This window comes from Nostoc sp. UCD121 (assembly GCF_014222285.1).
Taxonomy (GTDB): domain Bacteria; phylum Cyanobacteriota; class Cyanobacteriia; order Cyanobacteriales; family Nostocaceae; genus Nostoc.
Window position 1 is genome coordinate 1 of record NZ_JACKZS010000021.1, and the last position, 57,671, is coordinate 57,671.

48 protein-coding genes (1 of these 48 running past the window's edge) are annotated in these 57,671 nt (G+C 41.0%); 28 read left to right on the forward strand and 20 right to left on the reverse strand.

Annotated elements, in window-relative coordinates; all coding sequences use genetic code 11:
• Positions 1–786 precede the first annotated feature (786 nt).
• Genes phoU through GNF10_RS07060 form a run of 3 tightly spaced genes read right to left on the reverse strand, consistent with a single transcriptional unit; the run spans position 787 to position 3,609 of the window.
• The gene (phoU, locus tag GNF10_RS07050; protein ID WP_185581872.1) at positions 787–1,455 is read right to left on the reverse strand and encodes a phosphate signaling complex protein PhoU; all 669 of its coding nucleotides are present in this window, start codon (positions 1,453–1,455) and stop codon (positions 787–789) included.
• A gap of 28 nt (positions 1,456–1,483) precedes the next feature.
• Positions 1,484–2,803, reverse strand: a complete 1,320-nt coding sequence (locus GNF10_RS07055) for a cell wall metabolism sensor histidine kinase WalK (RefSeq protein WP_185581873.1) — start codon at positions 2,801–2,803, stop codon at positions 1,484–1,486.
• Between the two features lie 53 nt (positions 2,804–2,856).
• On the reverse strand, positions 2,857–3,609 hold the full coding sequence (locus GNF10_RS07060) for a winged helix-turn-helix domain-containing protein (RefSeq protein WP_012410556.1): 753 nt from the start codon (positions 3,607–3,609) through the stop codon (positions 2,857–2,859).
• Between the two features lie 466 nt (positions 3,610–4,075).
• Here GNF10_RS07060 and GNF10_RS07065 point away from each other — a divergent pair, with 466 nt between their 5' ends.
• From GNF10_RS07065 to GNF10_RS07120, 12 genes are all read left to right on the forward strand, one after another.
• Complete coding sequence (locus GNF10_RS07065; protein ID WP_185581874.1) at positions 4,076–5,059, forward strand: hypothetical protein; 984 nt, start codon at positions 4,076–4,078, stop codon at positions 5,057–5,059.
• 53 nt (positions 5,060–5,112) lie between these two features.
• Positions 5,113–6,192 (forward strand): hypothetical protein, encoded by a 1,080-nt coding sequence (locus GNF10_RS07070; RefSeq protein WP_185581875.1) that lies wholly within the window; start codon positions 5,113–5,115, stop codon positions 6,190–6,192.
• 788 nt (positions 6,193–6,980) lie between these two features.
• Positions 6,981–10,277 carry a PAS domain-containing protein gene (locus GNF10_RS07075; protein WP_185581317.1) on the forward strand — a complete coding sequence of 1,099 codons (3,297 nt, stop codon included), beginning with the start codon at positions 6,981–6,983 and terminating at the stop codon, positions 10,275–10,277.
• Between the two features lie 868 nt (positions 10,278–11,145).
• Entirely contained in the window at positions 11,146–12,852 is a 1,707-nt protein-coding gene (locus tag GNF10_RS07080) for a fasciclin domain-containing protein (protein WP_185581316.1), read from the forward strand.
• Positions 12,853–14,044: 1,192 nt separating this feature from the next.
• Positions 14,045–16,294, forward strand: coding sequence for a TIR domain-containing protein (locus GNF10_RS07085; protein ID WP_185607134.1), 2,250 nt, complete (start codon positions 14,045–14,047; stop codon positions 16,292–16,294).
• A 139-nt stretch (positions 16,295–16,433) separates the two neighbouring features.
• On the forward strand, positions 16,434–16,625 hold the full coding sequence (locus tag GNF10_RS07090) for a hypothetical protein (RefSeq protein ID WP_185581829.1): 192 nt from the start codon (positions 16,434–16,436) through the stop codon (positions 16,623–16,625).
• A gap of 184 nt (positions 16,626–16,809) precedes the next feature.
• The gene (locus GNF10_RS07095; protein ID WP_185581828.1) at positions 16,810–18,357 is read left to right on the forward strand and encodes an FAD-binding oxidoreductase; all 1,548 of its coding nucleotides are present in this window, start codon (positions 16,810–16,812) and stop codon (positions 18,355–18,357) included.
• Positions 18,358–18,380: 23 nt separating this feature from the next.
• Positions 18,381–19,085, forward strand: a complete 705-nt coding sequence (locus GNF10_RS07100) for an actin-binding WH2 domain-containing protein (RefSeq protein ID WP_185581827.1) — start codon at positions 18,381–18,383, stop codon at positions 19,083–19,085.
• 42 nt (positions 19,086–19,127) lie between these two features.
• A complete protein-coding gene (locus tag GNF10_RS07105) occupies positions 19,128–19,835 on the forward strand; it encodes an actin-binding WH2 domain-containing protein (protein ID WP_114082917.1) in 708 nt (235 codons plus the stop codon).
• A gap of 306 nt (positions 19,836–20,141) precedes the next feature.
• Entirely contained in the window at positions 20,142–21,383 is a 1,242-nt protein-coding gene (locus GNF10_RS07110; RefSeq protein WP_260445885.1) for a pentapeptide repeat-containing protein, read from the forward strand.
• Positions 21,384–21,592: 209 nt separating this feature from the next.
• Entirely contained in the window at positions 21,593–21,964 is a 372-nt protein-coding gene (locus GNF10_RS07115) for a DUF2358 domain-containing protein (protein ID WP_114082919.1), read from the forward strand.
• Positions 21,965–23,065: 1,101 nt separating this feature from the next.
• A complete protein-coding gene (locus tag GNF10_RS07120) occupies positions 23,066–23,818 on the forward strand; it encodes a hypothetical protein (RefSeq protein ID WP_185581705.1) in 753 nt (250 codons plus the stop codon).
• Between the two features lie 191 nt (positions 23,819–24,009).
• On the opposite strand, the gene GNF10_RS07125 is transcribed toward GNF10_RS07120, so the two are convergent.
• The 7 genes from GNF10_RS07125 to GNF10_RS07155 all read right to left on the reverse strand — a co-directional run bounded on the left by GNF10_RS07125 (position 24,010) and on the right by GNF10_RS07155 (position 29,251).
• Positions 24,010–25,284 (reverse strand): ribulose bisphosphate carboxylase small subunit, encoded by a 1,275-nt coding sequence (locus tag GNF10_RS07125; RefSeq protein WP_185581704.1) that lies wholly within the window; start codon positions 25,282–25,284, stop codon positions 24,010–24,012.
• Positions 25,285–25,375: 91 nt separating this feature from the next.
• Positions 25,376–25,762: a type II toxin-antitoxin system VapC family toxin gene (locus GNF10_RS07130; protein WP_185581703.1), complete on the reverse strand. Its 387-nt coding sequence runs from the start codon at positions 25,760–25,762 to the stop codon at positions 25,376–25,378.
• On the reverse strand, positions 25,759–25,986 hold the full coding sequence (locus GNF10_RS07135) for a type II toxin-antitoxin system Phd/YefM family antitoxin (RefSeq protein WP_185581702.1): 228 nt from the start codon (positions 25,984–25,986) through the stop codon (positions 25,759–25,761). Before GNF10_RS07135 ends, GNF10_RS07130 begins: the two co-directional genes overlap by 4 nt.
• A gap of 37 nt (positions 25,987–26,023) precedes the next feature.
• Entirely contained in the window at positions 26,024–26,662 is a 639-nt protein-coding gene (locus GNF10_RS07140; RefSeq protein ID WP_185581701.1) for a GDSL-type esterase/lipase family protein, read from the reverse strand.
• A gap of 265 nt (positions 26,663–26,927) precedes the next feature.
• The gene (locus tag GNF10_RS07145; protein ID WP_114082924.1) at positions 26,928–27,266 is read right to left on the reverse strand and encodes a ribulose bisphosphate carboxylase small subunit; all 339 of its coding nucleotides are present in this window, start codon (positions 27,264–27,266) and stop codon (positions 26,928–26,930) included.
• A gap of 46 nt (positions 27,267–27,312) precedes the next feature.
• Complete coding sequence (locus tag GNF10_RS07150; protein ID WP_185581700.1) at positions 27,313–27,720, reverse strand: chaperonin family protein RbcX; 408 nt, start codon at positions 27,718–27,720, stop codon at positions 27,313–27,315.
• Positions 27,721–27,820: 100 nt separating this feature from the next.
• The gene (locus tag GNF10_RS07155) at positions 27,821–29,251 is read right to left on the reverse strand and encodes a form I ribulose bisphosphate carboxylase large subunit (RefSeq protein WP_114082926.1); all 1,431 of its coding nucleotides are present in this window, start codon (positions 29,249–29,251) and stop codon (positions 27,821–27,823) included.
• A gap of 817 nt (positions 29,252–30,068) precedes the next feature.
• On the opposite strand from GNF10_RS07155, the gene GNF10_RS07160 reads away from it, so the two are divergent.
• The 9 genes from GNF10_RS07160 to GNF10_RS07200 all read left to right on the forward strand — a co-directional run bounded on the left by GNF10_RS07160 (position 30,069) and on the right by GNF10_RS07200 (position 37,592).
• Positions 30,069–31,172, forward strand: coding sequence for a two-component regulator propeller domain-containing protein (locus GNF10_RS07160; RefSeq protein WP_185585004.1), 1,104 nt, complete (start codon positions 30,069–30,071; stop codon positions 31,170–31,172).
• Positions 31,173–31,285: 113 nt separating this feature from the next.
• Complete coding sequence (panB, locus tag GNF10_RS07165) at positions 31,286–32,056, forward strand: 3-methyl-2-oxobutanoate hydroxymethyltransferase (protein ID WP_185585005.1); 771 nt, start codon at positions 31,286–31,288, stop codon at positions 32,054–32,056.
• A gap of 103 nt (positions 32,057–32,159) precedes the next feature.
• Positions 32,160–32,969, forward strand: coding sequence for a tetratricopeptide repeat protein (locus tag GNF10_RS07170; protein WP_185585006.1), 810 nt, complete (start codon positions 32,160–32,162; stop codon positions 32,967–32,969).
• Positions 32,970–33,285: 316 nt separating this feature from the next.
• Positions 33,286–34,098 (forward strand): Rpn family recombination-promoting nuclease/putative transposase, encoded by an 813-nt coding sequence (locus GNF10_RS07175; protein WP_185585007.1) that lies wholly within the window; start codon positions 33,286–33,288, stop codon positions 34,096–34,098.
• Positions 34,099–34,122: 24 nt separating this feature from the next.
• Positions 34,123–34,317, forward strand: a complete 195-nt coding sequence (locus GNF10_RS07180) for a hypothetical protein (RefSeq protein ID WP_185585008.1) — start codon at positions 34,123–34,125, stop codon at positions 34,315–34,317.
• Between the two features lie 97 nt (positions 34,318–34,414).
• A complete protein-coding gene (locus GNF10_RS07185; protein ID WP_185585009.1) occupies positions 34,415–35,131 on the forward strand; it encodes a Uma2 family endonuclease in 717 nt (238 codons plus the stop codon).
• A 74-nt stretch (positions 35,132–35,205) separates the two neighbouring features.
• On the forward strand, positions 35,206–36,522 hold the full coding sequence (gene trmFO / locus GNF10_RS07190) for an FADH(2)-oxidizing methylenetetrahydrofolate--tRNA-(uracil(54)-C(5))-methyltransferase TrmFO (protein ID WP_185585021.1): 1,317 nt from the start codon (positions 35,206–35,208) through the stop codon (positions 36,520–36,522).
• A gap of 136 nt (positions 36,523–36,658) precedes the next feature.
• Entirely contained in the window at positions 36,659–37,060 is a 402-nt protein-coding gene (locus tag GNF10_RS07195; RefSeq protein ID WP_012410532.1) for a fasciclin domain-containing protein, read from the forward strand.
• A gap of 202 nt (positions 37,061–37,262) precedes the next feature.
• A complete protein-coding gene (locus tag GNF10_RS07200) occupies positions 37,263–37,592 on the forward strand; it encodes a hypothetical protein (protein WP_185585010.1) in 330 nt (109 codons plus the stop codon).
• Positions 37,593–37,629: 37 nt separating this feature from the next.
• Here GNF10_RS07200 and GNF10_RS07205 read toward each other — a convergent pair whose 3' ends face one another.
• From GNF10_RS07205 to GNF10_RS07240, 8 genes are all read right to left on the reverse strand, one after another.
• Positions 37,630–38,181 (reverse strand): GNAT family N-acetyltransferase, encoded by a 552-nt coding sequence (locus tag GNF10_RS07205; protein ID WP_185585011.1) that lies wholly within the window; start codon positions 38,179–38,181, stop codon positions 37,630–37,632.
• Positions 38,178–39,533, reverse strand: coding sequence for a UDP-N-acetylmuramoyl-tripeptide--D-alanyl-D-alanine ligase (gene murF / locus GNF10_RS07210; protein WP_185585012.1), 1,356 nt, complete (start codon positions 39,531–39,533; stop codon positions 38,178–38,180). Before murF ends, GNF10_RS07205 begins: the two co-directional genes overlap by 4 nt.
• A 210-nt stretch (positions 39,534–39,743) precedes the next feature.
• The gene (locus GNF10_RS07215; RefSeq protein WP_185585022.1) at positions 39,744–40,190 is read right to left on the reverse strand and encodes a tellurite resistance TerB family protein; all 447 of its coding nucleotides are present in this window, start codon (positions 40,188–40,190) and stop codon (positions 39,744–39,746) included.
• 179 nt (positions 40,191–40,369) lie between these two features.
• Positions 40,370–40,507: a hypothetical protein gene (locus GNF10_RS07220; protein ID WP_041566338.1), complete on the reverse strand. Its 138-nt coding sequence runs from the start codon at positions 40,505–40,507 to the stop codon at positions 40,370–40,372.
• A gap of 577 nt (positions 40,508–41,084) precedes the next feature.
• The gene (locus GNF10_RS07225; RefSeq protein WP_185585013.1) at positions 41,085–42,005 is read right to left on the reverse strand and encodes a histone deacetylase; all 921 of its coding nucleotides are present in this window, start codon (positions 42,003–42,005) and stop codon (positions 41,085–41,087) included.
• A 190-nt stretch (positions 42,006–42,195) separates the two neighbouring features.
• Positions 42,196–44,832, reverse strand: coding sequence for an EAL domain-containing protein (locus tag GNF10_RS07230; RefSeq protein WP_185585014.1), 2,637 nt, complete (start codon positions 44,830–44,832; stop codon positions 42,196–42,198).
• A gap of 655 nt (positions 44,833–45,487) precedes the next feature.
• Complete coding sequence (locus GNF10_RS07235) at positions 45,488–47,284, reverse strand: ShlB/FhaC/HecB family hemolysin secretion/activation protein (RefSeq protein ID WP_185585015.1); 1,797 nt, start codon at positions 47,282–47,284, stop codon at positions 45,488–45,490.
• 238 nt (positions 47,285–47,522) lie between these two features.
• Positions 47,523–49,298 carry an SWIM zinc finger family protein gene (locus GNF10_RS07240; RefSeq protein WP_185585016.1) on the reverse strand — a complete coding sequence of 592 codons (1,776 nt, stop codon included), beginning with the start codon at positions 49,296–49,298 and terminating at the stop codon, positions 47,523–47,525.
• Positions 49,299–49,875: 577 nt separating this feature from the next.
• On the opposite strand from GNF10_RS07240, the gene lpdA reads away from it, so the two are divergent.
• From lpdA to GNF10_RS07260, 4 genes are all read left to right on the forward strand, one after another.
• The gene (gene lpdA / locus GNF10_RS07245; RefSeq protein ID WP_185585017.1) at positions 49,876–51,300 is read left to right on the forward strand and encodes a dihydrolipoyl dehydrogenase; all 1,425 of its coding nucleotides are present in this window, start codon (positions 49,876–49,878) and stop codon (positions 51,298–51,300) included.
• A 90-nt stretch (positions 51,301–51,390) separates the two neighbouring features.
• Complete coding sequence (gene trpC / locus GNF10_RS07250) at positions 51,391–52,281, forward strand: indole-3-glycerol phosphate synthase TrpC (protein ID WP_185585018.1); 891 nt, start codon at positions 51,391–51,393, stop codon at positions 52,279–52,281.
• Positions 52,282–52,507: 226 nt separating this feature from the next.
• Positions 52,508–52,759, forward strand: coding sequence for a DUF5340 domain-containing protein (locus GNF10_RS07255; protein WP_114082938.1), 252 nt, complete (start codon positions 52,508–52,510; stop codon positions 52,757–52,759).
• A gap of 293 nt (positions 52,760–53,052) precedes the next feature.
• The gene (locus GNF10_RS07260) at positions 53,053–53,721 is read left to right on the forward strand and encodes a carbonic anhydrase (protein ID WP_012410520.1); all 669 of its coding nucleotides are present in this window, start codon (positions 53,053–53,055) and stop codon (positions 53,719–53,721) included.
• Between the two features lie 312 nt (positions 53,722–54,033).
• Here the strand turns inward: GNF10_RS07260 and GNF10_RS07265 are convergent, their stop codons facing one another.
• Together GNF10_RS07265 and GNF10_RS07270 are read right to left on the reverse strand one after the other, a co-directional pair.
• Positions 54,034–54,192, reverse strand: a complete 159-nt coding sequence (locus GNF10_RS07265; RefSeq protein ID WP_012410519.1) for a YqaE/Pmp3 family membrane protein — start codon at positions 54,190–54,192, stop codon at positions 54,034–54,036.
• 140 nt (positions 54,193–54,332) lie between these two features.
• Positions 54,333–54,680 (reverse strand): translation initiation factor, encoded by a 348-nt coding sequence (locus GNF10_RS07270; RefSeq protein ID WP_012410518.1) that lies wholly within the window; start codon positions 54,678–54,680, stop codon positions 54,333–54,335.
• A gap of 201 nt (positions 54,681–54,881) precedes the next feature.
• Between GNF10_RS07270 and trpB the strand changes: the two genes are divergently transcribed.
• The 3 genes from trpB to GNF10_RS07285 all read left to right on the forward strand — a co-directional run.
• A complete protein-coding gene (gene trpB, locus GNF10_RS07275; RefSeq protein WP_185585019.1) occupies positions 54,882–56,117 on the forward strand; it encodes a tryptophan synthase subunit beta in 1,236 nt (411 codons plus the stop codon).
• Positions 56,118–56,145: 28 nt separating this feature from the next.
• Positions 56,146–57,306: a class I SAM-dependent methyltransferase gene (locus GNF10_RS07280; protein ID WP_221643429.1), complete on the forward strand. Its 1,161-nt coding sequence runs from the start codon at positions 56,146–56,148 to the stop codon at positions 57,304–57,306.
• 160 nt (positions 57,307–57,466) lie between these two features.
• Positions 57,467–57,671, forward strand: partial view of a hypothetical protein gene (locus GNF10_RS07285; protein ID WP_260445901.1) — the 5' portion only. It continues 8 nt past the right edge of the window; only the first 205 of its 213 coding nucleotides appear in the window; it begins with the start codon at positions 57,467–57,469; its stop codon lies beyond the right edge, outside the window.

The window sequence follows — 57,671 nt, forward strand, 5'->3', positions numbered from 1 at the left end:
ATATAGGATGGATTACCTTAATATTATTTTTGTTTGCTGCTCCTTGGTATTGCTCTTGGTATTCCTCTGTGCTACTGGCAGTCGCAGCTTTAAATATAGATTCCAATTCAAAAAGATTCGTGATTACTAGCATCCTCTTTTGTAGTAGCAGTACTGTTTTTTACTATCTGCTACGAGGTATCAAACTGGGCGATTTTTTAACGGTTTTACCAACCTTAGCAGTAAGTATATTTTGGCTTGTACGTGATATCCAAACTCTAAAAAAGCCTCTGAAAAACTGAATCAAAAGCTACCATTTTTATAATTAAACAGTAAATATTTTTTCTAGCCGCTCATACAGATTTATTATCATCGCTAATTTTGTGGTAATAATTAAAATTTAACGCTTATAATTTGCCAACTATAAAAGCCCAACATTTTATCGTTATTTAGTACTTGTTATGACAAATCGTTGTAGGCTAAAACAGTCCTGCACTTAAAAAGCTATACGTTACTCACATCTTTTTTATAATTTTTTAACCCTTGTTTTATAAACATCTGAGAGACTTAGGCATTACGCATACTTGACAAATTCTCGCTTAATATTCTTGCTAATACTGCGTTTTTATTGATAATTAACGACTAACTAATCAGGGTTAGAAAAACAAAAGCGATCGCAATCGCAAATGTTAAGACAGATCCGGATAATGGATAGTCTTAAAAAGAGGGGAACTAAAATCAAGATCCACCCCATTTATCGGGGAGCTAGAGGTAGTGACTTTAGGCTGTTGACTCATGAACCGTCAATTAAGAGCGTTGACCGGTGACAATATATGCTACCCTCTGACCGATATTAGTTGCATGATCTGCCATCCGTTCCAGACAACGAATTGCTAGTGCTAGCAGCACAATTGGCTCGACTACACCAGGTACATCCCGTTGTTGGGCTAAAGTTTGATAAACGCGATCGTAAGCATCGTCTACAGTATCATCTAGATGCTTTAAACGGCGACCACCGCCTTCATCGAAATCTCCCAAAGCCTTCAAGCTAGTTGCTAGCATCGCCTGTGCGTGAAGGGACATGGCTTCAATTTCAGATAAACACGTATGAGGCGCATAAGGAAAAATTTTAATCGCAATCTCAGCTAAATCTTCAGCATAATCGCCAATGCGCTCTAAGTCTCGCACCAATTGCATAAAGGCACTCAAGCAGCGCAAATCTTGAGCCGTAGGTGCTTGCAGCGTCATAATCGCCGTACAGTCTGATTCGATTTGACGATAAAAGCGATCAATCTTTTTATCTAATCGAGGAAGTTCTTCTGCTGCTGTTAAGTTACGAGCAAATAACGCTTGGTGGCTGAGGCGAAATGATTGTTCTACCAAAGCACCCATGCGTAATACGTCCCGTTCTAAGCGCCTAATGGCGCGTGCTAGTTCGGGTCTTTGAGGATTGGAACCATAATGGACAGCTTTCACACTTGTTGTCTTAAAGGTGAAGATATTATTAACTATAGTCTTGGCTTAAGGAGTTTGCCATAACTTCAGGAAATTGAAGTTGCATCCACGCACCACCAGTCTCTGGATGGTTCATAGCTTTGATTGAGCCACCGTGGGCGATCAGAATTTGCTCAACGATCGCTAATCCTAATCCATTGCCAACGATCGCCCCGATGGAGTTACTATCTTGTGGGGAATGGGTTCGCGCCTTATCTCCTCGATAAAATCGCTCAAAAACGTGGGGTAAATCTGCCTCAGAAAACCCGACTCCAGAATCAATAAGATTTATTTCTAGAATTGGAGAAGTAGCATCATTATCTTTTGTTGATAAAATTTTCGCTTCAACACGAATACTTGTAGAAGGAGGACTGTATTTAATACTGTTGTCTAGCAAGTTGAGAAAAACTTGGAAAATCCGGGCTTGATCTGCTTTAATCCAAAGATTTTCTGGGCCAGAATAAGAAAGAGATAGATGTTGGCGCTGTGCTAAGGGTTCTAGTGTTTCCCAAACAGATGTAATTAGCGATCGCAATTCTACAGCTTTGGCTTGCAATTGCATGGTTGGGTTTGCTTCCATTTGGGTCAGGTCTAACCAGCTTTGCACTAAGTTAATCAGCCGATCGACTTCCTGCATCAAACGGTTAACCCAGCGATTTAGAGGTGGTTCCAAGCGGATTTGTAAAGTTTCCACCACCAAGCGAATCGAAGTCAAGGGCGTTCTGAGTTCATGAGCTAAATCAGAAAAAGAGCGATCGCGTACTTGATTTATGTCTAATAGGGGTTGACGATTTTCTAAAAATACTCCTACTTGTCCATTCGGTAAAGGCAAACTAGATGCCCGCAAAGCCAGAGATTTTATTGTTGGCATCTCTGCCGCATCATCACAAGATGGATGAAATATCCATTCTCCCGTCTGTGGTTTTTGCCGATCACGAGTTTGTTCAATTAAATGGTCAAGTTCGTAAGATCGTACTAACTCTAGTAGTAAGCGTATTTCTTCTGGTTGCCACCTTTGTAGATACAAAATTTCCTGCGCCTGCCGATTACACCACAGCAGCTGATTTTCCTCATCTACCTGCAAATATCCCACTGGTGCAAAATCTAGCAGGTTTTGGTAAGTTTGCAATGACTGCTGCAAATCTTGCCGTTGCTGTTTCACCATTGCTATTTCCTGCCATAACCCAGGAATCAGCAGCAGTCCCTTTTTGGAAGAATGCGAGGTTAACGGTCGGAATAAGCGCCCCAGGTAGCGTTTAAGTTGAACCTGTTGCCAAATCCAAAACCCAATGCCTACCGCTAAACCCAGAAAAAATCCCAATAAAAGCATTTGAGTTGTTAGTTTGTTTGTGACTACTAAAAACTAACAACTATCTAAACTAATTATCCAAACCTATAGCCAAAACCTCGTACAGTCACAATATATTCGGGATGACTGGGATCTTGCTCTAATTTTTCGCGCAACCAGCGAATATGAACATCTACGGTTTTACTATCACCAACGAAATCTGGCCCCCAAACCTGATCTAGTAATTGTTCCCGCGACCATACCCGACGGGCGTAACTCATAAACAATTCCAGCAAGCGGAACTCTTTAGGTGAAAGGCTCACTTCTTGGCCACGAACCAGCACCCGACATTCTTGAGGATTCAGGGTAACATCTTTGAATTTTAATACTGGTAGTTGTGGTAAATTACTTAGCCGTTGGCGGCGGAGTAAAGCGCGACAACGAGCTACTAACTCACGCATACTAAAAGGTTTGGTCAGGTAGTCATCTGCTCCCACCTCCAACCCCAGAACGCGGTCAGTTTCACTACCCTTAGCACTGAGCATTAAAATCGGTACTGGGTTTCCTTGATGACGCAGCAAACGGCATATATCTAGCCCATTGATTTGCGGCAGCATCAAATCAAGAATGATCAAATCAAAGGGAACTTCCCCTGAGTTGGTTTCAAAACTTTTGAGATACTCTATAGCAGATCGCCCATCGGGTGCGGTTATCACCCCGTAACCTTCTTCTTCCAGGGCTACAGCTAGCATTTCCTGGATTAATTCTTCATCTTCTACTACTAGAATACGGCTGGTTTGTCCAATTTCCGTTCTAGCAGAGTATTTGGTCGATTCAGTGGTATACATTGATATCACAAAAGTCTGGGACTGTGCTTGTATCAATTAGCATGATTAAACTTATTATCTCGCCTTAGTGCGACGGTGCTTCTGCTAGGGTTAATTCTTTTAGATTTTCTTTACAAAAAGTAATACATTCAACATCATTCTCCTAAATCACCATGATTGCCAGCTTTTAATACTTTGTTGGGTGGCGCAATTATATAAAGCATTATCTTGACAAGAAGAGATGAGGTTAGGTATATTTATCTTAGTACAAAAGTACTAATAAATCTCAAAGGGAAAACTATACCTAAAAAATAGAAGGACATAACTGTGGAAAATTCGTACCACCTAAGTGTCCTATATCGATCATTTCAGTATTTCCACTGCGTTAAAAATGTTGATTTAAAGGCTACTCTGATGTCTGCATAGGGTAGTCATTGGTATGGCTTGCTACCCAATAAATCATTTGCCTATTGAAGGGAGTTGGAAGATGACTACAGTTGGAGTCAAGGACAGCAAACAACAACTAATGCAAGCATTTCAACAAATTATTATCCAAAGAAAAAAGCTGGAATCTAAAATAGCAACCAAACAAGAGGAAGCAGACAAGGCAAAAAGTCAAGAAATTCTGCAAGCAGCTTCTGCATATACGGTTGATAGTATTGTCAAAGGTTTAGCTGATTTACAATTGGAGTTTGGCAGTATTCTCAATGCATTATCTGAAAAACTAGCTCAGGAAAATTCTAAGTTAGATGAATTGAACCGAGCTATAGAAATTGAAACTCAACGCTTACAAGAGCTTCAACAAATCAGAGTTGTCGCAGATACTCTAGACATTTTAAGTCAAGAACACCAAGAAAAATTAAAAACCCTAGAGCAAGATACTATCAGTAAAAGGGAAGCATTAGAAAAAGAAATTGCAATTAGGCGAAAAGAATGGCAAAAAGAGCAAGCCGAGTATGAAGAAAAACTCCAAGAGTATAACGATTTATTAGTCAAAGAGCGCCAGCAAGAACAAGAAGAATCTCAATATAAGTTAGAAACTACTCGTAAACTCAATACAGATAGCTACGAATCAATAAAGCGCCAACAACAAAGGGAAATACAAGAGAATTCTCAAAAGAAAGATAAAGATTGGGCACAACGGGAAAAGATATTCGCTGAACGCCAACCACTGTTTGCAGACTATGAACAAAAGGTAACTACATTTCCTAACGAACTGGAAGAAGCCGTTAAGAAAGCTAGAGAAGAAGCAATTAAAGAAACAAGCCAAAAAGCTAAAATTGAGGCTGATTTATTTGAGAGAGAATGGGAATCTAACAAACAGAGTTATGAACAAAAAATTCAATCTCTGGAAGAAACAATTAAGAAACAGTCTGAGCAAATAGAAGGTATCTCTGCTCAATTGCAAACTGCATTAAAACAAGCACAAGACTTAGCTATGAGGGCTTTTGGTAGTTCCAACCCTAAATAGTTACGAGTTTGTAGCATCTTAACCATTTTTAATTCCTGAAGAGGAGGTTTGTTGTGGTGGTGAAAAAGCCGACTGATAAGAATACTAAAGTAGAAATTCTTCAGGCTTATGAGGAGTTAGCTAAAGAAAAAGCAGCGCTGAAATCGGAACTTGAAAAAGTTGCCAAAGAAAACCAGTCTGGAACTAAAGAACAGCCTAAATTAGAACAAAAAATAGCTATGAATCAGCTTTCTAGCGTCCAACAGAAGATGAACAATACAATTGAAAGCTTGGCAAAGATTCAATTAGGTTTTGGCAGTGCTGCTAATGAATTATCGGAACAGCTAACCACAAAAGCCTCTAATTTGGAAGAAATCAGGCGAAATCTAGAAGAAGAAATCCAACAATTAACACAGCTGCACAATTTAGAAATTTCTGATGATATCTTGGATACTCTCATCCAATCTTATGAAGATAATACGAAAGCTTATCAGGAAGAATATAACCAGCGTTCTGAAGTGTTATTCCAAGAAATACTAGAACAAAGAAATATTTGGGGGAAAGAACAGGAAGAACAACAACGGGCTATAAAAGAACGGAATGAAAACTTGAAGAAAACTCGACAACGTGATGCATCAGAGTATAAGTATAATTTAGAACTCCAACGACAATTGCAAAGTGACGAATACGAACAAGAGCAGAAAGCACTATATAAACAACTAGAAGAATTACTACAAGAGACAGAGAAACAGTGGGCAGAACGAGAGAAAGCAATTTCTGAGAGAGAGAAACAATTTGAAGAATTAAAAGCGAAAGTAGAGGCTTTCCCGAAAGATAAAGAAGCAGCTATCAAAAAAGCTATAGAAGAAGGCAAAGGCATTGCCCACTACCAGGCGAAAGTAAAATCAGATTTATATTCTAAGGAAGTGGAAGGGCAAAAGCGTTTCTATGAACAAAGGCTGCAATCTCTAGAACAAACTATTACTAATCAAGAGACACGAATTCAAAATCTTTCTAAACAACTTGAATCTGCTCTCAAGCAAGTTCAGGATTTGGCAGTTAAAGCTATTGAAGGAACTTCAAATGTTAATTCATATCAGGCTATTAAAGAAATAGCTTTAGAACAGGCAAAGACTCAAGCGAAAAATAAATAATACCGATTATTTTTGACGTTGTATAGAATAAGGGGCTTAAGCTCCTTGTTTTATCAAGGTTGATTTTGTGCCGCTTCCCATAGAATTGGTATAAGCTGATTTATTTTTATGACAATTGATTTTAGAGACTTAATTAAAATTAAGTCTCTACAACTGACTATAAAGCTTTTATTCGGTTTTCTTTGGTTTTTTGATGTCTGGGGGAGGTTGTAGTTTCCTCTTCTTTGTTCCGGTAGCCTGTGTTTGCTGAAATGCTTGATTAGAATTTGGCTCTTGACTAGACATAATAGTAAATTTTAAAATCTTCGACAATATTATCTACATCACGGGTATTGTAGATTACAGAAATATATCACAAGGAATTTAAATTTTTAACTAAAAAATTGGTATATCATGTTAATCCTGTAATAATCATCACTTTATAAATACTTAAGGTTGATTCGGCATAATTTTAATACCCTTCCCTGGATAGCTTTCTAAATTTAGACTTATCGACAACTGCGAAAGCCGACTAAACCTCATCTATGTTGAAACCTAGAGTTTTTTAAAAGATATATTTATGTAGGTTGGGTGGAGTGAAACGCAACCCAACATTACCACCAAATTTTATGTTGGGTTACGCTAACGCTGCACCCAACCTACAAAACTAAGTTTAGACTTATCGGCAGCTGGGAAAGCCGACTAGATAGTAATATTTTGCCTAAAAATGGAAGAAATAAGGCTAAAATTTATTGTAAGTAAAAGTCGGTGAATATTAAATTAACTTTAAATTTATTTAACTTTACAGAATGCCAGACGCGGAAAAGTCCCAAAACCAGCTGGCTAATGAAAAGCTGCTGCATCGGCAAGTTAGTAAAAAAGCAAATTATTCGCTCTTAGCCAGTGGAGAAGAGGGAATGGTGCTTCAGTCGGCGGATGGTACTATCCAGGCTTGCAGTGCAGCTTGCGATCGCATTTTGGGACTAACCACAGAACAACTTGTAGGGCAAAATTTGCTCGATTCCAAGTGGCAATTTATTCATGAAGATGGCTCTTTTTTAACTAGCGAAACTCACCCAGCGATCGCTGCTCAGAAAACAGGTAAACCTTGCTTGGATTTGGTGTGTGGCTTTTATAAGCCAAATGGTCAGCTAGTCTGGCTATTGTTGTCTTCAAAACCTCTGTTCCAAGCGGGAGTGGATACTCCCTTTGCAATCGTCACAACTTTTTCGGATATTACAGAATATAAGCACGCACAACTTGAGGACAAATGTAACTGTACTGAAGATATTCAACAAGTTGAAGAAGAAAGTTGGTTGCAGCCCGAAGCTGAGAGTATTGTTCCTCCTGCCTCTGTTGTTGATGCAAATGAAACTCAGATATTGTGGGATAGTCAACGTTTGTTCCAACAAATTGCTGGTACTCTGCCGGGGATACTTTACATCTATGACCTCATTGAGCAGCGAAATTCTTATGTTAATTACGAAATTGCTCAAGGTTGGGGCTACACACCAGCAGAAATCCAGGCAATGGGAAAGGATTTATTTACCCAACTTCTACACCCTGAAGATTTAGCTCAACTCCCTACTTATTTTGAAAGATTTAATTCTGCCCGTCAGGGTGAAGTCCTCAGTTTTGAATATCGGATTCGACACGCGAATGGAGAGTGGCGTTGGTTTTGTAGCTATGACACTGTATATAGCAAAACTGTTGAGGGATTGCCGAAATATCTTTTAGGCATTGCTTTTGATATTACAGAGCGACGACACATAGAAATTTCGCTGCGGCAAAGTAACGAAAGGTTTGAGCTAGCAGCTGCGGCGGTTAATTGCTTAATCTATGACTGGGAAATTCACAGAAGTACTGTGGAAAGAACTCAGGGTTTAACCCAGGTTTTTGGCTACACACAACAAGAAGCTGAACCTACCTTCCAGTGGTGGCAACAACTCATCCATCCCGATGACCAACAAAGAGTTAATGACCAGTTCATGGCTAGTATGGCCAATGGCAATCGTTATAGCATTGAGTATCGAATCCGTCACAAAGATGGCCGCTATTTATGGGTGCAAGACCAGGGTTTTGCTGTCCGGGATACAAATGGTCAGTTAATTAGGGTAGTTGGTGCTAGTACTGATATTACCGAACAGCAAGCTGCGCTGCGCGATCGCCAGCAAATTGAAACGAACCTGCGCGAGAGTGAAGAACGAATTCGGTTAGCCACTACTGCTGCGGAATTGGGTATGTGGTTTTGGAATATTACCACCAACGAGTTAGTTTGGACAGAGAAATGTAAGGAGCTATTTGGACTAGCCCCAGAAGTCGAAATGAGCTATGAGCTTTTCCTTAACTGCATACATCCAGAAGATCGTCAACGCCTCAATGAAGCGATCGCTCGTTGTTTTCAGGACAAGGTTGATTATGACATTGAATACCGCAGTCTTTGGTCTGATGGTAGCATTCATTGGATTGCTGCTAAAGGTCGTGTCTTTTACGAAGCCAACGATCAGCCAGTTCGGATGATGGGTACTGCTCAGGATATTACTCGGCGCAAACAGATAGAAAATGATTTGCGTCAGCGTGAAACTCAATTAAGACGCTTAGTTGATTCCAATATTATTGGCATTATGTTCGCGACACCAGACCATATTACTGAGGCGAACGAGGCCTTTTTAGAAATGGTGGGTTATACGCGAGAGGAACTATTAGCAGGTAAAGTACGCAGAAAACAGATGACTCCACCGGAATATCACGCTCTTGATGAGCAGGGGATAGAGCAACTTTTAACGGTTGGAGTATGTAATCCTTTTGAAAAAGAATATATCCGCAAAGATGGTTCGCGCATTCCCATCCTAATTGGTGGTGCTTTGGTAGAGAAAGATCCGCCATCTTGGATCTGTTTTATTCTGGACTTAACTCCAAGGAAACAATTAGAACAGACACTTAGACAACAAGCAGAGGAACTCAAACAGGCAAACCGGAACAAAGACGAGTTTCTCGCCATTCTCTCCCACGAATTGCGATCGCCACTCAACCCAATTTTAGGCTGGTCATCGCTACTCAAAAGCCGCAAATTTGATGAAGCTACTACCAATCGGGCCTTAGAAACCATCGAAAGAAATACTCAATTGCAGATTCAATTAATTGATGAGTTGCTGGATGTATCCCGAATTATTCGCGGTAAGTTGAACCTGACTTTTGCCACTGTTAACCTAGCATCTGTAATTGATGCTGCATTAGAAACAGTCCGGTTAATCGCAGAAAGCAAATCCATCCAGATCAAAATACAGCTTGACCCTAATGTTGGTAAAGTGTCAGGCGATTATTATCGCTTACAGCAAGTTGTAGGGAATTTACTCTCGAACGCTGTTAAGTTTACTCCCCCTAACGGATCTGTGGAAGTCAGCCTATCGTCAAGTGGAGAATTTACTTCCCACTCAGCACTGATTCAAGTTAAAGACACTGGACAAGGGATTTCCCCTGAATTCCTCCCCCACGTATTTGAATATTTTCGTCAAGCCGATAGCAGTACAACCAGAAAAGTTAGCGGGCTGGGATTGGGATTGGCAATAGTTCGCAACCTGGTAGAGTTGCATGATGGAACTATAACAGCAGCTAGTCCAGGAGAAGGACAGGGAGCAATTTTTACTGTCAGACTGCCTGTGATGAAAGAGAGTAGGGGAGATGAGAAAACTAGGGGAGGCAGAGAGAAACTTAACTCGTTAGCGATCGCTGGACTACGGATATTGATTGTTGATGATGATGCTGATACACGGGAGTTTTTGCACTTCTTCCTACAACAGAATGGGGCACTAACAACTGTTGCAGCATCGGTAACTGAGGCGCTGGCTGTCATAGTCAAGACCATACCTGATATATTAATCAGTGATTTAGGAATGCCAGAGATGGATGGCTACAGCCTGATTAGGCTGCTCAGGGCTATGCCAAAGGAAGAGGGAGGGGAAATTCCGGCGATCGCTCTTACGGCTTATGCGGGAGAATGCGATCGCGATCGAGTTCTAGCATCTGGTTTTCAGAAACATATTGCCAAGCCAGTACAACCAACTGAATTAATAACTTCGATTGCAGATTTGGTAGGTCAAAGATAAGTAACACTTGTGACTGGCTCAAATGCGAAGAGACGTTGCACTTCTCGAAAATTCAAATAGGACTTACGCAAACAATAGTAGAAACCTTTATTTTCAGGTAGGGTCAATTTATGAATTGCCCCTAAGCGTGTAGGGTTGTATGACTCTTATCAAAAATCCTAGTTTATCCTTGGATTGATTTCCATAAAATTGTCTTTTGCAAAAGATAATTCCGAGGTAAAAATATTGGTGCAATCATACCCCAAATTTGGGATTGTGATCGCTAATCTCCAGTCTAGTATTAGAATTTTTTATATCAAGGACAACTATCTAAAGAGTGAAAGTTTTTGATCGCAATCCAGCCATTAGTTAGTTGTATAATCTCCATTAAAGGATAATAATACATGATATCGTCAACATACATTGCTACTTCTTAAACCTTGTTAAAGATCGTGATGCATTGAGCTTGACGGTATTAACCATCGTCCGCAATTATAAAGAAACGGCTATTAAAAGCCACTTTTCTTACTGCTTGACGGCGATTTTATCAGTTATAAAATCGTCTAATCGCATTAAGGATATTTATTATTGCAACGTAGGATATTACCACAGAATCACTGATTATCGTTATTAGTGTTATCTGCGGCTCTTTAAAAATCAAATAGGATCTAATACTATTTGTGATGAATATTTGGATAAATGTGATGAGATGTCAGAGCAGCTACTCATAATGTCCAACATTTTGACTTTCCAGAGTTAACGGTTGTATTTGGGGTTCCCATCCATAATCGATGTAAACCAAGCACTCATCTGGATATTTGTATTAACTTAACCTTGCACCCAGTATTTTCCAAGAGTCAATCCAAGAATTTCAAAAGAGGATATTTCTATGTTTAGTTTTTTTCGTTGGCCATCAGCAAGGGTTGCTTTACTAGTTCTGGGAATGACAGCTGCTACAATAACCCCCATCGTAATTTCTACCCCAGCTTCATCTCAAAATACCGTTCCATCTGAGACACCATCCCCAGCAACACCATCTCCAGCAACACCATCCCCAACTTCAACAGTTAACTTATCTGATGTTTCCTCAGATTATTGGGCGCGTCCCTTCATTCAAGCCCTAGCTGACAATAATGTGATTGCTGGCTTTCCTGATGGCAGCTTCAGACCAAATCAAGCCGTGACTCGTGCTGAATTTGCCGCCCTGATTCAAAAAGCTTTCCCTAACCAAAACCGAGTTCGGCAATTAAGCGCAGGTGGATTTCGTGATGTTCCTGCTGGCTATTGGGCATCTTCTGTAATTCAGTACGCCTACGAAACTGGATTTTTGGCAGGCTATCCTGGGAACGTGTTTTCGCCAAATCAACAAATACCCAAGGTACAGGCGATCGTTGCTTTAACCAGTGGTTTGGGCTTAACTGCTAGTAACACCGGAGCCAGTACTGACCTCAGCACCTACTACACCGACGCTTCAAGTATCCCAGAGTATGCTGTTCCCAGTGTTACTAGTGCAACACAATCTAATATTGTTGTTAATTACCCAGATGTAAAACAACTCAATCCCCAACAACCTCTAACTCGTGCTGAAGCTGCGGCACTGTTATATCAAGCTTTGGCTAAACAGGGACGAGTACAACCCATTGCTAGCAATCTTCCAGCTAGTCAGTATGTTGTTGGTGGGACTCAAACTGGTAGCGATATTGTGACTCTTGCTTCATCCAGTAGTTCTCTTACAACTCTGACTTCTTTGTTAAAGACAGCCGGCTTAACAGATATTCTTCAACAGCCAGGCCCTTATACAGTCTTCGCTCCAACCGATCAAGCATTTGCTGCTTTACCTGCTGCTACCTTACAGCAGTTACAGCAACCAGAAAATAGACAAGCATTGATTAAGATTTTGACATACCACGTGGTTCCTGGTGCAGTCACTTCTAGTCAACTCGCGGCTGGGGAACTGCAAACTGCTGAAGAAAGACCTGTAAATATTCAAATCGATCGCGCTAGCAATCAAATCTCAGTGAATAATGCCAGAGTTATCCAGGCGGATGTTAAAGCTAGCAATGGTGTTATCCATGCAATTAACCAAGTCCTTGTCCCGCCTGATGTTAACATCAGTCAATTAAATCAACCACCAACAGGCAATACAGATGGAACAACGCCTACTGTTACACCAGGTAGAACTACTCTTGGTGGCCCCAGCTATATTGGGGTTGCTGGTAACATTGGTTTGAGCGGCAACGATACAGCTTTGAGCGATGGTAACTTTGCAGTAATCAGTAAAATTGGTCTGACACGCAATATCTCAGTGCGCCCATCGGTGCTATTTGGGGATGATACAGTGTTTTTGGTTCCCTTGACTTTAGATTTTACCCCTCGTGCCTCTGCTGATGTGGGCGACCGAACCTTCTTTATATCTCCTTATATAGGTGCTGGTGTAGCGATCGAAGCTAATCTCGATACTGATTTTGGATTACTTCTAACTGGTGGTGTAGACATTCCTCTCGGTTCTAGATTTACGTTAAATGGCGCTGTAAATGCTGCTTTTATGGATCAAACTGATGTAGGGTTACAATTAGGACTTGGCTACAACTTCTAAATCAAATAGAAGCCTTGAAAAAGATCGTGAGACTGTGTTGGGCTAATAGCTAAAGTGCCAGGCTTACGCAAACAATAATCGAAAATCAAATTTTCACGCTGTAGGGGAAATTCATAAAGTGTCCCTACAGCGTTGTTTAATTTTTGCGTCATATAAGTCTTATAAATAAAAAAGAGTGGGAGGAAGCATATCAGTCAGCTTTCAAACTCCCACTCTGCCATTTACTGCTGAAGTGAACAGGAATGTATACAGACGTTGCCCGTTATTTAGGGGCTAATGCGTATCTCAACAACAACGTCCATACATATTTAATATTCCTGTTGCAGCAAAGGCCAAACCTAATTATTGATACTTATCTGCTGATAAAAATACTCTGCAAATAATTTAGTAGAGATAGTTTCTTGGAAATCATTTAGTAAATAAATAGGGTTTTACAAAATTAATTTGCTTATGTGGTAGTCCCTGATAAAAACCCTTGAAGTCGTTTATCTTCGTACAATTTAACTTGGGTAATTAGAATGTGGTTGCCATTTTGGCAGGTTTTTAAATTTTATAATTGGAGTATTTTTTTGCTTTAGCAGAGTTAAAAGCTTGAGGCTTGAGGGGTTTTACCCCCTATTTTTAAGCAATAGTATTATGGAATTTGCTAATAGCGTTTAATTGTCATAATGATACAAATATCTTGGTAAGGGCATAGTCGACTTAAGGTTAAAAGGGCACTTAGAAACCTCATCTACATGAAACTTTACCTACCTTCGTGGGTTTCAAACACTCCATTTTTCCTTAATCTGTTTAGGCGAATTACCTGGCAAGAAGGCTTAACCTCAATACAGTTCAGTTAAGGCTAAAACTCTTTGTCAAAGTCAACTTTTTAATCGAACCGTGTTCGCGCAGCGTCTCGCAGAGAAGGACGCAAAGGACGCGAAGAGAAGAAAGAAATGCTTAACTGAACTGTATTGAGCTTGTATATTCACAAATTCTACTCGCCCTGTCTCTAAGTTGATACCAGTAGACAATGTTGCCTACTTCCAGCATTAGTAACGTATCAAAATCCGTAATTGTGGCTTTTACTGGCTGATTTTCATTCTCTTTGCAAAAAGCTGGGATGCTCCCTACTTGTATCGCCTCATTCCATACCGCACCTAAAACCCCAACAATGTTAGAGTATATTTACTGTTTTTGATCTTAGAGGATGTTTAAAGTTTTCATTAGCCATACTCACTCCGATAGACCATTAGCTGATGCCCTAAGAAGTTTTTTAGAAGAAATATTCACTGAGCATATCCATGTTTATTATTCTTCGGCTAAAGATGTTGAAGCTGGCATCCAACCTGGCGCAGAGTGGCTTCAATGGATTCATCAGAATCTTAAAGAGTGTAACCTCTGCTTAGTGCTACTGAGTCAGAGATCGCTATTGAAACCTTGGCTAATTTGGGAATCAGGAGCAGTATTGGGGATGAATCTTACTACTTCATCTTCAATACGCATTGTACCCATCTTATTTGGCATTAATGCCAACCAAATTCCTTCACCTCTACAAGCTTGCAGACTTCAAGTAATGAATGGGAGCTGTGAGGAAGAATTAAATAAACTATATACTATTATTTTTGATGATATCAAAAATAAAGTAAGCTCTTCATATTTAAATGAAGTAGTAGTTAAAAAACCTCAAGCAAGCCAAACTTATCTGAGTAGTATTGAAGCGCATTTATCGAGTGAAAACCCCAAATTTTCTATTTCTGAACTGATCCAGTTCCTGGAACCATTACCAGATTTATCTAGACTAATCAAGTGCCTTGAAACATTACCAAACTTAAGGGATATAAATCCGCATTTGCTATCTCAGCTTTTAAAAAATCTAGCTGAAGTCGGTGGTGGACAATATTATATTCTCGGTGTTGCAAATGTATATCGCCACGACTCAGAAGTAATCAAGTATCTTCAAGCTGGGGATACCTATCGAACAACCCATCCTTTCATTGCTAATCCAGAAGCAATGGATCAAAGAATCCTTAATGGTATTGCGTTTCGCAATTATATTAAAACGCAGATAGAAGCTGCCAATCGGGGAGTAAAGGTTACTAGAATTTATATTGTTCCCGATCATTACAATTTAGACGATCTACAAGATATACAGCGAAAACACCTTGAGTCTTTGCTTGACTCTCAAATCAGGATAAAACTGATATCTGAGCAGAATATTGATCCTCCAGATGGGATAAGTTATGACTTCGTTTTGATCAATAGCTATTGTATTGGAACTGGTGTACCACGTAGAGGAGTAATGTTCGGTTCAAAGTATCAAATTCATCCACCATCTCAACCTAGTACTCAGTACCTAGCTCATGAGAAATTTTTCAATGAGCTGTATAGTCAATCTGTTTCTCTCGAACAATGCCTTAAATCTAAAAATAATACTATGATTCTGCCTTTATCAAATAACAAAATTAAAGATATAAAAAATTACCAAGAGCAGCGAGAATTAGCACAAACTCCAGCATTTGTTGCTCAGACCAATGCAAACATTAATGGTAGAAAAGTGCAACGATTAATGATAGTTTTACGTACTAATGGTTGTTCTTATGACAAAGAGAAAAAAGGTTGCACAATGTGTGATTTCAGAAAACACGCTATTGATATACCAGTTGAAACAACGTGGATGATGTCACAAGTTGAAAGCGCATTAGCTAAAGTGCAATCCACTAAAGAGCAGATAGAGCAAATCGATTTACTAACTCTTGGTTCATTTTTATATGACGGAGAGATTTCTCCTGAATTCCGTCATAGGATTATGAAACGTATCAGTCAAATACCTGAAGTTAAAAAGGTTGTAATCGAATCTCGAGCAACTTATGTGAATTTAGAACGGTTAGTGTTTATAAAACAGTGCCTAAGAAAAGATCAAATTCTTGAACTGGGAATTGGAGTTGAAACAAGCAATGAGTACTTGAGGCAGGAGATTTTAAGGAAAGGAATGCCGTGGAGTACTTTAGAAAAAGCCATAGAAATTTGTAAGAATGCAGATGTACATTTTCAGGCATATCTTTTAATTGGAACGCAAAAATTATCTGAAATCAAGGCAATTGAAGACGCAGTAAGAAGTGCAGAGGATGTAGCTGATTTGTGCCTAAAATATTCTGTTCCTTTCAAAATTGCTTTTGAACCAGTTTTTATAACCAAAGGTACACTACTAGAAGAGCTATATACTAAAAAAGAGTACAAACTGATTAACCTGTGGAGTGTTGTTGAAGTGTTACGCCGAACTCATCACTTAGGTACAATCTTTGTGGGGATGAGTGATGAAGGCTTGTCTGACGGACGGATTCCTGAAGGTTGTACTTTATGTACACAGCAGCTTAGAGATGCAATTGAAGAGTTTAATGGCAGTCAAGATATAAAAATATTCGATAGTATAATTTGCAATCAATGCACTCGCTGGTAGAACTAACGAAGACACTGTTGATGAAGCTGATACCAGCAGCCACATAAGTGTGCTTTGACCCCTTGAATGACAAAATTTTGAACCATAGCCTGACCAAAAGTTAGATAAAGTGGTCGTTTTTTAAACATAAAGCGGTAATGTGAGTATTAACCTCAATCAGTTACCTAATTCACCGGATACTGAGAAACCAGGAATTAAGGAATTATTGACGCAGTTGCAAGAGGCTATTTCACAATCAACAGATTTGCCAGAAACAGAGAAAGCTGAGGCGCTAGAACAGGTGCAAGCTTTAGCAGAAACGGGTAAAAATCCCCAAGAATCGAGTAAGTAAAAGACAGCGAAGATAGCTATCACCATGTTGAAAAGGATATTTACAGGCTTACCTGCGATCGCATCGCTGGTTGAAGCTGGTAATAAATTATTGCCTGCGATCGCAAAACTATTCGGTTTGGGATAAGGACGTTGTTCCAGCAAAGATACGATCGATACTAGTAACTTTGCTGGAATTAAACCCGATGTCTTTAACCGAAGAAATTCTTTCCCAATTACCAGGTGATGTTTTAGGAGGGTTGCGTCAAGGCGATCGCATCCTCACATCTCTGCGCGAAAACTCCGCACCTGTGCCAACCTTAGTTAAAGAAAGTCAACAGCCTTTGGGCGTTGTCGATTTCGATGTGCTGATCTGCGGCGGCACTTTAGGCATTTTAATTGGTTGCGCCTTGGCGGTGAAGGGACTGCGGGTAGCGTTGATGGAACGGGGTATTTTACGGGGGAGAGAGCAAGAGTGGAATATCTCCCGGAAAGAATTAGATGTGTTTGTGGAATTAAACTTGCTGACTGAGGATGAATTAGAAACTGCGATCGCAACTAAATATAACCCAGCGCGAGTTAGTTTTGATGGCGGTACAGAAGTTTGGGTAGAAGATGTCTTGAATATCGGCGTAGATCCAGTTTATCTCCTGGCTACATTGAAAACCCGATTTCTCGCAGTAGGCGGAAAGTTGTTAGAAAATACACCCTTTACTGAAGCGATCGTTCATCCAGATGGGGTGATGGTAAATAAGCAATTCAAAACTCGGTTATTAATCGACGCAATGGGACATCTTTCACCCATCAGCCAACAAGCACGCCAAGGCAAAAAACCAGACGCGCTGTGTTTAGTTGTCGGAAGTTGTGCCCAAGGTTTTCCGGAAAATAACTCAGGCGACTTGTTGTTATCATTTACACCTTTGCAAAATCAATGTCAGTACTTCTGGGAAGCTTTCCCAGCCAGGGATGGCAGAACCACTTACTTGTTTACTTACATGGATGCACATCCCCAACGTTTGAGTTTAGAAGGTCTATTTGAAGAATATCTGCGTCTCTTACCAGAATATCAGGGAGTGGAATTGAGCAAACTGAAATTTCAGCGATCGCTATTTGGCTTCTTTCCCACTTATCGGCAAAGTCCTCTCAAAACTCCTTGGAATCGCATTTTACCAGTCGGAGATAGCAGTGGTAGTCAGTCTCCCTTGAGTTTTGGTGGTTTTGGGGCAATGGTGCGTCACCTGAAGCGTTTAACTTATGGCATTTACGAAGCGCTAGAAACAGAACAATTATCTGTAAAAGCTTTAGCACTCCTGCAACCATATCAGCCAAGTCTGACTGTTACCTGGTTGTTTCAAAAAGCGATGAGTGTTGGTATAAATCAGAAAATTGCCCCAGATCAAATTAACCAACTCCTGTCGGCAGTATTTCAAGAAATGCAACAGTTGGGTACACCAGTGTTAAAACCATTTTTACAGGATATAGTGCAGTTCTCGGCACTAACCCAAACACTGTTAAAAACTGGTTTATCTCATCCGGGAATAGTTGCCAAAATCATTCCGCAAGTAGGTTTAGGAAGTTTATTAGATTGGACGTTACATTATGGCAATTTAAGTGTATATACTGCCTTGTTTTGGTTGAGTCCAATGTTAGAAACATGGATTAAGAATCAACCAAATGAACAACAATATTATTGGCATCGTTTGGTTGATGCCTGGAAGTATGGTTCTGGCGGTGATTACTCAGATGAAACTTAGAATTTTAGCTGTGTGAGGATAACATGATTGAACGGAAATCATTAGGAATCAAATACTTTGCAGTCCTGATTGGATTCCTGCGCGATCGCCCAGGTTTTCTGGAGGAAATTCGCCAAGGTACGAGATTACCAACTAAAATCATTTCGCTGCTGGTTTGCAGTTCCTTATTTCTCGCCGCGTATGGTGGAATCATTGGTGCATACCATAGCTGGATGCAAGCTTTGTCTTCCGCCATTAAACTCCCAGCACTTTATTTAATCACACTTTTGATTTGTATCCCGACGTTGTTTTTTGCTAATATTATTTTTGGTTCCAAGCGGACTTTTGCACAGCATTTAGCATTAGTATTGACTGCGGTTTCAGTCACAAGCGTACTTTTATTTAGCTTTGCACCCATCACTCTGTTTTTCTTGATTACCACGAATAATTACCAATTTTTAATTCTGTTAAATGTATTCATCTTTGCATTAACTGGATTTATTGGTGTTTCGTCTTTATATCAGGCGACGAGTTTAGTTTTAGAACAAGATGACGAAAGTACCAAGACACGCCAAAAGATTTTACAATTTTGGCTATTTCTTTACGCTTTCGTAGGCAGTCAGTTAGGATGGACTCTCAGACCATTTTTTGGCACACCTGGTTCTACCTTTGAACTATTCCGCGAAAGAGAAGGTAATTTCTATTTAAGTGTCATTAAATCTCTTAGCTATCTTTTTGGATTCCGTTAACTAGTCATTAGTAATTTCACAAAATATACAAACTATAAAATTATGCTGAAAAAGCAGAATCGCGGAATTCAACAATTTGGTGTATTGGTTAATTTACTGCGCGATCGCCAGTCTTTTTTAGAAGAAATTCGCCAGGGAGTCAGGTTACAAAATAAAATCAGTTCTCTATTCGTAACTAGTTCTATATTCTTTGCTCTTTATGGAGCAATTATCGGTGCATCCCACAGTTGGGCACAGGCATTATCTGGTGCGATTAAACTTCCGGTATTTTATTTAATCACACTGATTATTTGTTTCCCGACTTTGTTCTTTTTTAATGTTTTGTTTGGTTCTCGGAGCAGTGTTTTACAGCATTTTGTTGTATTACTCACTTCTGTATCAGTGATTAGTGTGCTTTTATTTAGCTTGGCACCAGTTACACTATTTTTTCTCATTACTACACCAGATTCCTATCAATTTTTCAAACTATTGAATGTGCTAATTTTTGGTATTACAGGCATCTTTGGTGTGAAATTTTTATATGAAGGGATGCAATTACTCTCTCAACAAGATGAAGTCGGTAAAAAAACCCGCACCACTATTTTAAGATCCTGGTTATTGCTTTATGCCTTTGTTGGTATGCAGTTAGGATGGTTTCTCAGACCCTTTTTTGGTGCGCCTGATTCTAAATTTGAATTGTTTCGCGCAGTAAAAGGCAACTTTTATTTGGATATTGTTACGGCGATTTCCGAAATTTTAGGTTTGCGTTAACATATCGTGAAAATCCCCTGCTTAAATTCACACAACCTCTGAAGCGTCGATTGCACTAAGCTTCAACACTCACCGCAGTCAAGGTTTAATTGGGCCTATCCGCAGCAATCCACCCATCATGTCAGCAGACAAGCCAAAAAAGCCGCATTTCAGAAGATGTTTACAAAATAAGTTCTCAGATATTTTATAGATAATTTCCATGAAATACATTTAAGTATATGTCAAGTAGTTCCGTGTTTGTACGCTATCAGATATTTACGGATGCTCTTAAAATCAACCTAAATTTATTTCCGTAAGGAGTCAAATATGAAGACTTATAACATGTCTTTCATAAAGACAAATGGACTCACGATTTTGCTGGTATTTATCTCAGTTATATTTATTTTTTCTTTAACTCTAATCTTTTCCTTATTTGAAAATATTCAAGGAGTTTCAAACCAAGAAAAAATAGAATATATCACTCAAGCATTAACAACTATTGCGATCATTATTGGAGGATTAGCATTAATAATTAATGCTTACTATACATCTAGACTCTCTTTGGATGAGAATCAGAGCCTGTTAATGCAGATCCTTGCTGGGACACTAGCTTGGGATAACAATATAGTAACTGGTATTAATTACAAGCAACCAACTCCCCAAGAAATTGTTCCCGAACGCTTTTCTAAAGCAATTGAACAACTAGGAAATGAAAAAATTGAAACGCGGTTTGCCGCAATTTATGCTTTAGAACGAATTGCCAAAGATTCTCCCAAAGACCATTGGACAATTATGGAAATTCTCGCTGCTTTTATCCGCGAGAATGCTCCGGTAAATCAAAAATATGAGGATGAGTTACAGGTATCATCAAAACTTCCTACGGATATTCAAACAGCGATAACTGTCATTGGGCGACGCGATTCACATAAAGATCCGGTAAATCAAAAACTAGATTTACGCAATACAGACCTCAGTAATGCAGACTTAACGGCAGCTAATCTCTCTAGGGCAATTTTCGTAGGGGCTAACTTACAATGGGTAAATTTTACACAAGCAAACCTCTCGGAGGCAGACCTATCAGTAACCAATCTTTGTGGGTCAGTCTTCTATGAAGCCAATCTCTCGAAGGCAACCCTTCCAGAAGCCAATTTGCAAGGCGTAATTCTCAGAAAGGCAAACCTCTCGAAGGCAATCTTTTATGATGCCAACTTGGAAGGGGCAATTCTTTGTGATGCTAATTTGGTAGGAGCAATTCTTTGTGATGCCAACTTGGAAGGAGCAATTCTTTGTGATGCTAACCTCTTTGAAGCCAACTTCGAGGGTAGCAACCTCCAAGATGCAAACCTGATTGGCAGTAACCTGCAAAACGCAAAACTTGCTGGGGCCAACTTAGAAGGCGTGTTACTCAGTACAGCTAATCTGCAAGATGCCAACCTCCAAGAAACTAATCTCTTTAGGGCAAACTTGAGCGGATGTGAGAACCTGGAATTACAGCAGATTGAAGAGGCATTTGGCGATCGCACAACAATCCTACCGGAAAATCTGAACATACCCCAACATTGGCATTAACAAAAAGCCCCGATGAACCGAATTCGCAGTTACAGAAACAAAGTCCGCCTCAGCTGACTAGAGAAACTTAAGGTTTTTAACCCGCCTACGCGGGTTTTGTTTGTATAGACCCAATTTCCAACCGCTATTTTATTAGTATCCAAAACTAAAAAGTTGCCAAAAACCTGATATCCTCTATCAGCGAGGACATCGAATATAAAGCGACGATTATGGATATCATTGAAATTCTCAAAGAAGACTATCAAAGATTCCCAGTCAATCAAACTTACAGCATTTACGCTCCAGACGTTTATTTTCAAGACCCACTGAATAAATTTCGTGGTGTGAAACGTTATCAAAAAATGATTAATTTTATCCAAACTTGGTTTTTAGATCCCAAGATGGACTTACATAATATTCAACGTTTAGGAGACACAATCAAAACTGAGTGGACACTCAGTTGGAATACTCCTCTCCCCTGGAAGCCACGGATTTCTATTCCTGGTTGGAGTGAATTAGGTCTTAACTCTGATGGTTTGATTGTCTCCCATATCGATTATTGGAATTGTTCACCCCTAGATGTGGTAAAGCAGCATTTCTAGCACTTCTGGGTTGAGTCCAATATATACCTAACCTCCAGCCCAAAATACCATATTTCTCCTTGTCAACTTAGGTGTACACACAATTTTTGTAGAGTTGTGCCCCAGTTTTTAGAAGCCTACAGTGTATACACAAGTCCTAAAAAACTAGCTTGATGAAGTTTTACTTTTTTACTCGTTCTCATACTGAGTATGGGAATACATTCATCTGGACTGCTGAATTAATCTATCACTGAAGGCAGAGCCTCTAATCAGCTATTCCTGTACTCTGTATCGATAAAATAAGACGAAATCGAGCCATTATGATGAATATCAGAATATTCATCACTAAGAAACAATTGCCCAAAAAACTAGATTCAATATCTGAATTAAGAGAAATTACTCAGATTAATGTATTAGTTTTATGAGAAATAAAATTATTCACGAATTTTACTGAACCAGAAAACAGCTTGATTAAGCCAAACTAACTTTAGAACCCTATTTAAGGAATATATCTATGTCTCTTCCAAAAACGGACATCACATATTCTATAAACAGCTGAATTAAGATCGGCTGGGCTGAAAGTAATGGATTCAAATATGAATTCAAGCTTCTAATAGGAGAGATAAAAAAGGAACAAATATTATTTGTTCTCTAAAAGCACTTTTCGCAATTTATCAAACAGAATTCAAAAGTGAAGAATCCGAATTGAGAATTAATTCTGGCTTAAAAATTGAATACCGCAGTCGTAGCAAGTCTGCATCTTCTTAATCAATGAAGTCTTTGTACCCTCACCACATCTATGATTTGGTGGTGACATAAGGTGCAAGTCTAGTCTAGGTTTGCGAACAAGATACCCATACAGAATTTCTTAGAGAGTATCTAGATTCTGAATTGATCATCAATCTATTCAATGATGCTCTTTGGATAAGAAAACTTTATATACAGTTAATACCATGCAATGTCATGCATATTCTGTTAGGCACTTTGTAGTTTAGCCTTATTTCTCGTAATGCTGAAAATGTTGCTATCTGCGAATTTCAACAATTTTACTTGTCTAAACTCTCATTAGAGTTTATAGTGATACGGTGTTTTTCCCTTACAATTTCTCGGCAGATTTTTATCATGATTTATTCTCAAAAATTTCAGAAGTGTTTGGCCAGTTTCTCTTTATCTGTCGTCTTAGTAACTGATTTAGTAATCGCCCAAAAAGTCCCTCCAGCTTCTGCCGAAATAGTAAATTCATCTATTGGGAATGCTGTGACATTTAGTTGCAATGATAGTGAAGCGACAATAAAATCTAAGAATGGGGCCAGAGTAGTTAGTGGAAGTTCAGCCATTTACATTGGTTATCAGCAAGTCTCATCTAATAACAAAAACCCCATAACTATCCGTTTTAATAATGGTATTAAAACATGGTGTAGGACTGATTACGAAACAACAAATGACGACGGTACAGGCTACGGATTGTATTGGAGTGGGGGGAGTGTTTTATATGGCGTTTACTCTTCCACTGGCAGTCAGATCGGTAATGATTTTCGCCGCTTTGCAACAGGGCGCTGGTTGCCTAGCTATGGTAGTGGAGGCGGGCCAAAAGTCGCAGTTATAGCCCGGATTAATCCAGCCAATGGCGAGGTTTACTATGCTACATTTTTATCTGCTAAAAAGGCAGATAATGGAAATACAAACTCTTTAGTTGTCAGAAGCCTATCATGGAATGGTACAAATTTAACTGTAGAAGCAAAGTCATGGTGGGTTCCCCGCCGCACTAATACCAACTCCATGACTTGCTCTGGTGCATCACCTTATATATACACAGCAGTATTCACTGGCGATTTAACAAAGGTTAACTCTGCTTCTGCTGCTACCTGTAGTTAAGGTATAAGGATTCAGCTATCAAATTTAGTACTTACGCAAAACGACGGGCGGTAGGGGCAATTCATGAATTGCCCCTACCAGAAAATCAAGGTTTGGGCTATTTTTTGCGTAAGTCCCGAAATTGAGGAAGCATATTTTTCCAATTATTTCAGAATTGACAAAAGCGATCGCTCTTTCTCAATTATCTATTCCTAATTTTTCCCATGCGGACGATGAATAATTGTCTCCAAAACCCGCCGTTTGGCTTTCGGATCAATACCTACTAAGCGGATATACTCACCGCTATATTCTGCCAAAGTTGCCTCTAAGTTTGAGATTGCATCAGACTCGGCATCAATGTGGCTATGAACACAACTTTGCCAAGAACCTGTGCGGAAACGGCGCTCATCTACGTGTTCAATGCTGATTTTGTAACCTTGAGATAATAATTGCCGAATCTGTTCTTGTGTCTCTAGGGTTAAATGTGGGCTTGATACTTCCTGTTTCTGGAATCCATTAGTTTTTCCTTCTTGAGTTGCACCATTGCTTGACGGCTGATTAATTGGTGTTACAGCAGCAGGTTGTACAGATTGAGAATTTCTACCTCGATTGAGTCGGTTGTAATCATCAACCAAATGGGAATTTTCCACCCGTTTTTGTTCACCAACGAGGAAGTTGCCAGACTCGATTAGGTGAGACAGTCTGAAATCTGGCTTTTTAAATTCTGGTGGCCCTTCAGTGCTGTTAACCACATTCAAGGATACTTTCTCAAAACCTACTTTATGGATGTAATTGCGGATTTGTTCGTCATAAATGCGCGATCGCAAAGCACTAAAAAAGTCAATAGACTGATTGACAAATGTATCAACTAGCTGTTCAACTTCCTTCTGTGACAATCCATCCGCTTCAAAAATCCCCTTGACAATTCCCACTTTGTCGTCTCTATCTGGTTCCCAGTAAAATTTCTCCATTCGTCCATCCCGAATTAACGGTGCATAGAGGGTAGAGAAATCATTACCTGTGACAATAATCGGTACACGGTGTAAAGGTGTGGAATCATAGCTTCCAGGCAACTGCACATCTGTGGGATTATCAGCAATATTCATCAGTGTGGCATTCACCAACTGCGTATTTACAGTATATTGAGTGCCTTCATCAAAGCGTCCAGCCCCCGCATCTAAATCGTTAATCATCAGTACACACATTTTGCCGCGTACTTTGATCAGTTCTGCTGTTTCCCGATAGCGTAGCCGAATCAACCGCGCCGGATCTCCTGCATCTGGACTTTCCAATTCGCCGCCAGATATGTTAGTCACTTCGATACCCATTTTCTCGAAGACTAATTGACATTGAAATGTTTTGCCTTCACCTTTGCGTCCGTGAATACCCAAAATCACCGGGACACGCACGCCAGGAAGCTTTAGAAAGTTTTTGGTAATGTGGACAGCCAATTTGTCCAGAAACCGAGGAGCGATGTAGTAACCCATAAAATTATTTTTGCCTAGCACTGCCTAAAGTAATGTTAAGTTTTTTTAGTGATGACTGTTTATTTATCTTTTGGTAGAAAAGCAACGCTATTTACCATACACGTCTTATTGGATATAGATCAAAAATTTTATCGGCACTCAGTAAGGGTATATTTTCCACTATCGATTGTGCAATTAAAATTCGGTCGAATGGGTCACGATGATGTAAAGATAGTGTAGCAACAACAGTAACGTGGCTAATTTTGATATCGATTAACCTAAAATCGTTCAGATTGAGTTGCTGTGTGATAAATATCTCAAATGGCTGATTGAAACTAAGCTTTCCTAAATTCTGCTTAATAGCTATTTCCCATAGACTAGCGACACTTAGCAAAATCTCATTATTCTCATCATTGATTAATTCTAGTACTTGATTACTAAGTCTTGAATTGTCAGTCACATACCAAATAAAAGTATGTGTATCCAACAGTAATATCATTCCATATATTCCTTAAAATCTTCCAGTGGTTCATCAAAGTCATCAGATATTGTAATTAACCCCTTTGCACTTCCAGGTTGACGGGGGCGTTTAACTGGCGACACAGGAGTTAACTTCACAACAGGTTGATTATCTTTGATGATAATAATTTCCTCACCACTCAGTGCTGCTTCAATTAAATCAGGTAAATTTTGAGATGCTTCAGCTAGAGTAATTTGCTGCATAGTTACCACCTTTGGATATAAAAATGAGGTGCTACCACTATCCTAACTTTGAATTATCAATTAAGTTGAGAGGAAACCAATTTAACCAAGCGTCCCAATTTTCCACGGTTTGAGCAAATTCTGCATAACCGCCTGCTCTAGGATGAACACCATCATTAGCTCTTGCTTCATTAATCCAGATATTTGATTTTTCTAATATCGGAAAAACGTCTAAATAAGGTACATTTAATCCTTTACAAATCAAAGCATATTGGTTGGATAAATCTATAGTTCTCTGCTTTCTTTGAGGATATTCTTGTTCTGCGTATGGTGCGGGGCCAACCATCAAAACAGTATATAAATTTTGAGCTTCGCTTAAAATTTTATGGGCATTTTTGAGCGAATCTGCCAAGTCTACACGAGTTTTACCATTTTCTAATGTTGTGTCATTCAATCCAAAAGAAAACACAACTCTGCCATCATATTCTTTGGGTAATCGCAGTGATACTTCCTGTAACCAACGCTTTGCTATATCAGTACTCGTATCACGCCTAATTCCTAAATTATAGTAAGTAATGTCATAACCTTTTTTATTAGCATTAGCACATACTCTCCCAGTCCAACCAAGACATTCTGAGTCGCTAGTACCATTAGCAAAGGAGTCACCAACAAAACAAATTCTTACTTCTTGTAGCATTATTACTCTCTTAAAAAACGTAGAGGTATATAGAGAATAACTCCGCGCCCCTCTGCATTTCAAAAAAAAATCGGCGTTGCTGAATCGAGGTATGAATTTTGGATGTAGAGACGTAAAATTTTACGTCTCTACAAGGATTTTCCCCACAAAGCACAATCGTTTTCATACCGCAATCAGCAATGCCAAAAAAATCTAATAAATAGGAGAGGTAGAATTATCTGCCTCTCCTATGGGGATAAACTAAATTACTTAAAGCTCGCTAGCTTTAGTATCTGGTGGCTTTGTTGGGTTTGTGAACCAAAAAGCTGAGAACTTGGCACTGTTTGATGTTGTCAAAACCCACAACACGGATATAGCTGGTGTTGAATTGAGAACGGCATCCTTGAACTTCGCTCAATACTTCTTGAGTGGATTTAGCACCAAACAAAGGCAGCTTCCACATTGTCCAATATAATTCTGTTGGCTCAGAAGTTTCGTTGAACTCGATCGCTGGAATGTAACCTTGATTCAAAATGTACTGAATCTGCTTGGCAATTTGAGCGTCAGTCAGGGGTGGCAGATAAGAAAGGGTTTCGTAACGACGCTCTTTTGGTAAAGTTTGCATAGCTTTTGATAATGGGTTGCGATTTTTGACTACTAAATTGATCGAACTAATTGGATAAGTTATCCAAATTCTGATCTGAAGTTGTTTGCTGTTCTGGTTGCAGACTGGGGCTAGATGTGTCTATTCGTGTGATGCGTTCTAAATGCTGGCGACGCTGTTCCATATTGGCTTGCTGAATGCCAGTACGAACCATTTCCGGTAAAAATTCGATGATTTCTTCCGCAATGTGTTCTCTGACAGTCATGATTCGCAAAGCCAAATCTGGTTTTTCTCTCAGCAGTTGCTCAATGTATGACTCACCATTCTGAATTTTGCCAGACGAAAAGTTATGCAACCAAAGTTCTAATGGAGGATTAGTTTCGCCTAGCTGTGCCAATACTGTCCTTAGAGCCTGATAAGTCAGATAGCTTTGGAGAGTTTTGGCTGTGTCCTTCGCAATTTGCTTAAGATTCATGCTTGACCCCAGCCCTAAAGAGTTATGAGTTATGAGTTATGAGTTATGAATTAATGCAAATCCTAACTCTTAACTCTTAACTCTTAACTGTTAACTCAGATCAGACGGTATCCATTGCTTCAAACTCGAACTTGATTTCTTTCCACAGTTCGCAAGCAACAGCTAGTTCAGGAGACCACTTGGCAGCTTCGCGGATGATATCGTTACCTTCACGAGCCAAGTTGCGGCCTTCGTTACGAGCTTGAACAACAGCTTCCAAGGCGACGCGGTTAGCTGTAGCACCAGGAGCGTTACCCCAAGGGTGTCCCAGAGTACCACCACCGAATTGTAGTACGGAGTCATCACCAAAGATTTCTACTAGCGCGGGCATGTGCCATACGTGGATACCACCAGAAGCAACTGCCATTACACCAGGTAGAGAAGCCCAGTCTTGGGTAAAGTAAATACCACGAGACTTGTCTTGCTCAATGTAGTTTTCACGCAACAGGTCAACGAAGCCCATTGTGATGCCGCGCTCACCTTCCAACTTACCAACTACTGTACCGGTGTGGATGTGATCACCACCAGACAAACGTAGAGCTTTAGCCAATACACGGAAGTGGATACCGTGGTTCTTTTGACGGTCAATTACAGCGTGCATAGCACGGTGAATGTGTAGCAAGATACCATTATCACGACACCAACGAGATAATGTGGTGTTGGCGGTGAAACCTGCGGTGAGGTAGTCATGCATGATGATGGGCATTTTGAGTTCTTTTGCGTACTCAGCCCGTTGCAACATTTGTTCGCAGGTAGGAGCGGTGACGTTTAGGTAGTGACCTTTAATTTCACCGGTTTCTGCTTGAGCTTTGTTGATAGCTTCAGCTACGAACAAGAAGCGATCGCGCCATCTTTGGAATGGTGCGGAGTTGATGTTTTCGTCGTCTTTGGTGAAGTCCAAACCACCGCGTAAGCACTCGTATACAGCGCGTCCGTAGTTCTTAGCGGAAAGACCCAATTTGGGCTTAATGGTACAACCCAGCAAAGGACGACCGTATTTGTTTAACTTGTCGCGCTCAACTTGGATACCGTGAGGAGGCCCTTGGAAGGTCTTGATGTAAGCTACTGGAAAGCGGATATCTTCTAGACGTAGTGCCCGCAGAGCTTTGAAACCAAATACGTTACCTACAATTGAGGTTAATACGTTGGTTACAGAACCTTCTTCAAACAAGTCCAAAGGATAAGCAACGTAGCAGATGTACTGGTTGTCTTCACCGGGAACTGGTTCGATGTCATAACAACGACCTTTGTAGCGATCGAGGTCGGTGAGCAAGTCTGTCCACACAGTTGTCCAAGTACCTGTGGAAGACTCAGCCGCTACAGCCGCACCTGCTTCTTCGGGAGGAACACCAGGCTGGGGTGTCATGCGGAACGCAGCTAGAAGATCGGTATCTTTTGGTGTGTAATCGGGTGTGTAATAAGTTAGTCTGTAATCTTTAACCCCGGCTTGATACCCAGACTTGCTCTGAGTCTTCGTTTGAGCGTAAGACATATTTTATCCTTCCCTGAAATCACTCTTGTTAATTATCAAATCACGTTTTGTGCAACTTCCCCTCACCCAATTTTTTCCCCCTTCATCGGGGAAAAGAACGGTAAAAATTTTTGTTAAGGGTTGTTTTTGGCAAAGGGTAACAGTCTTTTTTGCGGCTGACACTTTGGTAGCGGTGGTAGCCCTCCTCACCAGTGTTATCCCCTTCTAGGGGTACACGACCTAGCGCTTCTACTGTTCCCTCTTCTTACGAATCAAAATTCTTTTTTACCTCTTCTTCGCACCTAACTAAACCTTCTCAATTTCACCAAAACTTCCGCTTTTGCGTCTTGATTTAGATAATTTCCCTACAAATCGGGGTATTCAGGGGATTGGGCTGACTGGCACACATTCCCGCCTCTACACTCCTTATATCTTCTCCGTTGATGGAAAAGATACCAGAAAAGAATTTACTTGACACAGATTTAGCAGAGTCGTGAGCGTAAAGATAAAAAATTGCACACCACGTAATTTGTAACTTATTCCACAATATATCAATAATTCGATAAGTTATTCTTTCAAAGTTTTTAACTTATATATTTAATTTTGTTATTACATAAAGATTTAACATTTTATTACAGATGCTTTACAAGGTGTCATCAATCACTGTAAAGAAGCTTTTGGAGAGTGGGGAATTAGGTAGTTATAAGAATTCTTTCCTCAATGCCCAATTCCCAATCCTTAATAAAATTTGAGAAAAATTGTAGATGACGTTTAAAAAATCTCAGGTAAGGGAACACTGAAGTTAACCCAAAGCCAGTTTAGGTAATGGCTAGGGGTAATGAATGTCTCCAAAGGAAATGTCACCGTGGTATTGTTTTGCAAGCGTACTAGTTTATTGATTACTTCTATCTTGTTTGGGTTGATAGCTGTGCCAGGTATGGGATGGGCACAAAAAACCCCTGACATCAAATCATCTGATTTAACGCCCGCTTACCCACCTTCTGCGCCGCCACCGCGAGTAGAATCTTTGCCCGATGAGCGCGGAGTGCAAGAAAATTCGCCAGAAACTGATTATCGGGTTGGTAACTTACTGGCAGATGTTACAGGCAATCTTTGGGTAGGTTCTTGGCGGGGATTATCGCGGATTGATCCTAAAACTGGCAAGATTATTTCTCGTGTTAGCTTACCGAATGTTGCCATTGGTGCTTTAGCCCAAGACAAAGTAGGACGCTTGTGGGTGGGAAGTTATGGCGGACTAGTTCGAGTAGACCCTCGGACGAATGAAATCACCGCACAGAATTTATTTTTGCCTTCTAAACGGGTTTTGTCACTGTTACTTGACAAACGGGGTTATTTGTGGACTGGAACTGATAGTGGTTTAGCCCTAATTAGTCCTGACCAAGGTTTGATTATGACAACAGTAAAAAATCTGCCTGGTGTCAGCGCCAACGCCCTGACTTTAGATGCTGAAGGTCAACTGTGGGTTGGTACTCTTGATGGATTGGTGCGGGTAAATACCGCTAGTGCCTCGATTATGAAGCGGATTGCCGATTTACCAGGGACGACTGTTCAAGCTTTAGCTATCAGTCCAGAAGGCTTAATTTGGGCGGGAATGCCAAATAATTTACTAGTCATTAACCCAAAAACTGGTGCAGTTTTGCGGTCTGTGACTCGCCTGCGTGGGCGTGATGTGACGGCGGTACGTTTTGCTAAAGATGGTAGTGTCTGGGTTGGAACTAGCAATGGTTTGTTACGATTAAATCCAAATACAGGCGCTGTGTTAGATGCAGAAGTTGCTGGACTTCCTTCTAGTCGGGTTCTTGCCCTTTTACCTGACATCAGCAATAAACTATGGATCGGTACTAGTGAAGGTCTGGCTTGGTTAATGCCCAAAACAGACAGTGCAAAAACCCATATTGCTTTCAGTCGCGCTGTTAAGTAGGTATTAGGGGACAGGTTACAGGGTATAGGGGACTGAATTCTTTCTAATAGTCCACATCACCTATCACTTATTCCCTATCACCTATCCCCTTATCCCCTATCCCCTAATTAAAAATGGCAATCACTACCCAGCAATTAATTCAATGGAAACAACAGGGACGTTCAATTGTCGCGTTGACCGCCTGGGATTATGCGATCGCTCAACTCATCGATGCAGCTGGTGTAGACTTAATCCTTGTGGGCGATTCTATGGCAGTAGTTCTAGGGTATGAAACAACACTGCCGATAACTTTGGATGAAATGATATACCACGCCAAATCTGTGCGCCGTGGGGTTAAACGTGCATTAGTGGTTGTAGATTTACCATTCTTGACGTATCAAGAAAGTCTCCAGCAAGCGATGCACTCAGCTGGGCGGGTACTAAAGGAAACGGGCGCTCAAGCGGTAAAATTGGAAGGTGGCTATCCTGCGATCGCAGAAACTATTGCTCGTTTGGTAGAAGCTGGAATTCCAGTAATGGGCCATGTCGGTTTGACACCGCAATCAGTACATCAACTGGGTTTGCGGCAACAAGGAAAAACCCAAGAAGCGAGTGAGAGAATTTTACAAGAAGCGATCGCTCTTGAACAAGCAGGAGTATTTTCTCTAGTTTTAGAGCATATCCCCGCAGATTTGGCAATGCAGATTACACAAAAACTGAGTATTCCGACAATTGGTATCGGTGCAGGAACTCACTGCGATGGACAAGTTTTAGTTACCTCAGATGTAATCGGACTGGCCGAGAAGCATCCACCATTCGCCAAGGTTTACACCAACTTGCGGGAGACAATTACCAAAGCTGTGCAAGATTATGCCGTGGAAGTGCGCGATCGGAAATTTCCATAGTTTGTGGCAAATTGTGTACAGTCGCAAAATAACAGAGCAAAGGTTGTGATGTTCAATTCATTGACTTGGGAATAATACTAGTGTCATCAGCTTTTATAAACCAATGCTCAATTTAATGTTTGCTTTTGGATACGCTAGCCTTGGTTATATACTTTATAATTCTGGCGACTATCAAGGAGCCATTGAAAATTATACTCAGGCAATTTTACAAAATTCAGAGGATTTGACATCATATCTAAGTCGTGGTTTAGCTCGTTCACTGACAAAGGATTATCAAAATGCAATTGAAGACTTTAATGAAACAATCCGGCTGAGTCCTCAATATGCTCAGGCTTATGCTGAACGTGGTGTTGCTAGTGCAGCAATAGGCGATAATCAAAGTGCAATTGAAGATTGTCATCGTGCAATTCAATTAGATCCGCAATATGTACGAGCCTATTTTGGGCGAGGTGCAGCTTGTTTTTACTCTGGTAACTATCAAGGTGCGCTAGAAGACTTCAGTCTGATAGCCAGCATGGAACATTCTGCTATTTCTTATTACAATTTGGGCATTCTGCAATATTCTCAGGGTATTAATAGCCAAGCCATTAAGCACTTAACCAAGGCTCTTTATGTAGATCCCAATTTAATAGCTGCTTACTATGTGCGGGGTAATGCGTGTTATGAGTTAGGAGATGAGCAAGGTGCATTTGCAGATTTTAATGAAGCAAAGCACATTGAAGCAGTGGGTGGAGGTGAAATATATTCTGAGGATGAATTTGCTTTCTACGCAAGGGCTTTGGCTTGCCATCGCTTAGGAAATCGAGAGGAAGCGATCGCTGATCTCCAAAAGTCAGCCCAAATTGCTTTAAAGCATCAAAACACAATATTTCACCAGAAAGCGATAGACTTCATGAGCGAAATTCAGTCTTAAGTAAGTTGGTATGAATAAATCATTATGGTTTGTAGTTGCGCTGTCTTCGTTAAAGCGCAGCTACAAGCTAATTCCAGATATTTGTCATTAAAAAATACAAGAAGCTACCGAATAGTTCAATATAGTTCAGATAAGCCCAAAACCTTCATGTAGAGACGCGATTTATCGCGTCTTCAAAGACCAATTATCTATACCAATAACTTTTAACCCAAGCGTATTGCCGAATAATTAGTTTACCATCTGGGATAATTTATGCAATCAGAGAGCAACACATTATAAAATTGCTGAAGTTCAAAATTGTGCTACAACATCCAGAGTGAAAACTGACAGTATATTTTATCGCCTATTTCAAGAATTCCCCAGTATCTTCTTTGAACTGATTGGCAATCCTCCTGAGACTGCAAATACCTATCAATTCTCTTCAGTTGAAATCAAACAAACTGCCTTTAGAATAGATGGTGTATTTCTTCCCACTCAAGACGAAGAAAATCCGATTTATTTTGTTGAAGTCCAATTTCAACCAGATTTAGATATTTATTTGCGCCTAGTTTCGGAAGCATTTCTCTATTTGCGGCAAAATAAATCTAAAAATTCTTGGCGAGGAGTGGTGATTTATCCCAGAAGGAGTATAGATACTGGTGAGCGACAAGATTGCCACGAATTCTTCAACAGCGATCGCATTAGTATAATTTACTTGGATGAACTAGGCGAAGCTGCATCACTACCAATAGGTATTGCTACCCTAAAATTAGTAATTGAAAATGAAGATACAACTATTACTACCGCAAGAGTTCTAATTAACCGTACTAAACAAGCGGTAAATTTGCAACTACCACAAAAAGAATTACTAGAATTAATAGAGACAATCCTGGTTTATAAATTGCCTAACATAAGTCGAGAGGAGATAGAAGCGATGTTTGGGTTAAGTGAGTTGAAGCAAACACGGGTTTATCAAGAAGCTAAACAAGAAGGTAAACAAGAAGGCAAACAAGAAGGTCGTTTTGAGGCAAAGTTAGAAGCTGTACCTAAACTGCTAGCACTAGGTTTAAGTGTAGAACAGATAGCACAGGCGTTAGATTTGGATGTTGCACAAGTCCAGCAAGCAGTACAGCAAAAGCCTCTAAATTAATAGTGTCGAGAGGAGATAGAGGCGATGTTTGGGTTAAGTGAGTTGAAGCAAACACGGGTTTATCAAGAAGGTAAACAAGAAGGTCGTTTTGACGCAAAATTAGAAGCTGTACATAAACTGCTAGCACTAGGTTTAAGTGTGGAACAGATAGCACAGGCGTTAGATTTGGATATTGCACAAGTCCAGCAAGGAGTACAGCAAAAACCTGTTAATGAATAAGTTCAGACAAGCGATGTCTGGCGACAAGCCGCTTTGCATCTACGCATCTTCTTAACTAAAAATATCAGCTAAAAACCCCATACTTGGAGGTGCAGCAATGGTACAACAAGTCACACCAGAAACCCCAATCGAAGTTATCTACCCAGAAAGTGACGGGCAACCAATGGCGGATAATACAGAACAATTTGCATGGATTGTCAAAATTAAAGAAAATTTAGAAATCTTATTTGCATCGCAAGCTGATGTATTTATCGCCGGAGATTTGTTTTGGTATCCAGTTAAAGGAAGCCCTAATATTAAACAAGCACCTGATACGCTGGTAGTCTTTGGTAGACCAAAAGGAAAGCGGGGCTCGTATTTACAGTGGGATGAAAATAATATACCCCCGCAGGTAGTATTTGAAATTCTCTCACCAGGTAATACGCTCAAAGAAATGACTAAAAAATTGCAGTTTTACCAGCGTTACGGTGTAGAAGAATATTATATTTACGATCCAGAAAAAAACGATTTAAATGGCTTGCTCCGTTCTGGGGATAGTTTTGAAGTCATTGAAGAGATGAATGGCTGGGTAAGTCCGCGTTTGGGAATCCGTTTTGAACTAACATCGGATACACTGGAAATTTTTTCCCCTTCTGGACAAAAGTTTTTGAGTCCCGTAGAAATTGACCAGTTGCGGGAACAAGAACGTCAACGTGCAGAACAGGAACGTCAAGCAAAGGAAGCGGCTTTGGAAGAATTAGAAAAAGAGCGCGATCGCTATCAAGAATTACTAGCTAAACTCAAAGAAAAGGGAATTGATACAGATAATTTGTAATTGCAGTCATCAGTTTGGCTCTTCCTTCAGTGATACTGATGGATACTTATGATATAGGAACTAAAAATTTAACTATGGAACAACAACCGATACAAGTAATTGGAGGTGGACTAGCTGGGACAGAGGCAGCATGGCAAATAGCCCAAGCTGGAGTGCCGGTAATTCTCCATGAGATGCGTCCAAAACGCTTCAGCCCTGCTCACCATACAGAACATTTGGCAGAATTAGTCTGTAGTAATTCCTTTGGGGCAATGGCAAGCGATCGCGCAGCTGGATTATTGCACGAAGAGTTACGCCAACTGGGTTCTATCGTCATCTCCAAAGCTGATGAACACGCCGTACCTGCTGGTGGGGCGTTAGCGGTAGATAGGGGACAATTTGGCCAAGACTTGACTCAAACTTTAGCCAGCCATCCTTTAATTGAATTTCGCCGGGGTGAAGTGTCTGCGATTCCTGAAGGGATTGTGGTTTTGGCGACTGGGCCTTTAACGAGTCCCGATTTAGCCGAAGATTTGCAACGCTTTACGGGGATGGAATACCTCAGCTTTTTCGATGCCGCTAGTCCGATTATTGTCGGAGAATCGATTAACCGTGACGTTGCTTTTATGGCATCACGTTATGACAAAGGTGAAGCCGCCTATCTGAACTGTCCAATGAATAAAGAGCAGTATTTGCACTTTAGAGAAGAACTTTGTAAAGCGGAACAAACAGAACTCAAAGGTTTTGAACGGGAAACGGCGAAATTTTTTGAAGCCTGTTTACCCATAGAAGAACTAGCACAGCGTGGGGAAGATACCATGCGCTACGGCCCCCTAAAGCCAGTAGGATTGTCAGATACTCGCACAGGGGAACGTCCTTATGCTGTGGTGCAGTTGCGACAAGAAGATAAAGCCGGTCAATTATGGAACATGGTAGGCTTTCAAACTAATCTGCGTTGGGGTGAGCAAAAGCGGATATTTCAACTAATTCCCAGCTTGGAAAAGGCGGAGTTTGTGCGGTTGGGAGTTATGCACCGCAACACTTTTATTAATGCCCCTCAGCTAATGCATCCAACTCTGCAATTTAAAGAACGTCCAACATTGTTAGCTGCGGGACAGTTGATTGGTACTGAAGGCTACACTGCTGCGGCTGCGGGTGGCTGTTTGGCGGGAATTAATGCAGCACGGCTAGCTTTGGGTAAAGAAGCTTTAGTTTTACCATCAACAACAATGATGGGTGCGTTATTGGAATTTATTAGTTCCGCTTCGCCGAAGCATTTCCAACCAATGCCGCCCAACTTTGGGATTTTCCCCGAATTGGGTGCGAAAATCAAAAGTAAACAAGAGCGTTACGGACGTTACCGCGATCGCTCTTTAACCGATCTAGCAAGCTGGAAAGCTAATCAAAATTAATGGGAATTGGGGAAGAATTTAATTTTTATCTTTAGCCCCTCTACTTCCCTGCATCTTTTCCCCACTACCTATTTAATAAAACTTCAAATAGGTTTATTATCCTTTAAAATCTTTTGCAAAAATTTAGGTCAGGTATATGGCTGATATTGTTGATATTGCTGTTACGGCTGAGTCTTTCAAAACACTAGTAGCGGCTGTACAAGCTGCTGGTTTAGTAGAAACATTAAAAAGTCCTGGCCCGTTCACTGTGTTTGCGCCAAATGACGATGCTTTTGCCAAGTTACCGCCGGGAACTATCCAAACTCTGTTACAGAATATTCCCCAGCTAACGCGAATTTTAAAGTATCATGTCGTTCCAGGAAAGCTGCTAAAGGCTGATTTGGCAGAACTCGGCACGGTTAATTCTGTAGAAGGTTCACCGATTAAAATTCATTCTTTAGATGGTTTTGAAGTTAAAAATGCCACAGTTTTAGCAGCAGATATCGAAGCTGATAATGGCGTGGTACACGTTATCGATACAGTGATTTTACCGGGTTAATTCAGCTAGGGTGGGTGTTTTCCACCCTATTTATCCAAAATCTTTATAATTAACTAACTATTGAGTAGTATCAAAACGCGACTCAATATTTTAATTTATGTTATGTTTGCAATGTGATTACTCACTCACCTGTTAATGTAAATTTAGTTATTTTAAAATAAATTAAGTTCTTAAAAAGCTAACATCTATCCCAATAACATTAATGCTCGATTTTAACACCTTAGTAGAGTTCTCTCGTGGTAACTGCATAAGTATTTGTGCGTTTCTCGTCCCAGCGAACTTGCTTGTCACAATTTTAACAATGTGTCTGGTAGCCTTACGTCGCCCATCACATCAAGTATGGCAATCTGCTGCAATTGCCAGCTTTTTCGCTTCTGTAATGATCCTGCACGTATATACTTGGTTCATGATTGGCGTGGTGATGGCTCCTACTTACATCTTGCTGTGGCTAGCAATCACTTGTTTGGTGACTAATTTGGCAGCAATTCTTTTTCAAAGACGCTACAGTAACAGCCCTAGTCTTTCCAATTGAAGTCTATCAGGGGACTATGGATGATATGTTCAGAAAATCATCCATAAACGCCTCTCAATTCATGCTCAAGAATGGCATATAGCCAAGAGTCTCGCCATTCTCCCTTAATCCAATGGTGTTCTCGCAAATATCCTTCTTGCTGCATTCCAATTTTTTGCATAACTCGTGCTGAAGCAATGTTTTCTGGATGACAAGTCGCAAAGATGCGATGTAAGCCTAACTCCTGAAAACCAAATGACACAACTGCTTTTACAGCTTCTGTTGCATATCCTTGCCCCCAAAATTCCTTAGTAAAACAGTATCCAATAGAGCCTGTTCTATGATCAATATCCGTAACGGATATGTGACAGACACCAATTAATTGCTGTTGGGTTTTTAAAGTTACTGCTAAGGCAAAATGTTGACGGGGTTCTTCTCCTTGTAATGAAATCTCTCTTTGCAAAAAGTTTTTGGTATCTTCTTCGCTATTAGGGCCAAAAGTCAAATAACGCACAACTTCATCATCGCTAGCGTATTGATGAACCGCTAGCCAATCTGATTCTACAAAGTCTCGTAGTTTGAGACGTTGGGTTTCTAGCGGTAGATTCATCGCGTAAATTCTGCACGTAACTGATTGACAACCCGATCTAATCCCACGGAATGGGCAGCTTTGAACAATAAACGATCGCCTGTTTGCACAAATGTCTTCAACCTAGCCACTAACTCGGCATGAGTTGCAAAGCATTCCGATGGGATACCTTCGGCACTAAGAGCCATCGCTTCGGCATCTTCTCCATCCACCAAAACCAACAAGCCGTCTAAATTCAACTTTCGTACTGTTTCTCCCACTCGCTGGTGTAACTGCTGAGATCGCTCTCCTAACTCTTTCATTGCACCCAATACAGCAATCTTTCGCTTTCCGGGTGTGTCTGCTAACAACTGCAACGATGCAATCATCGCTTCTGGTGCAGCATTATAAGTTTCATCTAAGATTATTACATCATTGGGCAAGGTAAATCGCTGCGATCGTCCCGTGGGCATATCCACCTCTACACCTGCTTTAAGGCTTGCCCAATCAATCCCCAACACCTTTGCCACCGCTAAAGCTGCCAAGAAATTAGTCGCATTGTGACGACCAGGTAGCGGTAGAGGTAGTTGGATTCCTGCAACTTCCACAGTTTCGTTATCAATTAACTGCCCTTGGATGTCCCCACCAGAGAAGCCGTAAGTTAAAACTTCTCCTTGCCAAACTTTCGCCGCAGTAGCCATCAATAAAGGATTGTCATGGTTGAGAATTGCCACACTATCAGCAGCCATTTCGACTAACAACTCACATTTTGCCTCAGCGATCGCTTCTTCGGAACCCAGTAATTCAATATGTGCCGTCCCCACGTTGGTAATTACTCCAATTGTTGGACGCGCTATTTGGGTTAGTTCGGCAATTTGTCCCCTACCCCGCATCGCCATTTCAATTACAGCGTAGTCATTTTCTGCACCAAGTTCTAGGAGAGTTTTCGGGACACCAATTTCGTTGTTGTAATTTCCATAAGTTTTGTGAACTCGTCCCTTTGTTCCTAAAACTGCGGCGATCAATTCTTTGGTTGTAGTTTTACCCACGGAACCTGTTACACCAATTACCGGAATATTAAAGCGATCGCGCCACCATCTGCCAACTTGTTGATATGCCTTTAAGGTATCTTTTACCCGTAACACCGGAAAACCGGGATTTTCGTATTCAAAATCTACAATTGCAGCTATTGCACCCTTTGCGATCGCAGTTGGCACAAATTTATGTCCATCAAATTTATCGCCTCGCAAAGCGACAAATACTTCACCCAGCTTCAGGGTACGGCTATCTGTTTGTATACCGCAGCTTACTTGTGTTAAAGCAGTTTCAGATAAGTTTATCGGACTGGCCAAAAGAACTTCAACCAGTTGGGATAGAGTGGCAGAACAACGCATAAGTAATTTACAATTTAAAGTTCAAAATTATAAAATCGAATTATGACACAATACTGTATTGAACAACAAGATTTGCTACTTCTCGAAAAATTCCCAAATTTAAGTCTATTCACAATAACACCAAAAATAATGCCAAAGAAGCTTAAGTTCTTTGGCACGCCTTTTTTAGAAGCTATTTATATAGTTTAATTAAGCAGATGCTTTATCTTCCTATCCCCGGTTTTTAATTAAGATTACTTGCATGATTTGTAGTGCTATTTCACGAGAAACGCCTAAAGCTTGATATAGATCGTTTAAAAAGCTTTTTTCTTCTTCAGCGACAACACCTTCAGCTAAGACTAAATCAGTGGCTACTGCAAAGGCTGATTCCCGCAAGTCTTGAGATAGAGAATCCTTTGCCGCATCAAATAAAGTGTTAAAACTATCCCCCTTGAGAATACCCAAAATTTGGTCAAACAGCCTATTCATCATCTCATGAGGATAACCTGTAAAAAGTTTCATCCGAGACAGCACAAAAGTGATAGAATTTGCTTGCTCAACAGAAAGATAACCGTCTGAAGCTGTTGCCGCCAAGACAATAACAGCAAAAGCTTCCGCTGAATTGAGTGCTGTTTGGGTTTGGTTTTCTGTACCCAACACAGCGTCGAATAGACTCATTTGTAGTAACTCCTTGGCTAGAGTCTCAATAGCGCTACAGTTACCTGTATGTTTGGTAGATTTACAGGTAAGACTGTAAGGCTGTGAGACTTTCATGCTTTAGTATTCCCAAGATTTATCTACGGCGAACACTTGCACCCAATGGTTTTTGGCAATAACTACAATTGCCATCTGTAAACTTAGCGTTCTCCTGCCTTTTCTATTGTTTCAATTACCGCTAAACCTATACCAGAAGCTGCTATTAACAGTACTGCTGATATCAAATAGGCATTAGTCAACATCCGTAGGGCTTCACCGAAAAAAATATAGGTGGTCATTGCTTCACCTTTGAAAATTTGTGCTGCTAGTACTTTTTATTTCTCCACACCCTGATAGGTGAATTTCGCTGAGAAACTGCTAGCAATTGCATCTTAACAAAACTTTAGCTCTTTCAGAACCCCATTCAAAATTTTTATTTCTGAAGATTTGATGAATTTGACAAAAAATTGCATTAAGTATGGGGTATGAAGAAGAAATCAGGAAGAAAAGGGCTTACAAAGGCAGGTATTTTATATTTGGTCATTTTTTAACTATTTCAACCAATGTTTAAATCCTGAAATGACCAAACTACGTTAAATAGTTGAGAATTCTCTCAATTATTTTCGACATACTAAAAAAACGGCGTTGCTGAATTCAGGTATGAAAATGATTTTGCGTGATTTCAAAACCCTTGTAGAGACGTTGCAATGCACCGTCTCTACACCAAGATTCATATATCTAATCAGCAACGCCAAAAAACTTATCCTTGAAAGGAAGAAAAGGGGGAGAGACTTGTGCCCAACTCTTCAGTTCAAGAAACCTTTGCCTGCTTGATTTTTGTGAACTTTTGTTCGGTAATGAGGGGAACAAGGAAAGTTAAAGTAGACAGGGTTCAATTGTCGCTATAACTGATTGAGAAAGAGTATCAAAATCGTAACCACCTTCTAAGCCAAACAGAATTTTACGAGTTAACCCTAGACAATAATTAGTGAATAAAGCATAGTCTTCTGGCTGTAAATTGATACTTGCTAGAGGATCTGCGGCATTGCCATCATAACCAGCACTCACAATCAGTAAATCCGCTTGAAAGTTGGCTAAAAACGGTATGACTTGTCTTTCAAATAGTGGCTGATATCCTGCAATATCACTACCAGGAGGTACTGGTAAATTTAATACATTATTATGAAAACCGCGTTCTGTGGCTCTCCCAGTACCGGGATAACATGGATATTGATGTAGAGAACAGTAGGCGATACGTGCTTCAGTTTCAATGATCGCCTGAGTACCATTACCGTGATGCACATCCCAATCGAGAATGGCGACGCGGTTAACTCCGGGTTGTTCTAGGGCAAAGAAAGCGGCGATCGCAGCATTAGAAAATAGGCAAAAGCCCATCCCAGCATCACTTTCTGCATGATGTCCTGGGGGACGTGCTAATACAAAAGCTGGATTAACCGACTTTAACACAGCCTCAACACCATCTAGCCATGCACTGACTGCCAACAATGCCACATCATAACTGCGTGGGGAAACTGGTGTATCTCCATCCAAAGGGCCGCCGCCACTAGAAGCGATCTGCCAAAGTTTTTTGATGTAGGCTGGGCTATGAGCTTTAACCAACATAGACATCAGTGATGGCTGTTCTGATACTGGTGTGGGCGATCGCCAGTCAATTTTATCTGCGAATGTAGCTGCTTTTAGGGCATTTGCGATCGCAGTTAAACGTTCTGGTTTTTCGGGATGGTATTTTCCAGTCTTGTGATCTAAAAATTCGTCGGAATAGATGACTGGCAGCATAGGACGAAAAAAGTCGGCAGCAGGACAATAAATAATTCGTAATTCGTAATTCGTAATTATGTTTTGTGACTGAATTTTACCCCCGACACAAGACAAGCTGTTTATGGGAACGGGGGTATCAACCCCTAGGAATTACGAATTATGATGAATGCTATTGTATCGTTACTGGTACAAACAGTTTTTTCTTGTACTAGATGATCGGTCGTTTACTTTCGAGGATTTCTGTTGCTTTCTGTTCAGGAAGTGGGCGGTAGAAGAAATAGCCTTGTACCTCCTCACAGTTGATAGATTTCAAGAACTCCAATTGCTCTGCTGTTTCCACCCCTTCGGCTGTCAACTTCAATCCCAAGCTGTGTCCCAAGGTAACTATGGCCTGGATAATATGAGATACTTTGGAATCCGGCTTCAAATCTCTCATAAAAGACTGATCTATTTTGAGATTGTGGAGTGGCAAAAGCTGTAGGCGCGAGAGCGAGGAATGACCCGTACCAAAGTCATCAATGGAGATGTTAACACCCATCTGCTTTAGTTCCTCTAACACCGTTCTGGTAAAACCCAAGTCCTCAATGGCTGTGGTTTCCATAATTTCTAATTCTAAAAAGTGGGCATCTAGACCCGTTTCCTCTAAAACTCTGGTTATAATCTCCACTAATTTGGGTTGGCGGAACTGCTTCAGAGAAAGATTGACAGCCATAGTTATAGGTGGCAATCCTGAATCTTGCCAGGTTTTATTTTGCATACAGGCTGTCCGTAGCACCCATTCGCCGATGGCGATAATTAATCCGCTTTCTTCGGCGAGGGGAATGAAGACACTGGGTGCTACCAATCCCATTTCTGGGTGCTGCCAACGCAACAGTGCCTCCATACCAGTAATTTCTCCCGTGCTAATATTTACACGAGGTTGATAGAACACCGTAAATTCTTCACGTTCTAGAGCATAGCGCAAACTCTTCTCTAAAGTCAGAAGTTCAGGATTCTTGGCGCTCAGAGAAACACTATAAAATTGATAGTTATTTCGTCCTTTGTCTTTGGCGTAGTATAAAGCGGCATCTGCGTGCTGAATTAGTGTTTCGGCATCAGGACTGTTGTTATCAAGCAACGCAATACCGAGGCTGGCAGTCACATAAAGTTCATGCCCTTGGAGATAAAAAGGATCTTCTAAGGTTTGTAAAATTCTGTACGCCACTTGCGTTACTTCTTCAATCTCAGTAACTCGTGGGAGTAAGATAGTAAACTCATCGCCTCCCCAACGGGCTATAGTGTCTCCCCCTCTGAGTAAATCTTGTAATCTTTGAGCGACGTTTTTTAGCAATTGGTCTCCCAAAGTATGCCCCAGAGTATCATTAATTACCTTGAAGCGATCCAGATCGAGAAAAATCACAGCTAAACTTTCGCCGTTCCGAGTGGCATTGGGCAGAGTTTTACTCAGCAGTTCGTTAAATAGTAGGCGATTGGGCAACCCTGTCAGCATGTCATGGAGGGCTTGATAGCGAATCTTTTCTTCTACTTGCTGACGCTGCCTAGCACCAATAATACTAGCGGCCATTGTCAAAAGTGTAGATTCTTCGTGCTTTGACCAATGACGCTCAAAGGTACAGTCTGCCAGGCCAAGATAGCCCCAGCACTCATTCTCCAAGCGAAGAGGCACCAAAAGCAGGGATTGAATGCCATCTCTAATCAGGAATTCTTGTTCTGCGATCGGAAATTTTTGGGTGAGTCCGCTAATTGACTGGCCGCTACAAAGAATAGTATACCAACGGGCTAATCCCGAACCTTGATAAACCTGATTCTGCCAATGGTGGTGGGTAGATTCAATTAAAGATTGCGTCCATTCAAACCGCAAACTGACTGCTCTTTCCCCTGTAGCAGGATGGGGATGGTTTTGAAAAAGATAAGCACGATCTGCTTTGGCAGCTTCGCCCAGTATAGCTAAAGCCCGCTCAATACCAGTTTCGTAATTCATTTCCCCCAGCAAATAATTAGCGGCTTCTGCAACTGCTTGGAGCAAGCGATCGCGCTGACGCAATTCGGCTGTAGCTTGTTTTTGCTCTGTAATATCCCTAATAATAAAAGTTCTAATTAAATCACTTTGAGGAAGGTAGAGAACGGATTGTTCAAAAACTTCTGTATCTACTTCCACCTCCCGCACAAAAGAATTTTTTTCTAAGTTTTTAACTGTACTCAGGAGTCCTGCTAATATTGGGTGCCGCGTCCCAACTTCCCTGAGTTTAGGGAACTTGAGAGTAGCAGCAGGATTGATATAAGTCACTATTCCCTCGAAATCCATTTCAACAATTGGATTGGGGATAAGTTCAGGGAAGGATGCTAGGCGAGCTAAGGCAGACTCACTAGCTGCTTCCAAGCTGGGATCGATAGCTAGGGTTTGAAAAGGATTGGCAGGACTGGCTTGCTCTGATAGGAAACCAGATAAGTCTTCAACATCAAAAGATTCAGAAAAGGCTTCTTCTGAAATATTGGAAATGGCATAATATTTAGCCTGAGCTTGATTACTGCCAAAGGCAATATTATCTCCATTCCTAAGATTATGAGAAATGGATTTAATACCATTTATAAATAAGCCATTAGTACTTCCTTTCCCCTTGAAGTTACCATCAATAATCTGGAAGCCATATTGGTCAGTCTCTGGAACAGTTACTCGCAACAAAATTGCGTGTTGCATTGATACTGACCGAGAAACCAAGACAATGGTGTTTGCAGGATGCCGCCCTAGAGAATAAGTAGTCTCTCGTAGGGGGACAGTTCTCCGCCCTTGCAGGTCTTTGATGACCAACAGATGGCGTATTTTTTCCCGCTCATTTCCTAGCATGGCTGTTCCTCAAATTTTCATATATTTTTATTTTTGTCTTAGTCTGAAAATACAACTCCCAAAAGTGCGGACTGGAAGTCTCACTTCTAGCAAAACTTGCTTCATAAAATTTGTCACCAATTATGATCACAAAATTGGTGTGAGTTGCAAACCAACCATTTTATTTATGATTGACCTCTTGAATAATATGGCTAATTGTTCAATCAGTTTTGCGGTAGAAGTTCTAGCTGTTCTCTAGACTCATTTGGACTTATCCAGTAGGGTATGTTATGGCCAGTAACGTACTACCTACAGATAACAGTTGCGTTATCTTGTGGCGATAACACACCCTACAACCACGATTATTGGTTGGAAAATTTTTTAACTGGAAGTCCCAGAGATAAGTTATAAGCTTTATCCCTTCGTCTATTTAGCCCAACCTTGTCTTTCTTAGGATACCCAGAATAAAATCAAACACTGAATAGAATATATAGTATATTTACGGATTTTTATTCTGAGTGGTGGAGAAACTTTGAATTATATAAATAACCGTCTGATTTTTAGTTTTTAATGGCGGTAACTCCCCGTTAATGTACTCCTAGGTCGAAGTAGCATCTCGTTAGAGAAGCCTATTGTAGATGAGGTAAGAGAATAAACTGTTTCTAACACCTAAATTTTAAAAAGGACTATACAGTAAACTAAAATACAGACCATTTTCTTGTAATGTTCTCTCATTTGATCCAACTGATATTAAAGGAACGCCCCAATCAAGACGAACAGTGAAGCGATCGCCCTGTGACCAACGCAACCCCAGACCAACAGCAGCTAAAGTATTAGGGTTGGGATTCTCTCTATCTGAACTATTCCAACCAACACCAAAATCCACAAAGGGAACAACCTGTAACGTGCTATCTATCTTGGGTAAGCGCAGAATTGGTACTTGAACTTCCGCAGAGACAAAAGTGCCATTATCCGTCAGCAGGTAATCTTGACGATAGCCGCGAATACTATCTTGCCCACCTAAGCCAAATTGCTCTATAGGCAGAAGTGTTCTAGATGCTAGTTGCGTATTTAAACGCAGCAACAATAAGGTTTCAGGAGCTAAAAGGCGTACCCACTGCGCTTGCCCTTGCCAAGCAAAAAAACGGCTATCGGGAGCGTTTTGATTAATCGTGGGACTCAAAATATCTATACCCAAACTAAATTGAGAGCGGAGAGCGATGACTTCACGGCTGTTACGACTCGTCCATTCTTGAAAAAATCGCAACGCAGATACCCTGGTGCGTCCCTGTTCATCAGCTCCAGGCGAAAGTTCAGAGCCGGGAAGGCCTTCTCTCTGTAGCAAAGACGAAATATCACTTTCGCGTCGCGAGGCTGTCAACCCAAGGGCGAATTCTTGTGTCGGAGTTTGAACTATTGGCTGGCGGAATGTCAGTTCGTAATAGCGAGAATCTGAGTGGATATCTAAAACGTCGAAAGGAGGTTCAATGACATTGCTTGATGTGATGCCATAGTTGAAAGTCAGTGTGCCATTGCGGGGATTGAGTGGTAATGTATAGTTCGCGTCAAGGGAGTTGCTACCATCGGTATTAGTGTAAGCGACACCTAGAGCGTCTCCCAATCCCAATAAGTTGGCTTCATTCAATTGTAATCGGCGGCGAAAACTGCCAACACTAGGCGATCGCCCATTATCAAGAACTATCTGGCTATTAAAGGTTTTTGCCTCACTAACGTTGACTTCCAAAAGACTCGAACCAGTCCGCGATCCGGCTGAGAGTTCAGCAGATACGTTTTGAATTAAAGGATTAAGTTGCAATAGTTGCAGTGCTTCTAGTAGACGCTGACGATTCAGAGGTTGTGATGTAGCTATTGCTAGTCGGCTGCGGACATAATTTGGATTCAACCGCCGAGTTCCAGTTACCCTAATATCTTCTAATTTACCTTCAACCACCTGAATTTTGACAACACCAGATTTGATTGTTTGGGGTGGGATGTATGCACCAGAGGTAATATAACCATTTCTGACGTATAGATCGGTAATTTTAGAACGTGCTTGATACACTTCAGTGAGCGAGATTGGTCGTTTGGTAAATTCAGCAGTGGCGAGGGCTAACTCTTCGGGACTGAAAACTGTGCTACCAATAACTTCAAACCGTTCAACAACAATAGTTTGAGGAAACTTACCAGGTAGTGGTTCATCAGGTGTGGGAGTTGGAACAGAGGGGGGAAATAGTTCAGCTGGTGGGGGAAGTGGCTGAGGCAGTTCAGGTGAGGGAACTGGTGAAGGTACAGATGGTTGTAAATCTTGTGGCGGTGGGAGTTGTTGTTGTGAAAGGATGAAAGTACTAGTTGGCAATTGTGTAGTATCAACAGCCTGAGCTTTCAATGGATTAGAAGATATGCTGCTGAGTAATACAAGCATACTCAGTGGTAAATGGGACGCTATAAGATTCTGAGGATATTTATTAATCATCGCACTGCACTATTTTTTGTCCGTAACTATGGAATTATACGGAAACTGCCTCAGATGTGAATCTTACTTCATCTTTTGCCGTTAAGGTTAATATCTTAGGCAAATTTCAATTTAAAAGCTCAAGAATTTGGTGATTGTAAACTTCAATTTGATTAGTGGTTTTTCATCAAAACTTTCTAGAGACGTAAAACTTTGCATCTCTACAACACATTAAATGAAAGCTTAAAAATAATAGTTCTTACTCCATATCCCTTTGCTGCAACATTCCCATCAATTTACGTTTCCGAGCGTGGGTTTGCATCAAGTTTTCCCGATACCTTAACCAGTCAGCTTTCTTCCCAGATTCCAAGTAGGCGGCACGGACTTTTTTTAACCATTCAACCGCATAGTAGTAATATTCTGCCTTACCTCCATCCATAATCTTTTCGGCACGGCGACGCGCATTAGCAATCACCCAAGTAGGATTGTGAGGGATAGCGGCATTCATGACGCGATGAATCAATTCTGAATAATAAGAACTGAGTTCACTAGCGATCGCAATTGCATCATCAATTAGCCCCTCATGCAAGAATATATCTACCTTGGCTGATTCTGTTCCCCAACCACTATAAGTACGAATAATTCTCAGTAAGTCTGTCTTGACAGTTTCCCAGTTTTCCCCAGCTAATTCTGCCATCTTTTCGTAGTCAACAAAGGAGGGCTTGACTTGAAAAGCCGCCTTAATTGCTAATAAAGCAGCTTCACTATTACCCAACTCAACAGCTAAATCACTTGTCCAAATTCCTAATTCGTACTGACAATTCCCTGGTAAATTTAACCCACTCTGGGCTATATCTAGTGATTGCTGTAACGCCCCCTGTTCGCTTAGGGCTTTCGCTAAGGCAAACGCCTCTCCCATTGAGTTCATCTGGGTTTGAGCAGCATCAACTGCTTCTTCCACTCTGCCCAAACGCCCTAACATTGTGAGATACTGCTGGGTTTGTCCTTCTGCTTCTGCTAAATATAGGTATTCTTGGTAACGTTCTTGATGTTCGAGAATTTTTAGCCGAATTAGTGCCAAATCATCTGCATAGTCTGGCACGTCTTCTTCCCAAGCTCCCCTTTCGGTAATATTACCTTGAAGAACTTGCACTAGGGGCGGATAATCCCAACCTTGGCGTAAAGCTTCCATCACTAGGCCAAAATCAGCATTCCACTCATCTTGCCAAGCTTCCAAATTTATTTGAATATCAACTTTTTCTTCTGGGGTAAGTTCAGCAGTCAGAATTGCTTCACACCAAGCCTCATTTAATTCTCCAACAATTTCATCATTTTCAGCGCCGTAATCTGCAATATCATCCCAATTTTCTACACAAGTAAAGGTAATCGCTTCTAAAATGGCGATCGCATTTTCACCCTCTCCTCGTTCACTAAAAGCTACGGCACTTTGCACCACACTCACCAATTCTTCAGCAATTGGGTCTTCTTCACCCCCTTCCTCAAAGTAGCGTACAGCATCCCGAATAATTTGCCGGACTTGCCGTCGAATGGGAGCCGGATCAATAGTCCGGTGGCGTACAGGTCTTATGGTTGTTTGCTCGATAATCGGATTCGTCATCCAACCTACATGTCGGTCAATCGCCTCAATTAGTGGTGGGTATTCATTTACCAACTCTTGCAGCAGCCTTTGAGTTTGGATATTATCCAGGCGATTGAGTAGTTGTTCTAGGGTGGGGCGCTGTTCAATACTTTCTGAGTCACGCGCACAGACAAGCATCGTGGCGATAATGTGTTTGCACCACCCGTCAAAGTTGTAGGCACAGGTGCAGTTTGCTGAGGTTAACCCACTGCTATCGAAACTCAAATTGACATGATAAGGTCTTGCTTCAGTACCTGCTACTTCCGCTTGAAGCAGATGACCACGTTGGGTAACAGTATGAACAGCACCAGCCTCATAGTATGCTTCGCCGCGTTGGAAAGATTTGGTGTTGGCATGACGGCGGATAGTAAATTCAGTAATTTGGGGAATAGACATCGAGCGATCGCCTGTGTAAATCCTCTGGATGAATCCTAAGTCCAGCTTAGGTGTTAGGCGATGGTGCTGTAAAGTTATTTGTCATTGGGCATTGGGCATCCCTTCGGCTTCTCCTAACGGAGACGCTGCGCGTTAGCGGAGCTTTCGCTTTAGCGATACGCTCAGGGCAAGTAGGCATTGGGCATTGAGAATTAGAGACTGATTCATCCACCTCATTCCCTATTCCCTATTCCCTATTCCCCATTCCCTATTCCCCATTCCCCATTCTCAATTCCCTTTAAAAAAAATAAGTATCTAGATTTGACTATAATTACTGAAAACATCCATCTTTTCGCCCGAAGTCAGTGAATCATAATTAAAGCTAGCAACACCCGAACGTTAAATCAGAAAATGGTTATCAGGCGGATGCTAGGGGATTTAAATCAGTTGACAGTTTCCAATGTTCACTGATAACTGTTTGCTAGGGGCTTAAACCCAGCAACAAAACTGACAACTGATAACTGATAACTGTTAAAGGGGTTGCGCTGATTGTCGGTCAAGTTGAGAATAAATAGGCGAAGCAGACGGGGAACCTAACGTGAGTCAAGGATTTGATTACGATTTAGTTATTATCGGCGCTGGTGTAGGCGGGCATGGTGCAGCCTTACACGCCGTAAGTTGTGGTTTAAAAACAGCGATTATTGAAGCTGCTGATATGGGAGGAACCTGTGTTAATCGGGGTTGTATTCCTTCTAAAGCGCTGCTGGCGGCATCTGGGCGGGTGCGGGAGTTACGCGATGCCCATCACCTCAAATCGCTGGGAATTCAAATTGGTAGCGTGGAATTTGATCGTCAAGCGATCGCTAATCATGCTAATAATCTCGTCTCAAAAATTCAAGGGGACTTAACCAACAGTCTCAAACGTCTAGGAGTCGATATTATCAGAGGTTGGGGAAAAATCGCTGGGGCACAAAAAGTTGCTGTAACCGGAAACGGTGGCGAAAAAATCATCACAGCTAAAGACATCATCCTTTCGCCTGGTTCAATTCCTTTTGTGCCTCCAGGGATTGAAGTAGATGGCAAAACTGTCTTTACCAGCGACCAAGGTGTGAAGTTAGAGTCGCTACCAGACTGGGTGGCGATTATTGGTAGTGGTTACATCGGCTTAGAATTTTCTGATGTTTACTCAGCTTTGGGTTGTGAAATCACCTTGATTGAAGCCCTAGATCAGTTAATGCCAGGATTTGACCGCGATATTGCCAAACTTGCCGAACGCGTGCTGATTACTCCCCGCGATATTGAAACCAAAGTGGGAATATACGCCAAAAAAGTTACCCCTGGTTCACCAGTGGTAATTGAGTTAGCAGATTTCAAAACCAAAGAAGATGTAGATGTCATCGAAGTCGATGCTTGCTTGGTGGCTACAGGACGCATCCCGGCGACCAAAAATCTTGGTTTGGAGTCTGTGGGTATAGAACTCGATCGGCGGAATTTTATCCCAGTTGACGATCGCATGGCAGTACTATCATCTGGTGAAGTAGTACCAAATGTCTGGGCAATTGGCGATGCTAATGGGAAAATGATGTTAGCACATGCGGCTTCTGCTCAAGGCATCATCGCAGTAGAAAATATAGTTGGGAGGGAAAGAATAGTAGACTATCGCAGCATCCCCGCAGCAGCTTTTACCCACCCAGAAGTTAGCTATGTAGGTTTAACAGAAACCGCAGCGAAAGAATTAGGACAAACCGAAGGGTTTGAAATTGCCACAAGTCGGAGTTACTTCAAAGGAAATTCCAAAGCGTTGGCAGAAAATGAATCCGACGGTATTGCCAAGGTGATATATCGCAAAGACACAGGAGAAGTCTTAGGCGTTCACATTTTCGGGCTGCACGCCTCAGATTTAATTCATGAAGCGTCAGCCGCGATCGCAAACCGTCAATCTGTCCAAAGCCTCGCACATCTAGTTCACGCTCACCCAACACTCTCCGAAGTCTTAGACGAAGCTTATAAACGAGCTATTTAGTCATTTGTCCTCTGTCATTTGTCCTTTGTCAATAAACAAGGACAAATGACCAATGACAAATGACTAATGACCACTGACAAATGACAAATTATGCAAATCCGTCGTCGTTCCCCTAATCCAGCTATTGCTGTATCGATATTGCGTTATCAGGCTGCCGTACCTGATTCAGCGCCAAACAATATCTTGGAAGAAATTGTCTGGCAGAAAGAAGTAGAATATGACCTGATGCGGGAAAAGGTTCCTTTACAAGAATTGCGAAAGCAGGTACTGACTGCGCCGCCAACCCGTGATTTTGTTGCCGCTTTGCGCCAAGGCAAGACGAAGCCAGCGTTAATTGCCGAAGTTAAAAAAGCTTCACCAAGTAAAGGCGTTTTCCGAGAAGATTTTGACCCAGTAGCGATCGCCCAATCTTATCAGCAAGGCAAAGCTAGTTGTCTTTCGGTGCTAACCGATGTCAAGTTCTTTCAAGGTAGTTTTGAAAACTTAGCCAAGATTCGGGCTGCCGTAGATTTGCCCCTATTATGCAAAGAGTTTATCATTTATGCTTACCAAATATACTTGGCACGGATTCACGGTGCAGATGCTATTTTGTTGATTGCGGCTATCCTGGGCGATCAAGATTTGAAATACTTTCTCAAAATTGCTAACAACTTGAAAATGGCAGCCCTGATTGAAGTTCATAGCTTGGCAGAACTTGACCGTGTGTTAGCCTTGGATGGTGTCTCCTTAGTAGGAATCAATAATCGCAATTTGGAAGATTTCTCCGTTGACTTGCAAACTACTTGCCAACTTTTAGCTGCAAGGGGTAGCCAATTGCAGGAGAAAAACATCCTTGTTGTCAGCGAGTCAGGACTACACAACCCAGATGATTTGAGTTTAGTGCTTACAGCAGGTGCATCTGCCGTACTCATTGGGGAATCTTTGGTAAAACAACCAGATCCCGGTGCTGCGATCGCCAGTATATTACCAAAGAATTTCTGAAATAAAAACTTTCCCTGTACCTCTTAGTGCAGGGCAACTAATGGGGCATACTATGCGTAGACACGCAGTACTTTGCTGTCAACTATTATCAATATCTTTGCTAAATCTTCATCGCTAATCAAATCAAAGCCATAAGCAACTAGTTATTTATTATGTAACAATTTATTTATAAGAGATGAAATTTGACTAAGAGAAAATTCCAAATATGAAATCCAAATTAAACTTCATGGAGCAAATTCCTCTACCTTCACCTATTCACTACGAACTTATACTTCAACTCTTAGAAAGACAAACTATGTTAGCGGTTAATGATAATCCAGATTTACGCCATCAGGTAAATCAACTAATTATTACTCTCCGTAAAGCTGCGGTACAACAAAAACGACTAGAAGAAATTTGCGAATTTTCTTCCGTGACTGTCGATCACCGTTGGTCAATCAATCATCATAACGAAAGCAAAGTTGTTGCCCCCGATTGAAGCTAACAACTTTATATCTCAACACCAAATTTGGCAGCTTTGTTAAGATAGCTTATTATTATCTAGGAAATGTCTCTGGGTATTGAAGCAGATAGTACTCAAAAGTTCTACCACACTTGATTGACTCAAATTTACCCCTACTTGTTTACAATTTATACAAAAATTCTATTAATGGTGTAGAAAAAGATCGTCATCTTTCTCAAACTTTAGATTACACAAAGTTCATACTGATTTAGCAGAAACTGGAATTCAGCTAAAATATTTATGAGATTCTCTCCCGAGTTTGACGAAAGATGAAATATAACAGCATTGATGAACTCTTCAGAAATAATCAGGCTTGGGTTGCAGAGAAATTAGCTATAGATCCGACTTACTTTCAAGAATTATCTAAGGGACAAACACCACCTTTTCTATACATCGGGTGTTCTGATAGTCGTTTACCCTTAACAAACCTTACTCGTACAGAACCAGGAGAATTATTTGTTCATCGTAATATTGCGAATCAAGTTTCTCTAACGGATATTAACTTTTTAGCCGTTTTAGAATATGCAATTTTACATCTTAAAGTAGAACATATTATCGTTTGTGGTCACTACGACTGCGGAGGAATTAAAGCTGCTTTAGAAGGGAGAACCATCGGAATATTGGATAATTGGGTAAATCCAATTCGGGAACTGTATTTACACAAACAAGAAGAAATTGATGCTTTACCAACCAGAGAAGAACGTCTGAATCGTTTGGCAGAAATAAATGTAGTGGCGCAAGTGAAAAATCTCTACCAAACTTCTATCATGCGTCAGGCACTTTATGAGCGAAAAGCGCCTATGGTTCACGGCTGGGTACTAGATATACGCACTGGCTTAATCAAAGATTTGAATGTCTCAACTGTGCAATGGCAGTTACACATCTGCCCTTTGCTTCTAGAGTTTAGACTCTATGCAATGTTAAAAAATGAGAGCTAATTCGGGATTGAATGCCACAGAGATTAATACTTTATCGACATGATTTATCGTGTCTTTAGACTTTTTTAAGCAAAATAAATATGGTATTGTAGGCGTTGCTGATTGCGGTATGAAAACGATTGTGCTTTGTAATCAAAATCCTTGTAGAGACGTAAAATTTTTACGTCTCTACATCCAAAATTAATACCTCGATTCAGCAACGCCGTATTGTAATATATCCATGCAGACATCCAACTAAAAAACCTTTTTGTAGAGGCAATTGATTAATTGCCTCTGTAGAGATGGTTACACCCAATCTACTCGTACAAAGAATTATTTCTTAGCAATTATCCATACTGCATGAATAATTCCAGGAATGTAACCGAAAAGCGTCAATACTATATTAATCCAAAAATCTATACCAAAACCTACTTGTAAAAAAACTCCCAAAGGCGGTACAAAAATGGCACACAGAATCCGAACTAAATCCATGTAAACCTCCTATTAATCTCACCAAAAATAGCTTGTTGGGTACTCTTCTACCACTTTTCAAGCATATTTGTACCTCTCAAAGATAACATTCCCTTTCTCAATCGAGGTCGCGCTTAAGATGCGGGAAACCGCACTCAATATTAGCCACCGCTAATTTTGGCTTTATAACCTAGCTTGGTCAAAATCTCAACAATTTTCTGCTTGTGTTCGCCCTGAATTTCAATTTCGTTATCTTTAAGTGTCCCACCTGTCCCACACTGGGTTTTCAACTGCTTTACCAAATCTGCCAAGGTTTCTGGTTTAGCTTGAAAACCGCTAATCACTGTGACAGTTTTGCCTTTGCGTCCTTTGCGGGAAGCTTGTACTTTAAGATTTTGTTGTTGTGGGGGTAGTTCTGGAATTGGTCTTTCTGTGGCGGCGGAGTTGTCGTTACCAAATTCGCGGTAGACGAAGCTTTTGTCAGAAGATTTAGAATTGGAAGAAGACATAAAATGTTTGTTAAGAAAAATTTCAAAGGCAGTGGAAACTTCTACGCAACCATTCTGCTGGGATATCAATTTCTAGGCTAACATTACAAATCCATTGCAAGGAATTGGGAATTGTTTTTCTACCTCATCCCCAGGTATACCCCAGATATGTCCCAGACTTTTCTATAATAATTAAGTCATTTCCGTCATCGAAAACAGCCTGTGACTACCACTCCCCTCTCTCCAAGTTCAACTGCTCAGGTTCCCGATGCGTTAGGTCGCTTTGGACGCTTCGGCGGTAAGTATGTACCTGAAACGCTGATGCCTGCCCTTGCTGAATTAGAAACAGCTTATCAGCAATACCGCAATGACCCTGGTTTTCAAGCAGAATTACAGCAGTTGTTACGGGATTATGTGGGACGCGCCACACCATTGTATTTCGCGGAACGTCTGACTGCTCATTATGCCCGACCCGATCGCACTGGGCCACAAATTTATCTAAAGCGTGAAGATTTAAATCATACCGGCGCTCACAAAATCAATAATGCCCTTGGTCAGGTTTTGTTAGCGAAACGCATGGGTAAGCAACGGATTATTGCTGAAACTGGTGCTGGACAACATGGAGTTGCTACAGCCACAGTTTGCGCTCGTTTTGGGCTGGAATGTGTAATTTATATGGGCGTTCATGATATGGAACGCCAATCTTTAAATGTCTTTAGAATGCGGTTGATGGGGGCAGAAGTGCGTCCGGTGGAAGCGGGAACTGGAACCCTGAAAGATGCCACTTCTGAAGCAATCCGCGATTGGGTAACAAATGTGGAAACAACTCACTACATCCTGGGTTCGGTAGCAGGGCCCCATCCTTACCCGATGATGGTACGTGATTTCCATGCAGTAATCGGTCAAGAAACTCGCGCCCAAGCAATGGAAAAGTGGGGCACATTGCCTGATATTCTCTTGGCTTGTGTGGGTGGTGGTTCCAATGCAATGGGACTATTCTATGAGTTTATTAATGAGTCTTCTATACGGTTCATTGGGGTTGAGGCAGCAGGAGAAGGTGTTAATACCGAAAAACACGCAGCAACCTTGACAAAAGGGCGAGTTGGTGTATTGCACGGAGCAATGAGCTATCTACTACAAGATGAAGATGGGCAAATTATTGAGGCGCACTCAATTAGTGCAGGGTTAGATTATCCCGGTGTGGGGCCAGAACATAGCTATTTGAAAGACACTGGTCGCGCCGAATACTATAGTGTGACAGATGCAGAGGCTTTAGCAGCATTCCAGCGATTATCGAAATTGGAAGGGATTATCCCAGCATTAGAAACAGCCCATGCGATCGCATATCTTGAAACCTTATGTCCCCAACTAAGCGGCAGTCCCCGGATTGTAATTAACTGTTCTGGACGCGGTGATAAAGATGTACAAACGGTAGCTAAGTTATTAGATCCAGCGTAAATCTACGTAAAATATTTGGGAGGAAGCAATGATGGATCAACAATTCCAACACGCTATGCTACCACAACCTACTCATGATGAGTTGGCACGCCAAAACTTTGTGCAAAGCCTGAAAACGCACATTTTCAGGAATATTTCTCCTGGCAATAAAGTAGTTTATGAAAAACTAGCCAAGCCGAAGTTTGAACAAGAACACCAGCGTCCTCCCGAAAATCGCCATGAAATTCGGGAAGTAATGCAGCATGAACCCTACTACCGATGGACTAGTGCCCTCAAGCGCATCAACCAGGAAATATTATGGAATGCTGTAAATACCAGTGTTGAAAGACAACTGCCAGAATTGATTGAGCGTGCCAAAGATCGTGGTAGTGAACTGGGTACTTTAACCCTCGACCCAAATTTTCAAATACCTAATTATCAAAAAGCTGTAGACATTCACTGTATGCCTGGAGGATATCACAGCGAATTTACTGCTGATGATGTGGCTGCTGGCGCAACCTACGATCGCGGCGCTTACCTTTATGGTCTTGGTTGGTTAGGGCCGCTTAATAATGATATGGGGCTATCTATAGTCCAAAACTACCTTCTGCCAGAGTATCCAGACTTTCGACCCAGAAAAATTCTTGATATGGGATGTTCTATTGGTAATAGCACATTACCCTACGCAGATGCTTACCCAGATGCAGAAGTCCATGCCATCGATGTCGGCGCACCCATGTTGCGTTACGCTCATGCAAGAGCCGAAGATTTAGGCAAACGGGTACACTTCTCACAGCAAAATGCCGAACATACTAACTTTCCAGATGAATCATTTGACTTAGTGGTTTCTCATATTTTGCTGCATGAAATTCCCCCGCCAGCCGTCCGTAAAGTCATGCAAGAGTCTTATCGTCTACTGGCTCCCGGTGGAATCATGCTCCATCTGGAAGCACCCTTATATCATCATATAGATGTTTATACACAGTTCATTTTTGATTGGGAAACCGCTAACAACAATGAACCCTTCTGGAGTGCAGTACGCGATCTGGATTTGGTGACGTTAGCTACTGAGGCTGGTTTTGCAGCAGATAAGACATTCGAGAAGTTTGTCCCTAATGGGGCATGGAAAGCAAAAGTAACTAATGGTCTTTTTGAAAATGGTAACTCAGGCAGCCTAAACACTTGGTTTGTTGTTGCTGCAACGAAGTAAATACCAATTCGTAATTCGTAATTGAGAAAGCCAGATTTTATCTGGGTTTCTTTGTTTTGTATATGTATTCTTACTTTTGGAGAATTGGTATTAGGATGACAAAAATAGCTAAGGGCAAACGACCTGTTTACTTAGACAATCCACATTGTTAGCGATGGTCATGGCTTTGACTGGCGAGGTGTCTGTGCTGCATGAGCGTCTGGATACCATTGAAAGGTTACTAGAGGTTAAAGGTATTTTATCGGCTACTGAGATCGAAGCTTATGAACCAGATGCAAAAGTAACAAAAGAGCGAGAATTGTGGCGTGCAGAATATATTGCACGGGTGTTACGTGTGGTGCAAGAAGAGTTAGAAACTCTCAACC

Excerpts from the sequence above, each read along its gene's own strand:
- GNF10_RS07085 (WP_185607134.1), top strand. The coding sequence starts at position 14,045 with ATGTTTAAAGTTTTCATTAGCCATACTCACTCCGATAGACCATTAGCT.
- GNF10_RS07155 (WP_114082926.1), bottom strand. The coding sequence starts at position 29,251 with ATGTCTTACGCTCAAACGAAGACTCAGAGCAAGTCTGGGTATCAAGCC.
- GNF10_RS07230 (WP_185585014.1), bottom strand. The coding sequence starts at position 44,832 with ATGCTAGGAAATGAGCGGGAAAAAATACGCCATCTGTTGGTCATCAAA.
- GNF10_RS07105 (WP_114082917.1), top strand. The coding sequence starts at position 19,128 with ATGCTGAAAAAGCAGAATCGCGGAATTCAACAATTTGGTGTATTGGTT.
- GNF10_RS07215 (WP_185585022.1), bottom strand. The coding sequence starts at position 40,190 with ATGAGTCTATTCGACGCTGTGTTGGGTACAGAAAACCAAACCCAAACA.
- panB (WP_185585005.1), top strand. The coding sequence starts at position 31,286 with ATGGCAATCACTACCCAGCAATTAATTCAATGGAAACAACAGGGACGT.
- GNF10_RS07075 (WP_185581317.1), top strand. The coding sequence starts at position 6,981 with ATGCCAGACGCGGAAAAGTCCCAAAACCAGCTGGCTAATGAAAAGCTG.
- GNF10_RS07115 (WP_114082919.1), top strand. The coding sequence starts at position 21,593 with ATGGATATCATTGAAATTCTCAAAGAAGACTATCAAAGATTCCCAGTC.
- GNF10_RS07235 (WP_185585015.1), bottom strand. The coding sequence starts at position 47,284 with ATGATTAATAAATATCCTCAGAATCTTATAGCGTCCCATTTACCACTG.
- GNF10_RS07125 (WP_185581704.1), bottom strand. The coding sequence starts at position 25,284 with ATGGGTTACTACATCGCTCCTCGGTTTCTGGACAAATTGGCTGTCCAC.
- GNF10_RS07195 (WP_012410532.1), top strand. The coding sequence starts at position 36,659 with ATGGCTGATATTGTTGATATTGCTGTTACGGCTGAGTCTTTCAAAACA.
- GNF10_RS07220 (WP_041566338.1), bottom strand. The coding sequence starts at position 40,507 with ATGACCACCTATATTTTTTTCGGTGAAGCCCTACGGATGTTGACTAAT.
- GNF10_RS07140 (WP_185581701.1), bottom strand. The coding sequence starts at position 26,662 with ATGCTACAAGAAGTAAGAATTTGTTTTGTTGGTGACTCCTTTGCTAAT.
- GNF10_RS07200 (WP_185585010.1), top strand. The coding sequence starts at position 37,263 with ATGCTCGATTTTAACACCTTAGTAGAGTTCTCTCGTGGTAACTGCATA.
- GNF10_RS07120 (WP_185581705.1), top strand. The coding sequence starts at position 23,066 with ATGATTTATTCTCAAAAATTTCAGAAGTGTTTGGCCAGTTTCTCTTTA.
- GNF10_RS07260 (WP_012410520.1), top strand. The coding sequence starts at position 53,053 with ATGAAATATAACAGCATTGATGAACTCTTCAGAAATAATCAGGCTTGG.
- GNF10_RS07145 (WP_114082924.1), bottom strand. The coding sequence starts at position 27,266 with ATGCAAACTTTACCAAAAGAGCGTCGTTACGAAACCCTTTCTTATCTG.
- GNF10_RS07265 (WP_012410519.1), bottom strand. The coding sequence starts at position 54,192 with ATGGATTTAGTTCGGATTCTGTGTGCCATTTTTGTACCGCCTTTGGGA.
- GNF10_RS07110 (WP_260445885.1), top strand. The coding sequence starts at position 20,142 with ATGAAGACTTATAACATGTCTTTCATAAAGACAAATGGACTCACGATT.
- GNF10_RS07170 (WP_185585006.1), top strand. The coding sequence starts at position 32,160 with ATGCTCAATTTAATGTTTGCTTTTGGATACGCTAGCCTTGGTTATATA.
- GNF10_RS07225 (WP_185585013.1), bottom strand. The coding sequence starts at position 42,005 with ATGCTGCCAGTCATCTATTCCGACGAATTTTTAGATCACAAGACTGGA.
- GNF10_RS07240 (WP_185585016.1), bottom strand. The coding sequence starts at position 49,298 with ATGTCTATTCCCCAAATTACTGAATTTACTATCCGCCGTCATGCCAAC.
- GNF10_RS07065 (WP_185581874.1), top strand. The coding sequence starts at position 4,076 with ATGACTACAGTTGGAGTCAAGGACAGCAAACAACAACTAATGCAAGCA.
- GNF10_RS07100 (WP_185581827.1), top strand. The coding sequence starts at position 18,381 with ATGATTGAACGGAAATCATTAGGAATCAAATACTTTGCAGTCCTGATT.
- GNF10_RS07095 (WP_185581828.1), top strand. The coding sequence starts at position 16,810 with ATGTCTTTAACCGAAGAAATTCTTTCCCAATTACCAGGTGATGTTTTA.
- GNF10_RS07280 (WP_221643429.1), top strand. The coding sequence starts at position 56,146 with ATGATGGATCAACAATTCCAACACGCTATGCTACCACAACCTACTCAT.
- GNF10_RS07060 (WP_012410556.1), bottom strand. The coding sequence starts at position 3,609 with ATGTATACCACTGAATCGACCAAATACTCTGCTAGAACGGAAATTGGA.
- GNF10_RS07135 (WP_185581702.1), bottom strand. The coding sequence starts at position 25,986 with ATGCAGCAAATTACTCTAGCTGAAGCATCTCAAAATTTACCTGATTTA.
- GNF10_RS07205 (WP_185585011.1), bottom strand. The coding sequence starts at position 38,181 with ATGAATCTACCGCTAGAAACCCAACGTCTCAAACTACGAGACTTTGTA.
- GNF10_RS07270 (WP_012410518.1), bottom strand. The coding sequence starts at position 54,680 with ATGTCTTCTTCCAATTCTAAATCTTCTGACAAAAGCTTCGTCTACCGC.
- GNF10_RS07055 (WP_185581873.1), bottom strand. The coding sequence starts at position 2,803 with ATGCTTTTATTGGGATTTTTTCTGGGTTTAGCGGTAGGCATTGGGTTT.
- GNF10_RS07255 (WP_114082938.1), top strand. The coding sequence starts at position 52,508 with ATGGAGCAAATTCCTCTACCTTCACCTATTCACTACGAACTTATACTT.
- murF (WP_185585012.1), bottom strand. The coding sequence starts at position 39,533 with ATGCGTTGTTCTGCCACTCTATCCCAACTGGTTGAAGTTCTTTTGGCC.
- GNF10_RS07080 (WP_185581316.1), top strand. The coding sequence starts at position 11,146 with ATGTTTAGTTTTTTTCGTTGGCCATCAGCAAGGGTTGCTTTACTAGTT.
- GNF10_RS07130 (WP_185581703.1), bottom strand. The coding sequence starts at position 25,762 with ATGATATTACTGTTGGATACACATACTTTTATTTGGTATGTGACTGAC.
- trpC (WP_185585018.1), top strand. The coding sequence starts at position 51,391 with ATGCAAATCCGTCGTCGTTCCCCTAATCCAGCTATTGCTGTATCGATA.
- GNF10_RS07185 (WP_185585009.1), top strand. The coding sequence starts at position 34,415 with ATGGTACAACAAGTCACACCAGAAACCCCAATCGAAGTTATCTACCCA.
- GNF10_RS07180 (WP_185585008.1), top strand. The coding sequence starts at position 34,123 with ATGTTTGGGTTAAGTGAGTTGAAGCAAACACGGGTTTATCAAGAAGGT.
- GNF10_RS07150 (WP_185581700.1), bottom strand. The coding sequence starts at position 27,720 with ATGAATCTTAAGCAAATTGCGAAGGACACAGCCAAAACTCTCCAAAGC.
- GNF10_RS07160 (WP_185585004.1), top strand. The coding sequence starts at position 30,069 with ATGAATGTCTCCAAAGGAAATGTCACCGTGGTATTGTTTTGCAAGCGT.
- trmFO (WP_185585021.1), top strand. The coding sequence starts at position 35,206 with ATGGAACAACAACCGATACAAGTAATTGGAGGTGGACTAGCTGGGACA.